Source organism: Vibrio sp. PID17_43 (genome assembly GCF_002608565.1).
Taxonomy (GTDB): domain Bacteria; phylum Pseudomonadota; class Gammaproteobacteria; order Enterobacterales; family Vibrionaceae; genus Vibrio.
Genome location: NZ_LIXM01000005.1, coordinates 115,344 through 173,014 on the forward strand (window position 1 = coordinate 115,344; position 57,671 = coordinate 173,014).

The 57,671-nt window shown below is 44.5% G+C and carries 54 protein-coding genes, 1 tRNA gene and 1 riboswitch (2 of these 56 cut by a window edge); of the genes, 38 read left to right on the top strand and 17 right to left on the bottom strand.

Annotation, left to right across the window (positions count from 1 at the left end):
- Positions 1 to 616, bottom strand: partial view of a leucyl/phenylalanyl-tRNA--protein transferase gene (gene aat, locus AK965_RS05185; protein WP_099078609.1) — the 5' portion only. The gene continues 95 nt to the left of window position 1, outside the view; 616 of the gene's 711 nt are visible here — the first part of the coding sequence; the start codon lies at positions 614 to 616; the stop codon falls past the left edge of the window.
- A gap of 40 nt (positions 617 to 656) precedes the next feature.
- Here aat and AK965_RS05190 point away from each other — a divergent pair, with 40 nt between their 5' ends.
- Both AK965_RS05190 and aroA read left to right on the top strand, forming a co-directional pair.
- Positions 657 to 1,133, top strand: a complete 477-nt coding sequence (locus AK965_RS05190) for a glycine zipper 2TM domain-containing protein (protein ID WP_099078610.1) — start codon at positions 657 to 659, stop codon at positions 1,131 to 1,133.
- A 160-nt stretch (positions 1,134 to 1,293) separates the two neighbouring features.
- Entirely contained in the window at positions 1,294 to 2,574 is a 1,281-nt protein-coding gene (gene aroA / locus AK965_RS05195) for a 3-phosphoshikimate 1-carboxyvinyltransferase (RefSeq protein ID WP_099078611.1), read from the top strand.
- 65 nt (positions 2,575 to 2,639) lie between these two features.
- On the opposite strand, the gene AK965_RS05200 is transcribed toward aroA, so the two are convergent.
- The gene (locus AK965_RS05200) at positions 2,640 to 2,888 is read right to left on the bottom strand and encodes a YciN family protein (RefSeq protein ID WP_099078612.1); all 249 of its coding nucleotides are present in this window, start codon (positions 2,886 to 2,888) and stop codon (positions 2,640 to 2,642) included.
- Positions 2,889 to 3,440: 552 nt separating this feature from the next.
- Between AK965_RS05200 and topA the strand changes: the two genes are divergently transcribed.
- The 4 genes from topA (at position 3,441) to AK965_RS05220 (ending at position 10,177) form a co-directional block, all read left to right on the top strand.
- Entirely contained in the window at positions 3,441 to 6,071 is a 2,631-nt protein-coding gene (gene topA, locus AK965_RS05205; protein ID WP_099078613.1) for a type I DNA topoisomerase, read from the top strand.
- Between the two features lie 518 nt (positions 6,072 to 6,589).
- The gene (gene glgC, locus AK965_RS05210; protein WP_099078614.1) at positions 6,590 to 7,807 is read left to right on the top strand and encodes a glucose-1-phosphate adenylyltransferase; all 1,218 of its coding nucleotides are present in this window, start codon (positions 6,590 to 6,592) and stop codon (positions 7,805 to 7,807) included.
- Positions 7,797 to 9,254 carry a glycogen synthase GlgA gene (gene glgA / locus AK965_RS05215; protein ID WP_099078615.1) on the top strand — a complete coding sequence of 486 codons (1,458 nt, stop codon included), beginning with the start codon at positions 7,797 to 7,799 and terminating at the stop codon, positions 9,252 to 9,254. Before glgC ends, glgA begins: the two co-directional genes overlap by 11 nt.
- A gap of 119 nt (positions 9,255 to 9,373) precedes the next feature.
- Positions 9,374 to 10,177: an alpha/beta fold hydrolase gene (locus tag AK965_RS05220; RefSeq protein ID WP_099078616.1), complete on the top strand. Its 804-nt coding sequence runs from the start codon at positions 9,374 to 9,376 to the stop codon at positions 10,175 to 10,177.
- A gap of 34 nt (positions 10,178 to 10,211) precedes the next feature.
- Here the strand turns inward: AK965_RS05220 and AK965_RS05225 are convergent, their stop codons facing one another.
- From AK965_RS05225 to torD, 5 genes are all read right to left on the bottom strand, one after another.
- Positions 10,212 to 10,529, bottom strand: coding sequence for a DUF2007 domain-containing protein (locus tag AK965_RS05225; RefSeq protein ID WP_099078617.1), 318 nt, complete (start codon positions 10,527 to 10,529; stop codon positions 10,212 to 10,214).
- Entirely contained in the window at positions 10,529 to 11,221 is a 693-nt protein-coding gene (locus tag AK965_RS05230; RefSeq protein ID WP_099078618.1) for a TVP38/TMEM64 family protein, read from the bottom strand. Before AK965_RS05230 ends, AK965_RS05225 begins: the two co-directional genes overlap by 1 nt.
- A 118-nt stretch (positions 11,222 to 11,339) precedes the next feature.
- Positions 11,340 to 11,930: a TfoX/Sxy family DNA transformation protein gene (locus AK965_RS05235; RefSeq protein WP_099078619.1), complete on the bottom strand. Its 591-nt coding sequence runs from the start codon at positions 11,928 to 11,930 to the stop codon at positions 11,340 to 11,342.
- Between the two features lie 116 nt (positions 11,931 to 12,046).
- A riboswitch (cyclic di-GMP riboswitch) is annotated at positions 12,047 to 12,136 on the bottom strand.
- A 279-nt stretch (positions 12,137 to 12,415) separates the two neighbouring features.
- Positions 12,416 to 13,420 (bottom strand): HTH-type transcriptional repressor PurR, encoded by a 1,005-nt coding sequence (gene purR, locus AK965_RS05240; RefSeq protein WP_099078620.1) that lies wholly within the window; start codon positions 13,418 to 13,420, stop codon positions 12,416 to 12,418.
- A gap of 434 nt (positions 13,421 to 13,854) precedes the next feature.
- Entirely contained in the window at positions 13,855 to 14,502 is a 648-nt protein-coding gene (torD, locus tag AK965_RS05245; RefSeq protein ID WP_099078621.1) for a molecular chaperone TorD, read from the bottom strand.
- 267 nt (positions 14,503 to 14,769) lie between these two features.
- Between torD and torR the strand changes: the two genes are divergently transcribed.
- The gene (gene torR / locus AK965_RS05250) at positions 14,770 to 15,483 is read left to right on the top strand and encodes a two-component system response regulator TorR (protein WP_099078622.1); all 714 of its coding nucleotides are present in this window, start codon (positions 14,770 to 14,772) and stop codon (positions 15,481 to 15,483) included.
- A gap of 70 nt (positions 15,484 to 15,553) precedes the next feature.
- On the opposite strand, the gene elyC is transcribed toward torR, so the two are convergent.
- Complete coding sequence (gene elyC / locus AK965_RS05255) at positions 15,554 to 16,339, bottom strand: envelope biogenesis factor ElyC (protein ID WP_099078623.1); 786 nt, start codon at positions 16,337 to 16,339, stop codon at positions 15,554 to 15,556.
- A 114-nt stretch (positions 16,340 to 16,453) separates the two neighbouring features.
- Here elyC and cmoM point away from each other — a divergent pair, with 114 nt between their 5' ends.
- The 4 genes from cmoM to mukB are packed head-to-tail and all read left to right on the top strand — an operon-like array spanning position 16,454 to position 23,757.
- Positions 16,454 to 17,245, top strand: a complete 792-nt coding sequence (cmoM, locus tag AK965_RS05260) for a tRNA uridine 5-oxyacetic acid(34) methyltransferase CmoM (protein ID WP_099078674.1) — start codon at positions 16,454 to 16,456, stop codon at positions 17,243 to 17,245.
- A 2-nt stretch (positions 17,246 to 17,247) separates the two neighbouring features.
- Positions 17,248 to 18,585 (top strand): chromosome partition protein MukF, encoded by a 1,338-nt coding sequence (mukF, locus tag AK965_RS05265; RefSeq protein WP_099078624.1) that lies wholly within the window; start codon positions 17,248 to 17,250, stop codon positions 18,583 to 18,585.
- Positions 18,566 to 19,291, top strand: a complete 726-nt coding sequence (mukE, locus tag AK965_RS05270) for a chromosome partition protein MukE (protein ID WP_172438072.1) — start codon at positions 18,566 to 18,568, stop codon at positions 19,289 to 19,291. The genes mukF and mukE overlap by 20 nt, the downstream gene beginning before the upstream one ends.
- A 2-nt stretch (positions 19,292 to 19,293) precedes the next feature.
- A complete protein-coding gene (mukB, locus tag AK965_RS05275) occupies positions 19,294 to 23,757 on the top strand; it encodes a chromosome partition protein MukB (RefSeq protein WP_099078675.1) in 4,464 nt (1,487 codons plus the stop codon).
- 121 nt (positions 23,758 to 23,878) lie between these two features.
- On the opposite strand, the gene AK965_RS20410 is transcribed toward mukB, so the two are convergent.
- The 7 genes from AK965_RS20410 to AK965_RS05310 form a co-directional block, all read right to left on the bottom strand.
- Positions 23,879 to 24,031: a hypothetical protein gene (locus AK965_RS20410; RefSeq protein ID WP_099078626.1), complete on the bottom strand. Its 153-nt coding sequence runs from the start codon at positions 24,029 to 24,031 to the stop codon at positions 23,879 to 23,881.
- Positions 24,032 to 24,227: 196 nt separating this feature from the next.
- Positions 24,228 to 25,196, bottom strand: coding sequence for an alpha-L-glutamate ligase-like protein (locus tag AK965_RS05285; RefSeq protein ID WP_099078627.1), 969 nt, complete (start codon positions 25,194 to 25,196; stop codon positions 24,228 to 24,230).
- A gap of 3 nt (positions 25,197 to 25,199) precedes the next feature.
- Positions 25,200 to 26,705: an inactive transglutaminase family protein gene (locus AK965_RS05290; RefSeq protein ID WP_099078628.1), complete on the bottom strand. Its 1,506-nt coding sequence runs from the start codon at positions 26,703 to 26,705 to the stop codon at positions 25,200 to 25,202.
- Positions 26,706 to 26,716: 11 nt separating this feature from the next.
- Positions 26,717 to 27,463 (bottom strand): ATP-dependent zinc protease, encoded by a 747-nt coding sequence (locus tag AK965_RS05295; RefSeq protein ID WP_099078629.1) that lies wholly within the window; start codon positions 27,461 to 27,463, stop codon positions 26,717 to 26,719.
- Between the two features lie 221 nt (positions 27,464 to 27,684).
- Positions 27,685 to 28,656 carry a tRNA 5-methoxyuridine(34)/uridine 5-oxyacetic acid(34) synthase CmoB gene (gene cmoB, locus AK965_RS05300; protein WP_099078630.1) on the bottom strand — a complete coding sequence of 324 codons (972 nt, stop codon included), beginning with the start codon at positions 28,654 to 28,656 and terminating at the stop codon, positions 27,685 to 27,687.
- 67 nt (positions 28,657 to 28,723) lie between these two features.
- Positions 28,724 to 29,461, bottom strand: coding sequence for a carboxy-S-adenosyl-L-methionine synthase CmoA (gene cmoA, locus AK965_RS05305; RefSeq protein WP_099078631.1), 738 nt, complete (start codon positions 29,459 to 29,461; stop codon positions 28,724 to 28,726).
- A gap of 104 nt (positions 29,462 to 29,565) precedes the next feature.
- Entirely contained in the window at positions 29,566 to 30,432 is an 867-nt protein-coding gene (locus AK965_RS05310) for a DUF72 domain-containing protein (RefSeq protein ID WP_099078632.1), read from the bottom strand.
- Between the two features lie 273 nt (positions 30,433 to 30,705).
- On the opposite strand from AK965_RS05310, the gene aspS reads away from it, so the two are divergent.
- The 17 genes from aspS (at position 30,706) to AK965_RS05395 (ending at position 46,501) form a co-directional block, all read left to right on the top strand.
- On the top strand, positions 30,706 to 32,481 hold the full coding sequence (gene aspS, locus AK965_RS05315) for an aspartate--tRNA ligase (protein WP_099078633.1): 1,776 nt from the start codon (positions 30,706 to 30,708) through the stop codon (positions 32,479 to 32,481).
- Between the two features lie 174 nt (positions 32,482 to 32,655).
- Positions 32,656 to 33,177, top strand: a complete 522-nt coding sequence (ruvC, locus tag AK965_RS05320) for a crossover junction endodeoxyribonuclease RuvC (RefSeq protein WP_099078634.1) — start codon at positions 32,656 to 32,658, stop codon at positions 33,175 to 33,177.
- A gap of 143 nt (positions 33,178 to 33,320) precedes the next feature.
- The gene (gene ruvA, locus AK965_RS05325; protein WP_099078635.1) at positions 33,321 to 33,932 is read left to right on the top strand and encodes a Holliday junction branch migration protein RuvA; all 612 of its coding nucleotides are present in this window, start codon (positions 33,321 to 33,323) and stop codon (positions 33,930 to 33,932) included.
- Positions 33,933 to 33,953: 21 nt separating this feature from the next.
- Positions 33,954 to 34,958 (top strand): Holliday junction branch migration DNA helicase RuvB, encoded by a 1,005-nt coding sequence (gene ruvB, locus AK965_RS05330; protein ID WP_099078636.1) that lies wholly within the window; start codon positions 33,954 to 33,956, stop codon positions 34,956 to 34,958.
- A gap of 461 nt (positions 34,959 to 35,419) precedes the next feature.
- On the top strand, positions 35,420 to 37,006 hold the full coding sequence (gene cydA, locus AK965_RS05335) for a cytochrome ubiquinol oxidase subunit I (RefSeq protein WP_099078637.1): 1,587 nt from the start codon (positions 35,420 to 35,422) through the stop codon (positions 37,004 to 37,006).
- 17 nt (positions 37,007 to 37,023) lie between these two features.
- A complete protein-coding gene (gene cydB, locus AK965_RS05340; RefSeq protein ID WP_099078638.1) occupies positions 37,024 to 38,160 on the top strand; it encodes a cytochrome d ubiquinol oxidase subunit II in 1,137 nt (378 codons plus the stop codon).
- Between the two features lie 12 nt (positions 38,161 to 38,172).
- Complete coding sequence (gene cydX / locus AK965_RS05345; protein ID WP_099078639.1) at positions 38,173 to 38,280, top strand: cytochrome bd-I oxidase subunit CydX; 108 nt, start codon at positions 38,173 to 38,175, stop codon at positions 38,278 to 38,280.
- Complete coding sequence (gene ybgE, locus AK965_RS05350) at positions 38,273 to 38,575, top strand: cyd operon protein YbgE (RefSeq protein WP_099078640.1); 303 nt, start codon at positions 38,273 to 38,275, stop codon at positions 38,573 to 38,575. The genes cydX and ybgE overlap by 8 nt, the downstream gene beginning before the upstream one ends.
- Before the next feature lie 171 nt (positions 38,576 to 38,746).
- Positions 38,747 to 39,166, top strand: coding sequence for a tol-pal system-associated acyl-CoA thioesterase (gene ybgC / locus AK965_RS05355; protein ID WP_099078641.1), 420 nt, complete (start codon positions 38,747 to 38,749; stop codon positions 39,164 to 39,166).
- Positions 39,156 to 39,854, top strand: a complete 699-nt coding sequence (tolQ, locus tag AK965_RS05360; protein WP_099078642.1) for a protein TolQ — start codon at positions 39,156 to 39,158, stop codon at positions 39,852 to 39,854. Before ybgC ends, tolQ begins: the two co-directional genes overlap by 11 nt.
- 3 nt (positions 39,855 to 39,857) lie before the next feature.
- Entirely contained in the window at positions 39,858 to 40,301 is a 444-nt protein-coding gene (tolR, locus tag AK965_RS05365) for a protein TolR (protein WP_099078643.1), read from the top strand.
- A 13-nt stretch (positions 40,302 to 40,314) separates the two neighbouring features.
- On the top strand, positions 40,315 to 41,382 hold the full coding sequence (gene tolA, locus AK965_RS05370; protein ID WP_099078644.1) for a cell envelope integrity protein TolA: 1,068 nt from the start codon (positions 40,315 to 40,317) through the stop codon (positions 41,380 to 41,382).
- A gap of 13 nt (positions 41,383 to 41,395) precedes the next feature.
- A complete protein-coding gene (tolB, locus tag AK965_RS05375; RefSeq protein ID WP_099078645.1) occupies positions 41,396 to 42,748 on the top strand; it encodes a Tol-Pal system beta propeller repeat protein TolB in 1,353 nt (450 codons plus the stop codon).
- Between the two features lie 33 nt (positions 42,749 to 42,781).
- A complete protein-coding gene (gene pal, locus AK965_RS05380) occupies positions 42,782 to 43,303 on the top strand; it encodes a peptidoglycan-associated lipoprotein Pal (RefSeq protein WP_099078646.1) in 522 nt (173 codons plus the stop codon).
- Positions 43,304 to 43,318: 15 nt separating this feature from the next.
- Positions 43,319 to 44,074, top strand: coding sequence for a tol-pal system protein YbgF (gene ybgF / locus AK965_RS05385; protein WP_099078647.1), 756 nt, complete (start codon positions 43,319 to 43,321; stop codon positions 44,072 to 44,074).
- 203 nt (positions 44,075 to 44,277) lie between these two features.
- Entirely contained in the window at positions 44,278 to 45,339 is a 1,062-nt protein-coding gene (gene nadA / locus AK965_RS05390; RefSeq protein WP_099078648.1) for a quinolinate synthase NadA, read from the top strand.
- Between the two features lie 118 nt (positions 45,340 to 45,457).
- Complete coding sequence (locus AK965_RS05395) at positions 45,458 to 46,501, top strand: potassium channel family protein (RefSeq protein WP_099078649.1); 1,044 nt, start codon at positions 45,458 to 45,460, stop codon at positions 46,499 to 46,501.
- Positions 46,502 to 46,626: 125 nt separating this feature from the next.
- Here the strand turns inward: AK965_RS05395 and AK965_RS05400 are convergent, their stop codons facing one another.
- On the bottom strand, positions 46,627 to 47,196 hold the full coding sequence (locus AK965_RS05400; protein WP_253252662.1) for a YecA family protein: 570 nt from the start codon (positions 47,194 to 47,196) through the stop codon (positions 46,627 to 46,629).
- A 548-nt stretch (positions 47,197 to 47,744) separates the two neighbouring features.
- Here AK965_RS05400 and AK965_RS05405 point away from each other — a divergent pair.
- From AK965_RS05405 to AK965_RS05420, 4 genes are all read left to right on the top strand, one after another.
- Positions 47,745 to 48,194 carry an L-alanine exporter AlaE gene (locus AK965_RS05405; protein WP_099078650.1) on the top strand — a complete coding sequence of 150 codons (450 nt, stop codon included), beginning with the start codon at positions 47,745 to 47,747 and terminating at the stop codon, positions 48,192 to 48,194.
- A 144-nt stretch (positions 48,195 to 48,338) separates the two neighbouring features.
- A tRNA-Ser gene (locus AK965_RS05410) sits at positions 48,339 to 48,426 on the top strand.
- Between the two features lie 514 nt (positions 48,427 to 48,940).
- Positions 48,941 to 49,540 (top strand): hypothetical protein, encoded by a 600-nt coding sequence (locus tag AK965_RS05415; RefSeq protein WP_099078651.1) that lies wholly within the window; start codon positions 48,941 to 48,943, stop codon positions 49,538 to 49,540.
- A gap of 45 nt (positions 49,541 to 49,585) precedes the next feature.
- Positions 49,586 to 50,107 carry an opioid growth factor receptor-related protein gene (locus AK965_RS05420; protein WP_172438073.1) on the top strand — a complete coding sequence of 174 codons (522 nt, stop codon included), beginning with the start codon at positions 49,586 to 49,588 and terminating at the stop codon, positions 50,105 to 50,107.
- Between the two features lie 82 nt (positions 50,108 to 50,189).
- Here the strand turns inward: AK965_RS05420 and AK965_RS05425 are convergent, their stop codons facing one another.
- A complete protein-coding gene (locus tag AK965_RS05425; RefSeq protein ID WP_099078653.1) occupies positions 50,190 to 51,206 on the bottom strand; it encodes a YafY family protein in 1,017 nt (338 codons plus the stop codon).
- A gap of 94 nt (positions 51,207 to 51,300) precedes the next feature.
- Between AK965_RS05425 and AK965_RS05430 the strand changes: the two genes are divergently transcribed.
- The 6 genes from AK965_RS05430 to AK965_RS05455 all read left to right on the top strand — a co-directional run.
- On the top strand, positions 51,301 to 52,893 hold the full coding sequence (locus AK965_RS05430; protein WP_099078654.1) for a DUF4145 domain-containing protein: 1,593 nt from the start codon (positions 51,301 to 51,303) through the stop codon (positions 52,891 to 52,893).
- A gap of 136 nt (positions 52,894 to 53,029) precedes the next feature.
- Positions 53,030 to 53,701, top strand: coding sequence for a hypothetical protein (locus AK965_RS05435; RefSeq protein ID WP_143699933.1), 672 nt, complete (start codon positions 53,030 to 53,032; stop codon positions 53,699 to 53,701).
- Between the two features lie 60 nt (positions 53,702 to 53,761).
- On the top strand, positions 53,762 to 55,039 hold the full coding sequence (locus AK965_RS05440) for an ADP-ribosylglycohydrolase family protein (protein ID WP_099078656.1): 1,278 nt from the start codon (positions 53,762 to 53,764) through the stop codon (positions 55,037 to 55,039).
- Between the two features lie 55 nt (positions 55,040 to 55,094).
- Complete coding sequence (locus AK965_RS05445; RefSeq protein ID WP_099078657.1) at positions 55,095 to 55,430, top strand: hypothetical protein; 336 nt, start codon at positions 55,095 to 55,097, stop codon at positions 55,428 to 55,430.
- 142 nt (positions 55,431 to 55,572) lie between these two features.
- The gene (locus tag AK965_RS05450; protein ID WP_099078658.1) at positions 55,573 to 56,445 is read left to right on the top strand and encodes a phosphoadenosine phosphosulfate reductase family protein; all 873 of its coding nucleotides are present in this window, start codon (positions 55,573 to 55,575) and stop codon (positions 56,443 to 56,445) included.
- Positions 56,446 to 56,655: 210 nt separating this feature from the next.
- Positions 56,656 to 57,671 carry the 5' end (the start) of a DUF262 domain-containing protein gene (locus AK965_RS05455; RefSeq protein ID WP_172438074.1) on the top strand. Its footprint extends 1,195 nt past the window's final position, so 1,016 of the gene's 2,211 nt are visible here — the first part of the coding sequence; the start codon lies at positions 56,656 to 56,658; its stop codon lies off the right edge, out of view.

Genomic DNA, 57,671 nt, shown 5'->3' on the forward strand with positions numbered 1-57,671 from the left:
GTTCGATTTCATACGCTCCAAGCGATTTGAGGTGTGGGTTCATTACTTGGCAGTCAATCATTTGTCCTTGATGTGATGCCAAATGATCGCATAAGTACCACAACGCTATTTTGGAAGCGTTGCTTTTTAAGCTAAACATCGACTCACCGCAAAAAAGTTGGCCAACACTGATGCCATAGAGACCACCGACCAACTCATTGTCCTGCCATACTTCAACTGAGTGGCAGTGACCATTATTAGCCAGCGCTGTGTAAGCGGCTTGCATACTCTCATTGAGCCACGTTTCTTCGGGGGATCGTGTCGAAGAGCACCGTTGAATTACCTGCTTAGTTGCGTGGTTTAATGTTACTTTATACTGATGTTTACGTTGAAATTTAATCAAGCTTTTAGAAGGTTTAAATGTCATCGGGTCGAAAACGGCACGCGGTGATGGACTCCACCATAAAATGGGTTCTCCAGGGCCGTACCAAGGAAATATGCCTTGATGGTACCCTGCTAATATTCGATCGGGGTTGAGATCACCACCGAATGCTAATAAACCATTTGGTTCACTTAATGCTTCATACGGTGAAGGGAAGTTGTACGTATCATCAAGTTCAGTTAAATAGATTGCCATAAGAAGAGCTTACCAACATTAGAGCCTTTAGGAGCTTATTATGAATGAAGCAAGACCTAGCGTAAAACAATGGGCATGGTTCATACTGTTTTTGCCCTTTTTCGCCAATGCGGCTTATGAAAGAAATGTAGCAAAGCCAGTCAATGAAGTGGTTTATGGTAAAGTTAAATCAGTGCGTTTCATTACCCAACAAGAAGTGATGCAATCAAAAAATAATGGTTGGAAGACGTTGCTAGGTGCCACCATTGGCGGCCTTGTGGGGAATCAGTTTGGTGGTGGTACGGGTAAAGAAGTGGCTACGGCAGTCGGCGCCATTGCAGGGGCCACCGTTGTACAGAATCGAAGTAATGATCTATACACGGTGGAATATAAACTGGTTGAACTATTGATTAAAGTCGAAGGCAACAAGCTTATTAATGTGATTCAAGACGTCGACAAAAACATGCTATTTAACCGGGGTGATGATGTTCGTATATTGTACTTTGATGATGGCGTTAGGGTCGACATCGCTTATTAGGCCACCGTTTGCATGATAAGAGTAAGGGTGACTAATTATTCAAAAATTAGCATGGATTTGCTCTGGTTTTGTGGTGGTTTTTTCGTTAGTCTGAATCCACGAAGAATTGTTTAGCTCTCAAAAAACGCGAAGTGAGAGTACAAAGGATTATCAACTTTTAATGGAAAGCCTAACGTTACAACCCATCAATAAAATTCAAGGGGAAGTGAATCTTCCTGGATCAAAAAGTGTTTCCAATCGAGCCCTATTGCTTGCCGCACTGGCAAAGGGCACGACTCGTTTGACCAACCTTCTCGATAGTGATGATATTCGCCATATGTTGAATGCTCTGACTAAGCTTGGTGTTCAATATCAATTGTCTGAAGACAAAACAGAGTGTGTTGTAGAAGGTCTTGGTCGTCCATTTTCTGTCGCTGAGCCAGCAGAGTTATTTCTTGGTAACGCAGGTACAGCAATGCGTCCATTGGCTGCGGCGCTTTGCCTAGGCGAAGGTGAATATGTACTGACAGGCGAGCCTCGCATGAAGGAGCGCCCGATCGGTCACCTTGTAACAGCGTTGCAGAAAGCGGGGGCCAGCATCGAGTATTTAGAAAACGAACATTACCCACCGCTAAAAATCATAGGTACTGGCCTTAAGTCTGGTTCGGTGTCGATTGATGGCTCTATCTCAAGCCAATTCTTAACCGCATTTTTGATGTCTGCTCCATTAGCCGATGGTGAAATCCGCATCGAAATCGAAGGTGATCTAGTATCCAAACCGTATATTGATATTACGCTGCACATTATGAAGCAGTTTGGCGTTGAGGTTATCAACAACGATTACCAAGAATTTGTGATTCCTTCTGGTCAACATTATATTGCCCCTGGTGATTTCTTAGTTGAAGGTGACGCCTCGTCTGCGTCTTACTTCTTGGCTGCCGCTGCAATCAAGGGCGGAGAAGTGAAAGTCACTGGTATTGGTAAAAACAGTATTCAGGGAGACATTCAATTTGCTGACGCACTAGAAAAAATGGGCGCAGAGATTGAGTGGGGCGATGATTATGTGATTGCTCGCGTTGGTCAGCTTAAAGGTATCGATATGGACTATAACCATATCCCTGATGCAGCGATGACGATAGCGACAACAGCGCTCTTTGCTGAAGGTACAACTGCGATTCGCAACGTGTATAACTGGCGCGTTAAAGAGACTGACCGCCTTGCTGCGATGGCAACAGAACTGCGTAAAGTGGGTGCGGAAGTAGAAGAGGGGCAGGACTATATTATTGTGAAGCCGGTACCTCAACTGACGCATGCTGCGATTGATACTTACGATGATCACCGTATGGCGATGTGTTTTTCGCTGGTGGCGCTTAGCGATACGCCCGTAACGATTAACGACCCTAAGTGCACATCAAAGACCTTCCCGGATTATTTCGACAAGTTTAAAGCATTAAGCTGTTAATTAGGTCTGAATTTACAAAAAAAGCCAGAGTTTAACTCTGGCTTTTTTCTTGGATTTTTATGTGTTTATTTATCTAGCGTGAATTCTTTTGAAAGGTGGTGCGCCAGGTATTTAAACATATTGAATACCGCCGTTGTTTTCGAGGTTGGCAGGCCTTTCTCGTCGAGGAAATACTCACCTTTAAATACCAAAACATCGTCTTTTTCTTCCACGCTTGTGGCACGCATTCCTTCGATGTAGTCGTCGTGTTCTTGGATGATTTGGTTAGCGATTAAAAGAAGTTCGAATTCTTCAATTCGTTTTTTGTCAGACATAACGTTCTCGTCGTTCAATGAAACTCAAGTGAGAGAATTATATACCCAAGTAACTTCAAGGTGCTAGGCTCAGTGGCAGTGCGCAGAATCCTCTATCTTGAAGTCACTTGTGTATACCCATAATTATCATGGGATGGCATGGTGAAATCTGTTATAAGGGGGCCCGTTATGAGCTAATCGTCATCGATGAAAGAATCGAACAAAGATTTATAAATTCATTCGTGGTCATTCTGCTCAGATAATCTTAGGCTAGGTTCTGGAGAGCGTATGAATTTATTTTGTGATGAGAGACTAAAATTATTGCATTCGACTGGCGGCGTTAAACTTTGCCTGCTTAGTATATGCTGCTCAAGACCTTTTGCAGAATCCCACCTCGTCTGAGTATAAAGACGATGAATTGTCAACCAATCGGATCTGAATTTCAAAAAAGCAGTTGATCTTCTTTTCATCTCGCACAATAGTAAAAAAAGAAGCAATGAAATAGAACATTATGCGGATGGCTTCCTTTGGAAGTTTTTGCCCGCATTATCACGAAGGACGTTAGAGTCAGTTATGGGTAAATCGCTCGTTATAGTGGAGTCACCAGCCAAGGCTAAGACGATAAATAAATACCTTGGTAAAGACTTTATTGTTAAGTCTAGTGTTGGTCACGTGCGTGATCTGCCAACGGCCGGTCAAAGCACTGGTGAGAAAAAAGCCGCTGCCATTTCTACCAAAGGAATGAGCCCGGAAGAGAAAGCGCGCGTCAAAAAAGAGAAAGACCGCAAATCCCTGATCAAAAAAATGGGGATTAATCCATACCATGACTGGGATGCGAATTACCAAATTCTTCCAGGCAAAGAAAAAGTCGTAAGCGAACTACAAAAATTAGCCAAAGACGCTGATTATGTTTACCTCGCAACCGATTTGGACCGCGAGGGGGAAGCAATCGCATGGCACCTTCGTGAGATCATCGGTGGCGATGAAGAGCGATACAAACGAGTCGTCTTTAACGAGATTACTAAGAACGCAATCCAGCAGGCTTTCCAGACTCCAGGAGAGTTGAACATGGATGGCGTTAACGCCCAGCAAGCACGTCGCTTCATGGACCGCGTAGTCGGTTTCATGGTCTCTCCATTGCTATGGAAGAAAGTCGCACGTGGTCTGTCTGCAGGACGTGTACAGTCGGTTGCGGTCAAGCTATTGGTTGAGCGTGAGCGTGAAATCAATGCTTTCATTCCAGAAGAGTTCTGGGATATCAATGCAAATACGCACACCAAAGAAAAGACGGCATTCAAACTTCTTGTTGCACAAAAAGATGGCGTTGTGTTTAAGCCTGTTAACGAGATAGAGACCAAAGCAGCGCTTTCTGTTCTAGAAAAGGCGAGCTACGAAGTATGTAAGCGTGAAGACCGCCCAACGAAGAGTAAGCCGTCTGCACCATACATCACTTCAACACTTCAACAAGCGGCAAGTACTCGTCTTGGCTACGGCGTTAAGAAGACGATGATGCTGGCGCAGCGTTTGTATGAAGCGGGTTACATCACCTATATGCGTACCGACTCAACTAACTTGAGTGCGGAAGCGGTAGATGCCGTTCGTGGATTCATCGGCTCTGAGTTTGGTGACAAGTATCTTCCTGCTAAACCGCTTATATACGGCAGCAAAGAGGGTGCACAAGAAGCGCACGAAGCGATTCGTCCTTCCGATGTCGCTGTGAAAGCAGAAGATATACAAGGTGTTGATGCGGATGCCCACAAACTTTATGCGTTGATCTGGAATCAGTTCGTGGCGTGTCAGATGACGCCAGCAGAGTACGATTCAACAACGATCAGTGTAAAAGCAGCGGAATACACGCTAAAAGCGAAAGGTCGTATTCTAAAGTTTGATGGTTGGACTCGAGTTCAACGCCCAATGGGTAAAAACGAAGATACAATTCTTCCTGCTGTGCAACTCGGTGACAAGCTAGACCTAGATTCACTAGAGCCTAAGCAGCACTTTACTAAGCCACCAGCACGTTTCACAGAAGCGGCGTTGGTTAAAGAACTTGAGAAGCGCGGCATTGGCCGCCCATCAACTTATGCATCGATCATTTCTACGATCCAAGATCGTGGTTACGTAAAAGTAGAGCAGCGTCGCTTCTACGCTGAGAAAATGGGCGAAATCGTGACTGACCGCCTAGATGACAGTTTTAACGATCTTATGAACTACGACTTTACTGCTCGTATGGAGCAGAAACTTGACCAAATCGCAGAAGGCAAGGTGAAGTGGAAAGCCGTTCTGGATAACTTCTTCACAGACTTCACGGGTGATCTTGAGAAAGCAGAACAAGACGAGACGGAAGGTGGGATGAAGCTGAATCACATTGTGATGACAGACATTGAATGTCCGACATGTGGTCGCCCAATGGGTATTCGTACTGCGTCGACCGGTGTGTTCCTAGGTTGTTCAGGTTATGCATTACCACCGAAAGAGCGTTGTAAGACAACCATTAACCTTGGTGATGAAGAAGGCATTATCAACGTTCTAGAAGAAGACGTTGAAACGGCCGCACTGCGTGCTAAGAAGCGTTGTCCAATTTGTGAAACGGCGATGGATGCGTACCTCATTGATGATAAGCGTAAGATGCACGTTTGTGGTAACAACCCGAATTGTGAAGGCTACATTGTTGAGCATGGTGAGTTCAAAGTAAAAGGCTACGATGGTCCTGTTGTTGAATGTGACAAGTGTGGGTCTGACATGGTGCTTAAGAATGGCCGTTTTGGTAAATACATGGATTGTACGAGTGAAACCTGTAAGAACACTCGTAAGATTTTGAAGAATGGTGAAGTTGCACCACCAAAAGAAGATCCAGTTCATTTCCCAGAACTGCCATGTGAAAACTCAGATGCATACTTTGTGCTTCGTGATGGTGCTTCGGGCTTATTCATGGCCGCAAGTAACTTCCCGAAATCTCGTGAAACACGAGCACCGTTAGTCTCTGAACTGGCGCGTTTTGAAGAGCGTCTACCTGAGAAGTTTAAGTACCTAACGAAGGCGCCAGCTGCTGATCCAGATGGTCGACCTGCGGTGGTTCGCTTTAGTCGCAAGAGTAAAGAAAATTACGTTCGTACTGAAGATAACGGTAAGCCTAGTGGTTGGACGGCATTGTACATTGACGGTAATTGGGAAGTTACGGATAAGCGCAAAAAAGCAAAAGCGTAATTAAGATTACTCGAACAAAGGCAGCGAATTCGCTGCCTTTTTGTTTTGTGTTTTTTGTTAATTTTGTCAATTAGATTCTTTTCTAAACCTCCTTTCATGTTCATTGAATGGTCATCCTTTCAACGTATTCTGTCGTAAAACTGCGCTTGTGTGGTTATTAGGTTTGTAAATTGTTTACGGAATGTAGTTCGTTACAGGTGTTGTTGTGATCTACGTAGCGTCCTGAGTAAGTAAGCAATGTACGCGACACAGAATGGCGTATTTTAAATTGTAATTTTATTCCAGTTCGTTAATTTATGAGACAGATAATGCACCGGTATGCGGTTGTATCGCGTCAAAATAATGAATAACGACGGCGTGTGCGTACTAGGATGTGCAATAGCTTTATTTTGTTCGTGCTGCAAGAGTTCAAAGAAGCTCATCAGCGCGAATATGCTAGCGTGTTTGTTTGACTCCCCGAGTCTTGCTCATATCAAACAAACATTACTTCCAAGCTATAACTATATGGAGAACAACGAATGGCTGGTGTATTGGGAATGATTCTTGCTGGCGGTGAAGGCTCTCGTTTGAGACCTTTAACGGAGTCCCGTAGTAAACCGTCGGTCCCTTTTGGCGGAAGTTACCGATTGATCGATTTCGCACTGAATAACTTCGTGAATGCTGACTTGATGCGCATTTACGTATTGACTCAATTCAAATCTCAATCTTTGTTCCATCATATGAAGAAAGGTTGGAACATCAACGGCATTACCGATCGATTCATCGATCCAATTCCTGCTCAAATGCGTACGGGTAAGCGTTGGTATGAAGGTACGGCAGATGCTATTTATCAAAATCTACGTTTTATGGAGTTGGCGGAACCTGAGCAGGTATGTATCTTCGGTTCAGACCACATCTACAAAATGGACATCAAACAGATGTTGGCTTTCCATAAAGAAAAAGAAGCTTCTTTAACGGTTTCCGCATTGCGCATGCCACTTTCAGAAGCGTCCCAATTTGGTGTTATTGAAGTAGATAGTGAAGGGCGCATGATTGGCTTTGAAGAAAAGCCAGAAAATCCGAAGTCTATTCCTGGCGACCCTGAGCATGCACTCGTCTCTATGGGTAATTATATCTTTGAAGCACAGACGCTATTTGCAGAGTTGATTGAAGATGCCGACGATGAAGCGTCCTCGCACGATTTTGGCAAAGACATCATTCCTAAAATGTTCCCACGTGGTGATGTTTTCGTGTATGACTTCAGCACTAACCGCATTACTGGTGAAAAGGAAGAAGTTTACTGGCGTGATGTTGGTACGATTGATGCCTACTGGCAAGCTCATATGGATCTGCTTAAAAAAGACGCGCCATTCTCGCTATACAATCGCAAGTGGCCACTGCACACTTACTATCCACCATTGCCACCAGCCACGTTCACAGATTCTGATAATGGTCGTGTCCAGATTATCGATAGTTTAGTGTGCAACGGCAGCTACGTGCGCGGCTCTCGTATTGAGAAATCGGTGCTAGGTTTCCGTAGCAACATCGCTTCAGCTTGTGACATTAGCGAATCCATTTTGCTTGGTGACGTAAAAGTTGGTGAAGGTTGTGTGTTGCGTCGTGTGATTATTGATAAAAACGCTGACATCGCACCGGGTACTCAAATTGGAGTGAACCTACAAGAAGATAAAAAACACTTCCATGTATCAGATGATGGCATCGTTGTTATTCCTAAAGGAGCAAGTGTTGGCTACTAACAATTTGTCGGTACTGTTTGTAGCGTCTGAAGTCGAAGGGCTGATCAAAAGTGGTGGCTTGGCTGATGTAGCCAAGGCACTACCGGAAGCTTTGCAGAATCTTCAGCAAGATGTACGGATTACCATTCCTGCTTACCATGGTATTGAGCAATTATCAGAAGCGGAAACGCTTTTAGAAACCAAGTTAACAAGTTGGCCTCACACTGATTATCGAGTCCTTAAGCTCACGGTTGGGGATAATCCCGTTTACTTGATTGACTGCCAGCCGTATTTTAACCGCCCATCCATGTATGCGGAAAATAACCAAGCGTATACGGATAACGGTGAGCGGTTTGCTTTCTTTAGCGCTGCGTGTCTGGATATGTTGCCAAAACTTGGCTTTCAACCAGATATTGTACACGCGAATGATTGGCATACTGGACTCGTTCCGTTTTTGCTCAAACATCGATATGGATCGGACCCTTTTTTTGCACATACCCGTAGTGTTCTCTCAATTCATAACGCAGTATTTAAAGGCGTATTCAGCTATGACGACGTTCAATGTTTGCCGGAATTCCATAGCCGTAACGAGCCGGATGCCGCCGTAAGCACCACGCACATTACGATGCTAAAAGCGGGGGTAATGAGCGCAGATAAAATCAATGCAGTCAGTCCAACCTACGCTGAGGAATTGAAAACGGAACTTGGTAGCCATGGTATGGCATGGGAGTTCCAGCAACGTTCTGAGGACTTGGTTGGTATTCTCAATGGTTGTGATTATAGCGCTTGGAATCCAGAAACTGATCCTAATTTGCCACTACACTACAAATCCAATCGTCAGAGTATGGTTCGAGGTAAGAACGCTTGTAAAAAGGCACTGCAAGAGAAGCTAGGGCTTGAAACGTCGGATTGCGCTATGTTTGGTATGGTCTGTCGTTTGACGCAACAGAAAGGGGTACATTACCTTCTTCCTGCATTAGCTGACTTTCTCAAACACGATGTCCAATTGGTTGTGGTGGGAACAGGTGATCCTATATTTGCAGCACAATTACGTGACGTCGCGGCACTATTTGCCAACAAATTTGTGTTTGTCGAAGCCTACGATAATGAGTTAGCGCATTTGGTTGAAGCAGGTTCTGATTTCTTCTTGATGCCATCGGAGTTTGAACCTTGTGGCTTAAACCAAATCTACAGCATGGCTTACGGTACACTGCCAATTGTTCGTGGTGTCGGTGGTCTAAAAGATAGTGTTAACGATTACGATGCGGATCCATTAGACGCAACTGGTTTTGTGTTTGATGGGCCGACACCACAAGCATTATTGCTCACGATGTTAAGAGCTTTATTGCTCTATGCACAAAACATCAAAGAAGTGAGACGTGTTCAGCTCTATGCAATGCAAAAAGATTTTTGTTGGCGCAAAGCGGCAGAAGAATATCTGCAATTGTATCGCGCTGCGTTAAATTGATGCAAAATCTTAAATAACTGTAATCTAAGGCACCGATTATGGTGCCTTAATTTTCTCGTTAGTGATGGAATGTGGTAGGATTTACTCCTTTGTTTACTACGACTGTTGATCACTGACGCATGACTCAGCCAATCTTGTTCCACAAAACCTATCTGCACCCTACTAGCAACGAGTGGGTCGTTTTCGTACATGGTGCTGGTGGCAGTTCTTCAATATGGTTTAAACAAATCAAAGCGTATAAACAGCACTTTAATTTGCTGTTGATTGACCTTCGAGGACATGGAAAGTCAAACCAATTACTTAAAGAGCTGATCACAAGCCGTTATACCTTTACTGCCGTGACGCAAGATATTTTGAAAGTGTTGGATCATTTAAAAATCCAATCGGCACATTTTGTCGGCATGTCACTTGGGACCATCATTGTACGGAATTTAGCAGAGCTTGCTTCTGAGCGTGTGTGTTCGATGGTGTTAGGTGGGGCCGTGACGCGATTAAACACACGTTCACAAATTTTGGTGACGTTAGGTAATCTTGGTAAACATATTTTGCCCTACATGTGGTTGTACAAGTTGTTTGCTTATGTCGTGATGCCACAAAAGAACCAGCGTGAATCTCGCCACCTATTTATTCGTGAAGCGAAGAAGTTGTGTCAAAAAGAGTTTAAACGTTGGTTCATTTTAGCCACCGATGTGAACCCACTAATGAGATATTTCAAAGATAAAGAACTGCCGATTCCGACGCTTTATTTGATGGGAGATCGGGATTATATGTTTATCAAGCCCGTAAAAGAGATGGTAGCAGCCCACAAGCTGAGTTCGTTGCGGGAGATCCCAAACTGTGGTCATGTATGCAACGTAGAACGACCTGACGATTTTAACCAACACTCAATAGAGTTTATTAAGCAGCAGCGCCTAACGGCTTAATCTCAGCTGAAGGGACAAAAGAGTAGGGGAACCGTTATGGTTCCCCTATTTGATATCCGCAGTGCCAGCAAGCTCCAAACTGCCCTTCATTTTGCTCTAAGCACTGCGGGCACTGCCAATCTAGATAAGTTGGTTCTGCTTGTTTGCGATACTCTTCAAGTATCACTGAGGCTTTCAGCTTTTGCTCTGGATGTAAAAGCCAAATATACGGGTCAGTATCATCACCAAATGGCAGCTCACCTTTTAAGCCAAACAGGTTTTCACCTCGCACTTCACAAACAATGTGTTCCGTTTTGAGTAGTTCACAGACGATGTGGGCTTCAGTGGGGTTTTGAGCGATATATATCTTCATTAAACGTTTCCATTCGGTTGCCCCTGAACTGGCCGGATTTTATTCATGACCCATTTTGCGATGATAGGGAATAACCCAAGCAATGCAAATGACGCCAATACTGCTGGAGACATAATGCCGGACAGACTATCTATGGTTGCGAGTTGAGTACCTGCATTGAGATAGACGGCCGTTCCTGGCAGCATACCAACTTGACTGGTTAAGTAGAATCGAACCACCGTCATTGGCGTTAAGCCCATCAGTAGATTGATTAAGAAAAAGGGGAACACGGGAATGAGGCGCAGTGAAAATAGGTAAAATGCCCCGTCTTTTTCAACACCATGGTTAATAGCACTTAGCTTATTGCCAAACTTACTTTGCACCCACTCACGCAATAGATAGCGGCTACTTAAGAAGGCGATGGTAGCACCTATGGTGCTGGCAAAAGAAACCAGTAATAAGCTAGCCCAGAAACCGAATAGAGCAGCACCAAGCAGAGTAACAACAGCGGCGCCAGGGATCGAGAACGCCGTAATTGCGATGTAGGCAAAGAAATACGTCGCTGCAGCGAAAGCGAAGTTCTGGTTAATAAACGTATTCAAAGCCTCTTGCTGTGCTTTTGCGTTTTCTAACGTTAAATATTGGCTGAAGCTCACCCCTAGAAAGATGACCGTCGCAAGTAGGAACAGACCTAAAATCAGTTTTTTATTCATTGTCGTTACTCCATTTCGCAGCTTAGATAATAAGACAGAATGGAAGAAGAAAAAATTTCAAAAAAAAACCGCAGTATCAAAACTGCGGTTTTTACTCAATGTCATGCTGAATCGCGCGTTATGAAAGCGCGAACATCAACTCTTCTCTACGAGACTGAGGCACAACGCTCCAATGCGTACCGTTGATTGCCCCTTCTAACGCCCACAGCAACTCAATACTTACCGTAGAGGTATGCGTATCTTGAATTGCTTTGTAAGCATTTAAGGCACCTTCATCTTCTAGCTCTTCGACGGAATCGATGCCTGCTTTCTTTAGCATGCGTTCAGTCGCTAAGCGTAGATTAGGAAGATCTTTCAAACGGTTTGGCTTAGTGCTCGCTTGTTGCTTTTTTTCTTGCTTAGCCGTCTCTAGAGATAGCTTAGCAACATCAATCAAGCGGTCAGTAGATTCCCACAAATCATCAGAAATAGCATAGTATTTCGTCACTACGGGGAATCCACGTTTCTTGTAGACGTACGGTTTTAATCCTTGAGTCTCGAAGTCAGATGAAGTTTTTTGGTCTCCTCGAATATGAAGTTGATTGTTCACAACGAGTGCAAACATCGTTTCATCAGCGAAAAGCCCGAAGCCACCAAACATTGAGCGCGACTTGATCGTACCAAGTGCCTCAAACAGCTTCATTGAGTCTTTGAGTATCGGTTTATCCATGGTGTGTTATCTCGGTGTAATTAATATTACGCCACCAAAAATCAGGTCCGAGAGATTAGCAAATGCATGCAGACACAATGTCATTAAAGGGTAAACTCACTTAATGCATATTTGCCATCGGTAACCCCGCTACCTTTCACTATATTTAGTGGTTAAGGCCGGAGGCTTTGCGTCCCATCCTTTCGAATGGTTTGCCCTGTGCGTGACAAGAGGAGAATACTTCGTATATTGCATTAACATCACGTTCCAAACACTAAAGTGTGATCTCTATTCAACTAATGGTGCCATCTTAATGTGTCTAATTTCATATTTTGAAATGTCTACTTGCCATACAAAAGCTTGATGTAGGAAATGGGCAACAAGTTAGTTAAAACAGCAATTTATCTTAGCTTTTGATTATATAAGTAATGTGAAATGCTTAAAAAATTTTATTTTACGAAATAAAAAAAGCACTCCGAAGAGCGCTTTATAAACTTGAGGGGGAGTTAGTTCAATTTCTTAACGGTGTTACGAACCACAATCTCAGGCTGCATTTCAAAAATGCGTTTTTCGTGTTCTTTGTCTTTGATTCGCTCTAGTAAAATCTCGAACGCATTCTTACCAACACGTCTTTTTGGTTGGTGAATAGTCGTTAGAGGAGGCGAGAAGAACTCCGCAAGCTCAATATTGTCATAGCCAATCACTGAGATATCATCAGGGATTTTTATGCCATTTTGTTGTAGACGGCTCATTAAGCCTAATGCCATGGTATCGTTAAAACAGAATACCGCAGTAGGGCGTTTATCCATTGCCGTAATGTTGTCTGCAGCAAGTACTGCCGTATCACACTCGAAGTTACCTTCGAGAATTAACTCTTCGTTTACTGGTAGCTTTGCTTCAGCCATTGCACGTCGAAAACCAGAAATACGCTCTTTACATGCTGCTTTATCAAAGTGACCGCTTAGGCATGCAATATCGGTGTGACCATTGTCAATCAGGAACTTCGTTGCTAGGTAACCACCTTCTTCAGAGTTGTCGATGATCTTATCCGCCTTTGAGCTTTCTGGGCCCCAGTCCATGACAACTTTTGGTATATCAGCATGGCGATCCAGCATTTCTTGTAGCTCTTCGGTTAAATCCGAGCACATCACTAAAATGCCATCAACACGCTTTTCTGCCAGCATTCGAATATAGTCACGTTGCTTCTCATAGATACCACCAGTATTACATAGGATCAGTGTGTATCCTTGGCGGTAACAGTAGCTTTCAACACCGTCAATAACTTCAGAGAAGAATAGGTTTGTTGATTGTGTTACCAACATGCCGATAGTACGGGTTGAGTTACACTTTAAGCTGCGGGCAACAGCACTTGGCGCGTAATTTAGTTCATCAACTGCTTTCATTACTTTTTCTTGGGTTGTTTCTGCAACAAAGCGCGTTTTATTAATTACGTGCGAAACTGTTGTGGTAGAAACGCCGGCTAAGCGAGCAACGTCTTTTATAGTGGCCATAAATGATGTCCTGTATCGAGCTACTTAATACCGTAGTGAATACAACCTTACGCTTAGTATCTGCGCAAACCGAGTGTTATGAGGAAAGTAGTACTCAATAGTTCAGGCAGTGGTTGTTCCGAAATCGGTATAATAAAGGTTTGTAGCAACATTCGTTGCTGAGAGTATTATTCCTTTTAGTTACAATAAGGAATGGATCAGCAATGATGTTAATAAAACACAAAAACCGCTATATTTCAGCGGTTTACATATAAATCATATTTAATCGTTTGCGTTCACATTTTAGACTGATGCGAGCACGCTGGCAATGTTTTCAGCTGTGGTTTTGTGTATTTCAAGTCACATTTTAACTGCGAAATGAAAAGGCTTTTCTACGCCAGACTAAAACTGAACAAACAAATAAGGAGCTCTGAACTCCCCAAAATAGGCGGCAATTATTCACCAAGAAGGTAATTGCTGTCCAGTTTACAAAATGCAATTAATAGTTGTGCAACGCTAACATAGAAGCCAAATTCATCGAATTGTTTACACTTGGCAGCAAATGGCGGTAACCAAGTTAACAGCTGTTGCTGAATGAAATCGTTCTGTTTGGTGAATGCTTCTTCCATATGCTTTTCTTGCTCGAGTTCGTTAGAGCGGATGATCATGTTACCCAAAAAGTCTAACTCAACGGCTAAATGGTCTGCGGGCTCTTTGAGATTTACGTCCACTTGAACACCAAAATCGGCCATCAGTTTTTCCATTTCTTCTGCTGGCTTGTCGTTTAACAGTCCAGATTTACCAATATACATCGATGCGTATGGAAGGGCGCCATGTTTTTCTGTTTTAAGGAAAAGTTCACAAAAGTCTGCGGCAAGTTCTAATTGGGCATCTTCACGATCTTGTAAGCGGTTTAAAGCGTCCACAAGCGAGTCTACGGCTGGTTTAAGGGATTTATTTTCACCTAAACCAGCTAAAAAGCTTCGAATTTCAACACTATGATAGGTCTCTAGTTCTTTTTCGGTCAGTTCTTTGGCGAACAGGCTAGAAAACCACCAGTAAATTTCGGCACGTTTTTCATTAAAAGCTTTCACTTCTTGCATTTTTTGCTCCTGAATGATGCTCTTAAAACGGCATCTTGAAGTCACTTGAGAATATTTCCTTAAGTGTAAACAATTAAAATGAATAGCAGTAACTATAATTATGATACCTTGTGGAAGAATATGCTCTTTTGTTAATGGCTACAAATAAGCTTGCTTTGAATCAATAAAATCGCAAAATCTTGCTTTTTTATGTATCTATGACTAGAAATGTTACTAGTTATGAATAGAATACGTCTTGGAATATAAAGAAGACAGAAAGTGGTGTAAATGAGCTATCACGTATTGGTCGTAGAAGATGATGTTGTAACTCGCAGTAAGCTTGCGGGCTATTTCCAAAATGAAGGTTACAAAGTCAGTGAAGCAGAAAGTGGCGCAGAAATGCGCGAGGTGCTTCAAGATGGTGACGTTGATCTTATCATGTTGGATATTAACTTGCCCGGTGAAGATGGTCTTATGCTTACGCGTGAATTACGCAGCCAGTCAGACATCGGCATCATATTAGTGACAGGACGCACGGATAGCATTGACAAAATCGTTGGCCTAGAAATGGGCGCAGACGATTATGTGACAAAGCCTTTTGAACTAAGGGAATTATTGGTTCGAGTTAAGAACTTATTGTGGCGCATCTCTGCTGCTCGCAATGGCTCTCAAAAAGCAGAAAAAGAAAGCAATGAAGAACACATTGTACGTTTTGGCGAGTGGACATTTGACATCCAGCGTCGTGCGCTAAGTCGCAACGGTGAGCCAGTGAAACTGACCAAAGCTGAATATGAGCTTTTGGTTGCCTTGTCTTCATATCCAAATCAGGTATTAAGCCGAGAACGTATTTTGAATATGATCAGCCACCGAGTGGATGCGCCAAACGATCGTACTATCGATGTATTAATTCGACGTATGCGCGCTAAGATGGAGTTTGATCCGAAGAACCCACAAATTTTTGTGACCGTCCATGGTGAAGGCTACATGTTTGCAGGTGACTAAGCTAAGTCGTAAAGAAAAAGGAGAGCATGGGCTCTCCTTTTTTCTATCTTGTGATTCTTACTTACTCGATTTATTGGCTTGCAACCATTGGGGTTTGCCCAACTGTGTCACGCAGTTTTTGCCATAAACCACCAAGGTATTCATGCCAATAAATTTCAGTTTGTTCCAAGTATTGTGCTTTTGGTGAGTATTTATGCCAAGGTTGATGAATTTCATCGATAGCAAGATAGTTCGTAGCGGCTGGGGTTGGCTTGATTCCTGCCGCATTGAACTCATACAGAGCCCGTTTCATGTGGCTAGCAGAGGTCACTAAAACCACTTCTTTCTGTTTCACAAACGCAGCCGCTTGTCGCGCTTCTTCCCAGGTGTCTTTTGCGTCCTCTAATAAAATGATATCAGGTTTAGCCACACCGAGTGCCAGAGCAACGTTGGCCATCATACGGGCGTGACTTATCTCAGACCCGCCAGCGTAACCAGACAGAATCAGCTTTGCTCCTGGGTACATACGCAAAATACGGATACCTTCAGTTAAACGCATCAGCGCGGTACGACTTAATTGAGAAGTGGGTGGGATCTCATCATCGACGACATGGTTATTACCTAATACCATAACGTAGTCTACGGTTTCAGATGACGGTAAAAACGCTTTATACTCTCGCTCTAATGGCATCAAGAGTTTCGTTGATAGTGGTTGGAAGGCCGCTAGGAAAATACCGACAAAAGAGAGGAGAACAACAAAACATCCTGTTTTGCGTTTGGTGGTAAAACTGATAAGCGCAAGACCTAATAACCCTATCAGTAGCAGTGCGGGCAAGGGCATGACCAGAGCGGTCACTACTTTTTTCAGCTCAAACATACATAAATAGTCCGAAAAAACATCAATTGATAATAAAAATGAGGTTGACCCTCTTTATTCCTGCTTTCCTTGTGCCAGAATAGCGGCACAATCCGTTATGATAACTCAGCAGAAGTGACAGAAGACCGCAATTTCGACGATATCGCCCACAAATTTGCAAAAAATATTTACGGCTCCGATAAAGGGGAGATCCGGCAAATCATTGTATGGGAAGATTTTCTACAGATTCTAAGTGAATTAGGCGCTGACCAGCAAGCTCTTGATGTACTTGATGCAGGCGGTGGGTTGGCACAAATGTCGCAAAAGCTTGCTAAGCTCGGACATCACGTTGCTTTATGTGATCTATCTTCGGAAATGCTGCAACTAGCGAAACAGGATATTGAAAAAAATGGTTTGCTTGAGCAGTATCGCCTGATTCATTCACCTGTCCAGTCCATTGGCGAGCATATGGAAGCGCAGGTGGATCTTGTTATGTTCCATGCAGTGATGGAGTGGTTGGTTGATCCTAAAGCCGCTCTCGAAACAGTATTGGAACAAGTAAAACCGGGAGGCATTGCTTCGGTAATGTTCTATAACCACCACGGCTTAGTCTATAAAAATGTGGTATGCGGTAATATTCCACATGTATTAGACGGCATGCCCCATCGGAAGAGATTTAAATTACAGCCACAGAAAGGTCTAAAGCCTGAGGATGTCTATCAATGGATAGAAGACTCTGGTTTTAGCATTTGTGGAAAGTCTGGTATTCGTTCATTCAGTGATTACATAGGCAATATGCAATACATGGGCGATTACGAGTTTGAAGATGTGTTGGCGCTAGAAAAACAACTTTGTCGACAAGAGCCATACCTCTCATTAGGCCGCTATATTCACGTGTGGGCTAAGAAGAACGATAAACAGGAATAACAATGAGTGAGATGACTCTCAATGCTGCAGAGCAACCAATCGATGAGTTGGTTGGCTGGGTAAAGCAGCACGATTTCTCGTTGAACCTGACCACTGAGCGATTGGCGTTTTTGATTGCCATCGCCGTATTGAGTAATGAAAGGTTCGATGAAGAATTGGGTGAAGGTGAATTGCACGACGCATTTGCCATCGTCACTCGACTTTTTGATGAAACCGGTGAAGCCTCGGCTTTCCGTGCAAATAATGCCATCAACGAGATGGTTAAGCAGCGCCTTATTAGCCGTTTCGTCAGTGAACTCACTGACGGAGCCAGTATTTACCGCTTGTCGCCATTAGCGATAGGCATCACTGACTACTATGTGCGTCATCGTGAGTTCTCGAAACTGCGTCTTTCCATTCAGCTGTCGATGGTAGCGGATGAAATGGCGAAAGCGATTGAAGCAGCACAGAAAGGCGGTACGCCAGGCCATTGGCAAAAAAATGTCTACGGCGTATTGAAATACTCTGTAGGCGAAATTTTCGATCAAATTGATCTTAACCAACGTGTGATGGATGAACAGCAGCAATCTGTGAAGCTACAGATTGCGGATCTGCTGAACAAAGACTGGCGTGAAGCAATCAACAACTGTGAAGCACTACTGTCTGAAACTTCCAGCACGCTGCGTGAACTTCAAGATACGCTGCAAGCCGCCAGTGATGAACTGCAAACTCAGATCCTCGACATCCAAGAAATTGTCTATGGTGATCCTGAGCTGGAGTTTATTGAAGAGGCCCTATTTAGCCTACAAATGAAGCTAGATCGAATCACCAGCTGGGGCCAACAGGCGATCGACCTTTGGATTGGTTACGACCGACACGTACACAAGTTCATCCGTACCGCGATTGATATGGATAAGAACCGTGCGTTCAGTTCGCGTCTGCGTCAATCAATAAAAGATTACTTTGATATGCCTTGGTATCTGACTTTTGCAGATGCAGAAAGGCTTTCCGATCTTCGTGATGAAGCTCTGGTGCTACGTGATGACGAGGTAACAGGCCAAGTTCCGATGGAAGTGGAATACGAAGAGTTTCAACAAGTCAATGATGAGTTGTCAGAGCGTATTGGTGACATGCTGAAAGCGCATAAAGACCAGGGCGCACCAATCGATTTGAGTGTGGTTTTGCGAGACTACCTCGCACAACACCCAAGAACTCATCACTTTGATTTAGCCCGAATTGTTGTCGATCAGGCGGTTCGTCTGGGTTACTCGGAATCGGACTATCAAGCCGTTCAACCAGACTGGAAAGCAATCAACGAATTTGGGGCAAAGGTACAAGCGAATGTCATCGACCGATACTAATGAATACATGTCAGAGAATCTGGCAAAAGCAATTTCTAACCCTCTGTTCCCAGCGCTAGATAGCATGCTACGAGCAGGGCGTCATATCTCAAGTGAAGATCTAGACAATCACGCGTTGTTGTCGGATTTCGAACTTGAGCTTTCTTCTTTCTACCAGCGCTACAACACTGAGTTGGTAAAAGCGCCAGAAGGTTTCTTTTACCTTCGCCCTCGTTCAACGTCTCTGATTGGCCGTAGTGTCCTTTCTGAGCTGGATATGCTGGTGGGTAAGGTACTGTGTTTCCTTTACCTAAGCCCAGAGCGCCTAGCACATGAAGGTATCTTCACCAACCAAGAGCTGTACGACGAGCTGCTTGCACTGGCAGATGAGAACAAGCTGATGAAGTTGGTGACCAATCGTGCAACCGGTTCAGACCTTGATAAAGAAAAGCTGTTTGAAAAAGTACGCACGTCACTTCGTCGTCTGCGTCGTCTAGGCATGATCATAAACATCGGTGAAACCGGTAAGTTCAGCATCAGTGAAGCGGTGTTCCGTTTTGGTGCCGATGTACGTGTAGGCGATGATATGCGTGAAGCTCAGCTGCGTCTGATCCGTGACGGTGAAGCCGTGGTGCACACCAAAGAACCAAGTCAAGGCAGCCTACTGTCTGAAGAAGGCCAAGACGACCATGCCCAAGAAGAAACAGCAGAAGAGGGTGAAGCATGAGCATGATTGAACGCGGTAAATATCAATCGCTGACCATGGTCAACTGGAACGGCTTCTTTGCCCGTACGTTTGACATTGATGGTCTGGTAACCACCCTATCAGGTGGTAACGGTGCGGGTAAATCAACCACAATGGCGGCGTTCATCACCGCATTGATTCCTGACCAAACGCTACTGCACTTCCGTAATACCACAGAAGCAGGCAGCAGCCAATCGTCTCGCGACAAAGGCCTATACGGTAAGTTACAACCGGGCGCGTGTTACGCGGCGCTAGACGTAGTGAACTCACGCAACCAACGCCTATTGTTTGCAGTAAAACTGCAGCAAGTTGCGGGTCGTGATAAGAAAGTAGACATTAAACCGTTTGTTATCCAAGGTCTCCCAAGCCATGTAAAACCAACGGATATCTTGGTTGAAAGCGTATCTGCGACGCAAGCTCGTGTACGTCAAATCAATGAAGTAAAAGAGTCCATCGCAGAATTTGAAGGTGTTCAATTCAAAGCCTTCTCTTCTATTGTGGATTACCACTCGCAGATGTTCGAATTCGGTGTGATTCCGAAGAAACTGCGTAACTCTGGTGACCGCTCTAAATTTTACCGCCTGATCGAAGCATCGCTTTACGGTGGTATTTCAAGTGCGATTACGCGTTCGCTACGTGACTACCTTCTGCCACAAAACGGCGGCGTGAAGAAAGCATTTCAAGATATGGAATCGGCACTGCGTGAAAACCGCATGACGCTAGAAGCGATCAAAACCACGCAAACAGACCGTGACTTGTTCAAACACTTGATCACAGAGTCGACCAACTACGTGGCAGCGGACTACATGCGCCATGCGAACGATCGTCGTAACAAGCTGGATAAAACGTTGTCATTGCGTTCAGAGCTGTTCGGTTCTCGTGAAACCTTAGTTGAGCAAAACAACCTGCTTAATCGCGTTCAAGAAGAGCTCGAACTGCTGATTGAGTCAGAATCTGCGTTAGAGCAAGACTACCAAGCGGCTTCGGATCACCTGCAGTTGGTGCAAAACGCACTGCGTCAGCAAGAGAAGATCGAACGCTACCAAGAAGATCTTGAAGAGCTGAGTGAGCGTCTTGAAGAGCAGATGATGGTGGTAGAAGAAGCGCAAGAACGCGTGATGATGGTCGAAGAGCAAGCAACCGTTGCGGAAGAAGAGGTGGATAGCCTTAAGACGCAACTGGCGGACTACCAACAAGCGCTCGACGTTCAGCAAACTCGCGCACTTCAATACCAACAAGCGGTCCAAGCGCTGGAAAAAGCGAAGCAACTACTTGGCGATGACAGCTTAACGGCAGAATCAGCGCAAGCACTTGTGTCTGAACTTAAGAGCAAAGAATCAGAAAGCACTAACGCGTTGCTATCGGTTAAGCACAAACTGGACATGTCTTCTGCAGCGGCAGAGCAGTTTGAAACAGCGCTTAAACTGGTACAAAGCATCGTTGGTCAAGTTGAGCGCAAAGACGCGTCTGAACATGCGAAAACTGCGATTGCGAAAACGCGTGAATCTCAGCAAGTTGCGCAAAACGAACAACAATGGCGTGCACAGCACCGTGACCTTGAGCGTAGCCTTAACCAGCAACGTCAAGCGCGCGAGCTAGTCAACGAATACCAAAAGCAGTTTCATATTGAACTGACTGACGAAATCACGTTTGAACAAGAACGTGAGCGTCACGCGATGCAAATCGACTCGCTAGAAATGGCGCAGGAAGACGTGCGTGAGCAACGCAGCGAACAGCGTCGTCTAGAGCAAGATGCCGCTGCGGAAATCAACAAGCTAGAAGCGATTGCACCAACGTGGATTGCGGCAAACGATGCGCTAGAAAAACTGCGTGAGCAAAGTGGCGCTGAGCTAGAAGATAGCCAATCGGTCATGAGCCAAATGCAAGTGGTGCTTGAGCAAGAGAAAACCCTTTCTCTGGCGAAAGACAAACTGGCAGAGCGTCGCAGTCAGCTTGAAGGTGAAATCGAGCGTCTTGCTTCTCCAGGTGGTTCAAACGACCCTCGCCTGAAGGGCTTGGCAGATACACTGGGCGGCGTGTTGCTGTCTGAGATCTACGATGACATCACAATTGATGACGCGCCTTACTTCAGTGCGATGTACGGTCCGGCTCGTCACGCTATCGTCGTTTCTGATCTCTCTGGTATCGAAGAGAAACTGGTAGAGCTAGACGATTGTCCAGAAGACTTGTACATCATTGAAGGTGACATCGATGCCTTTGATGACAGCTCATTCGACGCAGAAGAGCTAGAAGGCGCGGTTTGTGTTCGCATGAACGATCGCCAAATGCGTTACTCTCGCTTGCCAGAAATCCCATTGTTTGGTCGTGCAGCACGAGAGCAGCGTTTAGAGCTACTGCGTAACGAACGTGAAGAAGTGGTAGAGAAGCACGCGAAAGCGGCGTTCGATTCACAAAAAATGCAGCGCCTATACCAAGCGTTCAACCAGTTTGTGGCAAGCCATATTCAAGTGGCGTTCGAAGCAGATCCAGAGCAAGCACTGGCAACGATTCGCGACAAGCGCAACCAAATCGCTCGCGTACTGGCTGATCTGGATGCAAAAGAGCAGCAGCAACGTTCTCAACTTCAAACTACTAAGCAGGCGTTGTCTTCCCTAGATAAGCTAGCACCAAACATGGCGTTGATTGAAGATGAGTCGTTGCAAGCACGCTTTGACGAGTTGGAAGAGAAAATTGCTCAACTTTCAGAAGCAAAAGCTTTCCTAAATAACCACGCGAAAGCGGTGGCGGAACTGGAAAAAGTCGCGGTTGCCCTCGATACGGACCCAGAGCAATTTGATGCACTAGAAGCGGAATACAAAGCGGCAGACGAACAGCTGCAAGATCTTAAGAAGCAAATCTTTGCGCTGGCGGATCTGGTTGAACGTCGTCACTACTTCGCTTACTCAGATTCAGTCGACTTGCTGAACAAGAGCAGCGAACTGAGCGAGCAGCTAAAAGTGAAACTGGCTCAAGCGGAGCAGATGCGCGCACACGCTCGTGAAGAGTTGAAACAGTCGCAAGGTCAAATGAACCAATACAACCAAGTATTGGCGTCGCTGAAGAGTTCGCACCAAGCGAAACTGGAAACGGTTCAAGAGTTCAAACAAGAGCTGCAAGAGTTTGGCGTTAACGCCGATGAAGGTGCAGAAGAGCGTGCAATGCGTCGTCGTGACGAACTGCATGAGCGCCTACATACGTCTCGCAGCCGTAAGAGTGAACACGAACGCACGATCACAGCGACCGAGCTTGAGATGAAAGGCTTAGCGAAGCGTCTGAAGAAAGTTCAAAAAGAGTACGTTGAAATTCGTACCTTTGTCGTTGCGGCGAAAGCAGGCTGGTGTTCGGTACTTCGTCTCGCGCGTGAGAACGATGTTGAGCGCCGCCTACACAAGCGTGAACTGGCTTACATGTCAGCGAGCGAACTTCGTTCCATGTCGGATAAATCACTGGGTGCACTGCGTTTAGCGGTTGCGAACAATGATGATTTGCGTGACGCGCTGCGTCTATCAGAAGACAATGCACGCCCAGAGCGTAAAGTTCTGTTCTACATTGCGGTTTACCAACACCTTCGTGAGCGTATTCGTCAGGACATCATCCGCACAGATGACCCAGTTGAAGCGATCGAAGAGATGGAAGTTGAGCTAGCGCGTCTAACGGAAGAACTCACACAACGTGAAAACCGTCTAGCGATCAGTTCTGAGTCAGTAGCAAGTATCATCAAGAAGACGATTCAGCGTGAGCAAAACCGTATCCGTATGCTGAACCAAGGCTTGTCAAATATCTCGTTTGGTCAGGTTAAGGGGGTACGTCTAAACGTGAAAATCCGCGAAAGCCACGAAGTGCTACTTAACGGTCTAGCGACGCAACAAGAGCAGCATAAAGATCTGTTTGAGTCGACTCGCTTTACCTTCTCTGAAGCAATGGCGAAAATGTTCCAACGCGTGAACCCACATATCGATATGGGGCAACGTTCTCCTCAGGTTCTAGGTGAAGAGCTACTGGATTACCGTAACTACCTTGAGCTAAGTGTGGAAGTTAACCGTGGTTCTGAAGGCTGGTTACAGGCAGAATCTGGTGCTCTATCAACGGGTGAGGCGATCGGTACAGGTCAGTCAATCCTATTGATGGTCGTTCAGAGCTGGGAAGAAGAATCACGCCGTCTACGCAGCAAAGACATTGTGCCTTGCCGTCTGTTGTTCCTTGATGAGGCAGCGCGTTTGGATGCGAAGTCTATCTCGACGCTGTTCGAACTTTGTGACCGTCTGGATATGCAGCTTCTTATCGCGGCACCGGAAAACATCAGCCCTGAGAAAGGGACGACCTACAAACTGGTACGTAAGGTGTTTAAAGACCACGAGCACGTGCACGTGGTTGGTCTGCGTGGTTTTGGCCAAACGGAAAAACCGAAGAGTGAAGTTCAACAAATGATTGAAGAGTTAGAAGTTTAGTCATGTTGACTTGAGTTAATGCGTTCGCTACCACGGACGTTTAATCGCGAATAAAATAAGCCGAGACTGTAGGACAACAGTCTCGGCTTTTTCGTTTGCACTTAACCGTAAAATGTAAGTGCTACTCTGCTGAAAGGCCGTTTTCTATTTCGATCATTTCAGTAAGCTTATCAAGTGCTTGAACTGAGATTTCTGACAAACGCTGTAAGTGTTGGTCAACGCTCTCTCGCTCTACAAGCGGAGTTTCATTGTTATTAGTTTGTTTTGTTAGCATCGCCCAACCTCGCGAGTGAGTAAGGGAGAATGGCATGAAATCAAACCACTGGGGAAAAAGAAACGCTCGATGTTTAATTTGTCAGCGAGATCATCGATTGCCGTGATAGAAGCAATGTGTTACTTAAGAACCGAGCAGTAGTGTTCAAATATGAAAAGTAAGCTAGCAACCATCGTAATAGCTGCTAGCTAAGAGATTAAAACTGAGATTTGACGCCGAATTGCTTTGCCGCGTATGCAACACGTTCTTTCGGCTTAGGGTACTCAGCAGGTGTGCCAAGTGCCTCGATGTGTCTTAGACGAGGGAGTAGACCTGCACCATTTGCAATCTGAATCGCCAAGCCAGGTCGTGCATTTAACTCCAGAACCATTGGACCTTCTTCTTTGTCCAATACCATGTCAGTGCCCATGTAACCTAGGCCAGTCATTTCCCAAGCACTTGAGGCAAGCTCTAACAAACGTTCCCAATGAGGGACTTGTAGTGTTGATAAGTCTTTCCCCGTATCTGGGTGGTGCGTGACGGGCAGATCGAATTGAACAGCTCGTATCGCTTTTCCTGTCGCGATATCAATGCCCACGCCAACCGCACCTTGGTGCAGGTTCGCTTTACCATCAGATGCCGAAGTGGAACAGCGCATCATTGCCATTACTGGGTAGCCCTTAAATACGATAATACGTACATCTGGCACACCTTCGTAACTGAAACCATCGAAGCAGTCGTCGAACTTAATTAAGTTTTCAACCACAGCGACATCATTCTTACCACCAAGAGAAAAGAGTCCCGCAAGTGCATTGCTGATGTGTCGCTCAACTTCTTCTTTATTACACGTTGCTCCAGATGGTTTGGTATAAACCCCATCTTTGTGTGAAGTAATCACTAAAATACCTTTACCGCCACTCCCTTGTGCTGGCTTGATTACGAAACCTGGCCAGTTCTCTACCATTTTGTGAATGGTCTTCACTTCAGCTTGACTGTTGATCACACCAATGAGGGCAGGGACTGTCGCCCCAGCGGCCTCTGCGATGATTTTGGTTTTTAGTTTGTCGTCCACCAGAGGGTATTTGGAACGATCATTGTAGCGTCCAATATAGCTATGGTTACGCTTGTTCATTCCCATTATGCCTTTATGGCGAAGTTTCATTGGCGAAGTAAAACGTTCAAACATCGTTTAGTCCTCCGCTAATGGTTTGAAACGACGTAGCTCAGTTAGACGGTAACCTGTGTATGTTCCGAGTAGCAGAATACCCGCTAATACGATCAACTGAAGGCCAATAAAGTTAAATGTTAGGTGCTGGATGTATGGGTTTGTCATTGCTAAGTAAACCAGTACCGCCGTTAATAGTGAACCTCCACCTTGCATGGCGACTTCTTTGGCGCCTTCCTCTTCCCATAGAATCGACATACGTTCGATAGTCCATGACAAGATAATCATAGGGAAGAAGGTAATGGTTAGACCTTCTGTTAGGCCAATCTTAAATGCCACGACGGTAAACACCGAGATAATCATAATTACGGTGATGATGACTGCGGATATCCGTGCAACCAGAAGTAAGTTCAGCCTAGATAGGTAGCTTCGAATAATCAGACCTGTCCCGACAATCAGCAAGAAGCCGACAATACCAGTGATAAGCTGCGTTTGAACAAAGGCCACCGCAATCAATACTGGCATGAACGTACCCGATGTTTTAAGACCGATGATGACGCGTAGGAATACAACAATCAGTGCACCGATAGGGATGAGCATGATGGTCTTAAACATCGCTTGCTCTTCTAGCGGCAAGCTGTGTATTGAGAGGTTCAGTAGCCCATCAGCTTCAACTTTGTTGTTGGTCGCTTGCTGAGGTGTCACTTCTTGCTTAATCATCGAGAAATGGACTTGGCTATTCTTACCGCCGACTAAATCTAGTAAAGAGACGTTTGATTCATCCCAAACGAGCAAATTAGGCTGAGATGCGGCTTGTTCGGAGTTTGGAGAGAATAGTACCCACTCACTTCCGGACCACACTTGAACCATTGGTTGAATCGCTTGGCGTCGACGACCATCTTCAAGCTCAATAACACCGACAATCTTACTTTGAACACCAGCCGTTAAAAGGAGTTTACTGAGGGCATCGGTACGATTGAAATCGTTAAGAATCAATGCGGCGTTTTGGCTATCTGGGTCATTGAGTATTTTGATAAGCTCACGGGCGAACGTTACGTTGTCGGCCGAGCGACTCATCGCGCGTTCAATCAATGCATTTGCAGCAGCCTGCTGAGGTGCTGATAGCGTTGGTGGAATAATGTCACCTGTTGGCGGCTGAGGCGTGACTTTTGCTTGTGGATCGACTAAGAACTGAGCTTTGTAATAGATGGTTTGTGGCCCAGAGGCTTGTCGAATAGACCATTCAGCGCGTCGACCAGAATCGGAATCGACGTATGAGACGCCATAGCCAGGTGAAGAGGCAGACTCACCGATCAGTGTGTAGCCTTTTTGGGTGTGTGGTGCCGCGAGAGAGGCTTTTACTTCTCCACCATTGGCGTTAAATTCGATGCGTGCTTCCACGTCCCAAACTTGACGAGTTTCGCCTGGCGTCCAAGGAACGCCGTAATTGTCATGTCTAAAAACACTCAAAGCAATGCCAGCAACCACCAAAAGGATGATTGACAGGTAAAACGGTATTCTCGAGGTCATAATCTGCCTTTTTATTTTTGGTCTTCTTCCGTTTGAATGTACTTACGGCTCACATCAACCACTGCGATGTCGCGCATAAATTCTCTTCCTAGCAAAACAGGATGGTTCATTTGAGAACGATCTGCCAACGTAAACTGTGCTTTTTCATGGATATTTCCGACTCGAACCCAAAGTTCTACGACGGCACGACGCTCAAGTTCATCCGTGGTCGCTTGTCGAATTTTCACATAGCGAATAATGGGTGCTTCAATCCAGGTATTTTTTTCTTCTTCTGACTTGGTGCTGTCTGCAAGGTGGAAACGAACCCAGTTTTTGCCGTTTCTCTCGAATTCCTCGATGTCGACAGCATTTAATGAAGAGGTTGCAGCACCAGTATCGACACGAGCATCAAAAGTTTGTTTGATTGAATCTATCGTGACTCGTTCAATCGAGCCAAGCACAACGCCATTCGTAGGGGTCGCTTGAATAGGAGCTGGTGCTTGAACGATGATGGGGTCTTTGGGTTTTTTAATCTCAGCCATTGCATTATCACGGAAGGTAATGAGTTTGCTTTCTAATTTGTTGACTTGCTCCTCAAGGCCATCGATGTAATCGGATTGGTTACTGATTTGAAGCTCTAAATTGGAAATGCGAGTATTGATATTCGTTTCTGAGGCTTGAATAGCGGCTAACGTTTCTTGGTGGTACTGTTCGCCCTTCGTAAGGGTACATCCTGAAAGTAGGGCGATGGCAACAACCGGAGTCAATCGTGTAAACATTGAAAACCTTGGATTGGATGAAGTCGTTTATTTTTAGTAGTTTAGCGTAGAACGACAGAAGCTCACAACAAAGAATCTCTTGAAGTCTCTCAAAGAGTGAGGATTAGTGACGAAAAGCTAAAAAAACAAAGGATGCTGTTCGCATCCTTTATATGATTCAAAAAGAGGGTAATGTCTTAAAGGCGGGAGTGAGTTAAGACACTGTCAGAAATCTCAATTATTTATGGCTTAGTTGCCACAAGCACCGCACGGCGTGGTGCAGGGTAACCTTCAACGGTTTTAGTTGGATCGTTAGGATCTAAGTAATCTGGAAGTGAATTGTGTGTCATCCAATCCGTTGTGCGTTGTTCGTCAACCGAAGTGACGTTCTCGTCCACGATGCGGACATCTTCAAAGCCAACCAGCTCTAGCCATACTTTCAAAGCTTTCGCTGAAGGGAAGAAGTACACGTTACGCATTTGCGCATAACGAGAGGTTGGAACAAGAACGGCGTTCTCGTCACCTTCAATGACAAGTGTTTCTAGCACGAGTTCACCACCAGATACCAACTGATCTTTTAGTTGGACTAAGTGATCCAGTGGAGAGCGGCGGTGGTAAAGCACGCCCATGCTAAATACCGTGTCGAAGGCTTCTAACTTCGGTAGCTGTTCAATGCCCAATGGCAGTAGGTGTGCACGTTGGTCATCGCCCATCAGTTTACGAATCGCTTCGAACTGGATTAGGAACAGGTGAGAAGGATCGATACCGACAGTAAGACGAGCACCTTCACCTAACATGCGCCACATGTGGTAGCCATTACCGCAACCGACATCAAGAACACTGCGATTCTTCAGTGGTGAAATATGCGGAAGCACGCGGTCCCATTTCCAGTCACTGCGCCATTCAGTATCAATATGAATACCGTGAACATGATATGGACCTTTACGCCAAGGGTGGAAGGTGCGCAGTAAGCTTTCGAGCTTTTTCAGTTCACCCGTGTGCATTGGCTCGTTGTTTGAAATGGTAACGGAGCTTGTGATATCCACATGCTCTGGCTGGCCCGCTGGGATTTTGTTCAGTGCTTTCAACCAGCGACCAAAGTCACCGTGCTCTGCATTTTGCCAGTCCGTCAGCTGCTGTGGTAACACATTCAACCAAGGTTGAAGACGTGTGTCTTGGGCAATGAATTGGTAGAAATTTGCAAAGTTAAACATAGTTAGTTAATCGCTGAGTTGATGATATAAAAGTAATGAATCGTATCTTTCTTACAGGCGAAATGGCCTATTTGATAGCGAACATTGAGCCAAAGTTAAAGCATTGGAACCAAACGTCATAGCTAGAGAAACCAATTTTCGCAAAACGCTCTTTGTGGTCTTTCTTTGAGTCTGGGCGCATCACATTTTCAATCGCGCTGCGCTTTTGACTGATTTCTAGCTCGCTGTAGCCATTTGCACGTTTGAAATCGTGGTGTAGGTCGATCAATAGTTCATTCGACACTTCATCTTCAAATACGTACTTTTCCGACAAAATTAAAATGCCGCCAGGACGCAGACCTGCGTAGATTTTTTCTAACAACGCATAGCGGTCTTCTGGTGAAAGAAACTGAAGTGTGAAGTTAAGTACCACAACGGAAGCATTTTCGATTTCGATATTACGAATATCGGCTTCTACGACGTTGACTGGTGTGTCACTGCGGTATGCGTTTACGTGAAGCTTACAGCGCTCAACCATTGCAGGCGAGTTGTCTACCGCGATGATTTGGCAACCTTCTTGTTTGATATGACGACGCATAGAAAGCGTAGCTGCGCCTAAAGAACAGCCTAAATCGTATATAGTTGAATGCGGTTTAACAAAACGTTCAGCCAACATACCGATTGCAGAAATAATATTGCTATAGCCCGGCACCGATCGCTGAATCATGTCAGGAAACACTTCCGCTACGCGTTCATCGAACGTGAAATCCCCAATTTTATCGATTGGAGCCGAAAAAATAGTATCTGGATTGCTCTTAGGGTTCATAACCAAATCTCTGCATACAAGCCGCCTGAAACGTCAGGCATCAAAAAAGGCGCGTATTTTATGGGAAATTCGCGCCTCTGTCATTTGCTTAATTATCAGCGTATCTAAAACATCTGTATTTGCGAGTTGCCATCATTCGCTGGGAATACAGTCAAATTCGGCAGCGAGAGCTTAAGTTGTAGCTGTTTATACAGTTTTTCGGCAAGTTCTGGTGCCAGTACGTTATCTGGCGTGTGGATCATTAAATAAGGCTGAATGCCTTGTTCAACCCACATGGGTAACTTCTTTAGCCAAGGTTCGAAAAAGCGCAAGTTATCATCGATATCTGGGTGCCCAATAAAGCGAATCATCGGATGCTTAGCCGTTGCGATGGCATGGACAGGAACACGAGGTTTGTTTTGGTGTGCATCAATGACGGCTTCAGAGGTAGGCTCTGCAGCAAAAACGGGGCGACTGTCCATGATGATACGGTCAATACCGTTTTCTACTAACCATTGGTTGAGTTCTCGTTCCTCTTCTCCCTTGGAGAAAAACGCCATGTTGCGAACTTCAACCCCGAGTGGAAAGTTTGGCGAGAAACGGGAACAGAACTTTTTTAGCCGCCCGAGATGCTCTGGTCCAAATGCAGCAGGCAGTTGAATCGTCCACTGACCAACACGCTCATGCAGCGGCTCCATCATCTTCATGAAGTCTCGCAATTGCTCGTCACAGCCAATTAGCATTTGCTCGTGAGTAATGGCCTTTGGAAGCTTGAATGTGAACTTAAAATTGTCATGAGTAGCGGCTTTCCAGTTCAGCACCGTATTGCTCGTTGGTGTGGCGTAAAAGGTGGTGTTGCCTTCCACCGTATGAAATACCTGTGCGTATTTTTCTAAACGTTCAGCAGGTTTCGTTCCACGGCCATAAAAGCTTTGTTGCCACTGGTTGTGCGACCACATGGTCAGCCCAAGTCGAAGGGGTAAAATGTCCATGGCTCATCTTCTCTTTTTCTGATGAAAGATACTTTACGAGAGTTTTGCTGAAATAGGTATTTTCACGCTATAATCATCAGCAATTTTTTCGTTTTGGTGTGGTTTTGAACATTTGTTGTACTAAAAAGCACCAGTGAATGATAAAACACAATTAATTGTATGTTGAGTGGTCGATTTTCATAGGCTTTCAGCGTATAAATAAATCTTTACTCTGCTTGGCAATGAGGCTGACAGAGCGTAGTTAACAATATTTGAGAGATTGGGAATTTCATTATGCGTACCCATTACTGTGGTCACCTGAACAAGTCCCTTGCAGGACAAACTGTAGAACTTTGCGGCTGGGTTAACCGTCGTCGTGATTTAGGCGGTCTTATTTTTATCGATATGCGAGATCGCGAAGGTATCGTTCAGGTAGTTGTTGATCCAGATATGGCAGATGCGTATGAGGTGGCTAACACACTTCGTAATGAATTCTGTATCAAATTAACTGGTGAAGTTCGCGTTCGTCCAGAAAGCCAAGTAAACAAAGACATGACAACGGGTGAAGTTGAGATCCTTGCGAAAGGTCTTGAAATCATTAACCGCTCTGACGTTCTGCCTCTGGACTTCAACCAAAAGAACTCTGAAGAGCAACGTCTGAAGTACCGTTACTTAGACCTACGTCGCCCAGAAATGAGCGACCGCATCAAGCTACGTGCTAAAGCGTCTAGCTTTGTTCGTCGTTTCCTAGATGACAACGGCTTCCTAGATATCGAAACTCCTGTACTAACGAAAGCGACACCAGAAGGGGCTCGTGACTACCTAGTACCAAGCCGTGTTCACAAAGGCAGCTTCTACGCGCTTCCTCAGTCACCACAGCTATTCAAACAGCTGCTAATGATGTCTGGTTTTGATCGTTACTACCAAATCGTTAAGTGTTTCCGTGATGAAGACCTGCGTGCTGACCGCCAACCTGAATTCACTCAGATCGATATCGAAACGTCATTCATGACGGCTGATCAAGTACGTGAAAAAACGGAGCAGATGATCCGTGAAATGTGGCAAGAGCTATTAAATGTTGATCTGGGCGAATTTCCAGTGATGTCATTTGAAGAAGCGGCACGTCGTTTCGGCAGTGACAAGCCAGACCTACGCAACCCACTTGAGCTGGTTGACGTGGCAGACATCCTAAAAGATGTTGATTTTAAAGTATTCTCAGGTCCTGCAAACGATGAAAAAGGTCGCGTAGCCGTGATCCGCGTACCAGGCGGGGCTGCACTGTCTCGTAAGCAAATCGATGAGTACACGAACTTCGTTGGTATCTACGGCGCGAAAGGCCTAGCATGGATGAAAGTAAACGACCGTGCAGCCGGCTTTGAAGGTGTCCAGTCTCCAGTGGCTAAATTTCTAAACGAAGAAGTAGTGGCGCAGCTACTTGAGCGTACACAGGCTGAAACTGGCGATATCATCCTATTCGGTGCTGATAGCAAACGCGTTGTGACTGAAGCGATGGGCGCACTGCGTCTTAAGTTAGGTACTGACCTTGAGCTAACTGACAAGTCTGCTTGGAAACCGCTATGGGTTGTTGACTTCCCAATGTTTGAAGAAGACGACGAAGGTAACCTACATGCGATGCACCACCCGTTTACTTCTCCTCTTGGCCTAACCGCAGAAGAGTTGAAAGCGAACCCTGCATCAGCAAATTCAAATGCGTACGATATGGTTATCAACGGCTACGAAGTGGGCGGTGGTTCAGTACGTATTCATAACGCAGAAATGCAAGCTGCAGTATTTGATATTCTAGGTATCGATGCAGACGAGCAAAAACTGAAGTTTGGCTTCCTATTAGACGCACTGAAATTTGGTACGCCTCCACACGCAGGTCTTGCATTCGGTCTAGACCGCCTAGTGATGCTGCTATGTGGTACTGATAATATCCGTGATGTTATTGCTTTCCCTAAAACAACAGCAGCGGCGTGTTTACTTACTGACGCTCCAAGCCTTGCAAATCCAGCCGCTCTTGAAGAGCTGGCGATAGCAGTAACGGCGGCAAAGAAAGACGCTGAATAAGCACTGATTTAGGTCATGCGATCGAATAAATAAAGAAAACTCCCGCACCCGCGGGAGTTTTTGTTTAAGTGAAAGAGATCCCCCGAAGTAACCTCGAGATCCCAGACTCAGTGACAAAGCTAAGTATCCTGCCTCTTGAAGTCCTTTGGGAATAGTTTCTAAATAGGAATTTACATGTCAATCATTCTTGGAATTGACCCGGGCTCCCGTATCACAGGTTATGGTGTTATTCGCCAAAATGGCCGACACCTTCAATATTTGGGCAGCGGTTGTATTCGTATGTCTGAAAAAGAATTACCTGGCCGTCTGAAACAAATCTACGCAGGTGTCACAGAGATCATTACTCAATTTCAGCCAGATGTGTTTGCCATTGAACAGGTGTTTATGTCTAAGAATGCGGATTCTGCACTTAAGCTTGGGCAAGCGCGTGGTAGTGCCATCGTGGCGGCGGTTAACGCTGATCTTCCGGTGTATGAATACGCCGCGAGACTGATTAAACAGGCCGTGGTGGGCACTGGTGGAGCAGATAAAACACAAGTTCAGCATATGGTTCAGCACATGTTAAAACTGCCTGCTAAACCACAAGCCGATGCCGCAGATGCATTGGGTGTGGCGATTTGTCATGCCAATACCAATAAAACCTTAGTTGCCCTTGCTGGTAAAGCCTCCAGTGCGAGAAGAGGGCGCTATCGATAAATTAGCATCTTTCGCAGCCTCACACGCAACGGTTTTACAACCTTCCCTTCTCTCAAAAAACACCCATTCACCGCACAAAGAACTGGATGTCTATCCAGTTCTTTATTATCCTGTCGCAAATTCATTTCCAAAGAGTATTTATAGTGATTGGACGTCTTCGCGGCACTCTGCTTGAAAAGCAACCACCTGAAGTTTTAATTGAAGTTAATGGCATTGGTTATGAAGTTCAGATGCCAATGAGCTGTTTCTACGAACTGCCAAATGTCGGCGAAGAAGCCATTATTTATACTCACTTTGTTGTGCGTGAAGACGCACAATTGCTTTACGGTTTCAACACAGTGAAAGAGCGTGCACTTTTCCGTGAAGTAATCAAAGCGAACGGCGTAGGTCCTAAACTAGGTCTAGGTATCCTTTCTGGCATGACGGCAACTCAGTTTGTATCGTGTGTTGAGCGTGAAGATATTTCTACACTGGTGAAATTACCTGGTGTCGGTAAGAAAACTGCAGAACGCCTTGTGGTTGAAATGAAAGATCGCCTGAAAGGCTGGGGTGCCGGTGACTTGTTTACGCCATTTACGGATGCAGCGCCTGCAGACTCTGGTGCGATGTCGAATAATGCAGAAGAGGAGGCGATCAGTGCGCTTCTTGCTCTAGGCTACAAGCCGACTCAAGCATCGAAAGTGGTTTCTCAGATCGCGAAACCGGATATGACCAGTGAGCAACTGATCCGTGACGCACTAAAGTCAATGGTGTAACGGAAAGTCCAAGGGAACAATATGATTGAAGCCGATCGTTTAATTGCGCCAGAAAATCCTTCGTTTCGTGATGAAGATGTCATTGACCGTGCGATTCGTCCTAAAAAGCTGGCGGATTACCAAGGTCAGGACCACGTGCGCGCTCAGATGGAAATTTTCATCAAAGCCGCTCAACTGCGAAATGAAGCGCTCGACCACCTTTTGATTTTTGGTCCTCCAGGTTTGGGTAAAACCACGCTTGCGAACATCGTTGCCAATGAGATGGAAGTGAACATTCGAACCACTTCTGGTCCTGTATTAGAAAAAGCCGGGGACTTAGCTGCGCTGCTAACGAACCTTGAAGAAAACGATGTGTTGTTCATTGATGAGATCCACCGTCTTAGCCCAATGGTTGAAGAGGTATTGTATCCAGCAATGGAGGACTATCAGTTAGACATCATGATTGGGGAGGGGCCAGCCGCTCGTTCAATTAAAATTGATTTGCCACCTTTTACTTTAATCGGTGCGACAACTCGTGCAGGCTCACTAACGTCCCCATTGCGTGATCGTTTTGGTATTACACAGCGCCTTGAATATTACAAAGTGAACGATCTGCAAGATATCGTTCAACGCAGTGCAAACTGCCTTGGTCTTTCTATGGAATCGGAGGGCGCTCTGGAAGTGGCTCGCCGTGCTCGTGGTACGCCTCGTATTGCAAACCGCCTATTACGTCGCGTACGCGACTATGCAGAGGTAAAAGGCAACGGTCATATTTGTGCTGATACCGCCGATAAAGCGCTAAACATGTTGGATGTCGACGCAAAAGGGTTTGATTATATGGACCGCAAACTGCTGTTAGCCATCATGGAGAAGTTTGGCGGTGGGCCTGTTGGCCTAGATAACATGGCCGCGGCAATTGGTGAAGAGAAAGACACTATTGAAGATGTACTTGAGCCATATCTTATCCAACAGGGCTATTTGCAACGAACCCCTCGCGGACGAATAGCGACGGATCGAGCTTATCTTCATTTCGGAATTGAAAAATAAGATTTCACAACTGAGCGTTACGCGCTCAGTCTTTGATAAATTTTGATCTATATCTCATTTGTTGTATTTTATTTCATGCGTTATAGGTAAGAAAAGTTCGCAGCTTGTTAATGCCCTGTTCCTCAAAGCCTGGTTATTTCTACTCTTTATTACTCATCCGTAACATGTCCTCTAAATATCGTTTGATCTGCATCATTGTGATGGTTTTTTGTTCAAATTCGACACATAAATATTGATGCACATCAAAGCGGTTTCTCGCCATAAACCTTTTGAAACAATCTGTTTTTACAAGTAATATTAGCCTTAGCTATATTAGCTGATGCTTAACAATTAACTAACCAATGAAGCACATTTTTGCAACAACTTGCTGTGATATTTCAACACTTTTCAAGTGTGGATAACACCTGGAAATAGATTGCAATATGTAGAGAGTGTCATTCAGCCGACACATAGGAGTTACCATGATTGACGTAGTTGATCTATCGCGGTTGCAGTTTGCACTGACAGCGATGTATCACTTCCTATTCGTACCATTGACCCTTGGTATGGCCTTTCTTTTGGCCATTATGGAATCGATGTACGTAATGACGAACAAGCAAATCTACAAGGACATGACCAAGTTCTGGGGTAAGCTTTTTGGTATTAACTTTGCCCTTGGTGTGGCTACTGGCCTTACCATGGAATTCCAGTTTGGTACGAACTGGTCTTACTACTCCCACTATGTAGGGGACATCTTCGGTGCGCCACTGGCGATCGAAGCTTTGGTCGCTTTCTTCCTGGAGTCCACTTTTGTTGGTCTATTCTTCTTCGGGTGGGATCGTCTATCTAAACGTCAGCACTTGGCGGTAACCTGGCTGGTTGCGTTGGGCTCTAACTTCTCTGCACTTTGGATTCTTATCGCTAACGGTTGGATGCAAAACCCAGTGGGTGCGGAGTTCAATTTTGAAACCATGCGTATGGAAATGGTGAGCTTTGCTGACGTGGTGCTAAACCCAGTGGCACAGGTGAAATTTGTTCACACTGTGGCATCAGGTTATACCTGTGGTGCAATGTTTATCCTTGGTATTAGCTCATACTACCTAATTAAAGGTCGTGATATCGCATTCGCGCGTCGTTCATTTGCTATTGCTGCATCTTTTGGTATGGCAGCAATCTTGTCTACCATCGTCCTTGGTGATGAATCAGGCTACGAGCTTGGTGAAGTTCAAAAAGTGAAACTGGCGGCAGTAGAAGCTGAATGGCACACAGAACCAGCACCGGCGGCGTTTACTCTGTTTGGTTTACCAAACCAAGAGACAATGGAAACGGACTACGCTATCAAGATCCCTTACGTAATGGGCATTATCGCGACACGTTCATTCGATGAGCAAGTAACAGGCCTGCGTGAGCTACGTGATGACCACGTAGATCGTATCCGTACTGGTATGTATGCGTATGAGCTATTAGAGAAACTGCGTGCGGGCGACAAGTCTGAAGCGAACATGACAGCGTTTGATGAAGTGAAAGGTGATCTAGGTTACGGTCTACTTCTAAAACGTTACACTGACAATGTTGTTGATGCGACTGAAGATCAAATCCAAGCTGCGGCGGATGATTCTATTCCGACAGTATGGCCTCTATTCTGGTCGTTCCGCATCATGGTGGCGTGTGGCTTCATCATGCTATTCGTATTTGGTGCGGCATTCGTTCAAACATGTCGTCAGAAAATCGAACAGAAACAATGGGTTCTTAAAGCCGCACTATTCAGTATTCCACTACCTTGGATTGCTATTGAAGCAGGTTGGTTTGTTGCAGAATACGGTCGTCAGCCGTGGGCTGTAGGTGAAATCCTGCCAGTTTACGTCGCGGCGTCAGCACTGACCGCGGCTCAAATCTGGACGTCACTATTTGCAATTCTAGCGCTTTACACGGTATTCCTGATTGCAGAAGTATACCTAATGGTGAAATTCGCACGTAAAGGTCCAAGTAGCCTAAAAACAGGCCGCTACCACTTCGAGCAAAATGCTGACTCTGTTGAAGACAAAGTTAGCCGCCAAGTAGAAGCGTAAAGCAAGGAGATAACAAGATGTTTGATTACGAAATCTTGCGACTCATCTGGTGGGTACTGATCGGTGTTCTACTAGTTGGTTTTGCAATTACAGATGGTTTCGATATGGGTGTGGGCGCGCTTGTACCTATTATCGGCAAAAACGACACGCAACGTCGTGTCATGATTAACTCAATTGCTCCGCACTGGGATGGTAACCAAGTTTGGCTTATCACCGCTGGTGGTGCATTGTTCGCCGCTTGGCCTTTGGTTTACGCGACATCGTTCTCAGGTTTCTACCTAGCGATGATCCTCACTCTGGCTGCACTTTGGCTACGTCCAATTGGTTTGGACTACCGTTCAAAAATTGAAGACAAAAAATGGCGTAATACTTGGGATATTTGTATCTCAATCAGTGGCTTCGTTCCACCAATCATCTTTGGTGTGGCGTTTGGTAATCTTCTACAAGGTGTACCATTCCAGTTGAACGATTTCCTGATGCCAACGTACCACGGTTCATTCTTTGGCCTACTAAACCCATTTGCACTGCTATGTGGTCTAGTTAGCTTGTTCATGATCCTGATGCAAGGTGCGACTTGGCTACAAATGAAGACCACTGGCGAAGTACACACACGTGCTCGTAACGTAGCTCAGCTTACTGGTCTACTAACAGTGGTTGCTTTTGTTGTGGCTGGTTTCTGGATCCAAAATATCGACGGTTACGTAATTGTGGGTGGCATCGATACAGCGGCACCATCAAACCCTCTGAATAAAGAAGTGATTCGTGAGGCAGGTGCGTGGATGAAGAACTTTGAAAATTACCCTCTACTGTGGGCTGCGCCGGTATTAGGCATGGCAATGCCGCTGCTGGCTGTGTTGGCATCACGTCTAGAAAAGTGTGGTTTGGCGTTCTTGACTTCAAGCCTTGGTAACGCCGGTGTCATCTTTACTGCTGGTTTTGCAATGTTCCCATTCATCATGCCGTCGGATCTTGTACCAAGCCACAGCTTAACGATGTGGGATGCAACATCATCGGAATTGACGTTAAACCTAATGACAGGTGTTGCGTTTGTCATGGTTCCAATCATCCTTGCTTACACGTCTTGGACTTACTACAAGATGTTTGGTCGCCTTGATGACAAGTTCATTGAAGAAAACAAAAACTCACTTTACTAAGGGGCATTGACTATGTGGTATTTCGCGTGGATTCTAGGTGTACTACTTGCTTGTGCATTCGGTATCATCAATGCTCTTTGGTTAGAGCACACAGAAATGATGGATGAAGACAGTGAGTAATCTCGCTGACAAGGTAGCAAAGTTACACGCCCCAATGGATAAGACTCCCTTGAGAGTCTTATCTCTAATCCTCGGTTTGATGCACGTAGGATTGGTGATGTGGGATCCTGATGCTTACCATCGAGCAATTGGTGGCTTTAACGCAGTGATCGTTCCGGCAATGATTTGGGCAATGTGCTCAAGCATGGTGTATGGGGTGGGCTTCAAGCCGAAAAAATGGTACTGGCAAGTGTTGTTTAGCCCATATTTTTCACTCGCTATCTTAATTTATCTGACTGCACTGTATTTCATGTAGACGTTACACTCAACAATGCAGTTGGTTACTAAATCATCGAACAAAAGCCAAGCGCTTCGCTTGGCTTTTATTTTTTCTACAAAAATCAAAAATATTCTATTAGCTTAGTACCAATTATGGCCGCTTCAGTTATAGTGATTGCTTTAAAGAATTGAATGTATTGGAACTCCCTTGCTAGGCACAACAAATCCCTTCCGCTGGCCGATCACCGTGTATTATGAAGATACCGATGCGGGTGGCGTTGTATATCACTCAAATTATTTAAAATTCTTTGAACGTGCACGCACTGAAATGTTGCGTGCAAAAGGCATTTCTCAACATGTGTTATTGGAACAAAACATAGGCTTTGTTGTCCGACACATGGATATCGATTTCAACCAAGGGGCTAGATTAGACGAGCATTTGACCGTTCTAACCCGAGTGTCAGAAATAAAACGTGCGTCCCTGCAATTCTGTCAAGAGTTAGTCAATGATGAAGGCAAAACATTGTGCAAGGCAATTGTTAAGGTAGCATGTATCGATAATAAGAAAATGAAGCCAATAGCTATTCCATCATTGATAAATTCGGAGCTAACAAATAGTGACTGCTGATATTTCCATTTTAGACCTCTTTCTTCAGGCCAGTCTGTTGGTAAAGCTTGTGATGCTAACCCTACTAGGTATGTCAATCGCATCATGGGCAATGATCATTAAGCGCAGCAAAGTACTGTCTCAGGCATCGAAAAGTGCGGAGTCGTTTGAAGATAAGTTTTGGTCGGGCACTGACCTTTCTCAGTTATATCAAAAAGTGAAAGGTCGTAAAGACGACATTGAAGGGACAGAAGAAATCTTCTACGCAGGATTCACTGAGTTTGCCCGCTTACGTAAGAGTAACGCAAACTCTCCTGCTTACATCATGGAAGGCACCGGTCGTGCAATGCGTGTTGCGGTTGCTCGTGAAGTTGATGAACTGGAGACCAGTTTGCCTTTTCTGGCAACAGTGGGTTCTATCAGCCCATACATCGGCCTGTTTGGTACGGTGTGGGGGATCATGCACGCATTTATCGCGTTAGGTGAGGTAAAGCAAGCGACCCTTTCGATGGTTGCACCAGGTATCGCAGAAGCACTTATCGCGACAGCAATGGGCCTGTTTGCCGCGATTCCTGCCGTGATGGCTTACAACCGATTAAGCAACAAAGTGAGCAAACTTGAGCACACCTACGCCACTTTCTCTGAAGAATTCCACAGCATTTTGCACCGTCAAGCAATGGCGGGTCGAGACAGCGCAAGTAAGGAATAAGTCATGGCGGGTTACCAACCTAAAAAGCGCAAAATGACAGCAGAAATCAACGTTGTTCCATATATCGACGTTATGCTTGTATTGCTGATCATTTTCATGGCGACCGCACCATTTGTCACTCAAGGGGTGGATGTTGATCTTCCAAAAACATCCACCGCTGAATCCATGCAAGAACTCGCAGGTGATACAGACAGTAGCTTCATCATTATTGAAATTGATCGTGACGGTAATTTAGGCCTAAGCGTGAATGATGAAGAGATGCAACGTGGTCTGTCATTGCAAGATGTGATTGTGCATGTGAAAGCTGAACGTTCTATCAAGCCTGATTCTCCCGTTGCAGTTGGTGGTGATGCGGCAACTCCGTATGCCGACGTGGTCATTCTACTAGATGAGTTAAGTCGTGCTGGCATTCCTAAAGTGGGTCTGATGACTGATATCAGAGAATAGACATCGAATATCTATGAAAGATAACAAGAAGAAATCCAAAGAATACGCCAAACCGATAGCAATATCGGTTGGTTTGCATGCGATTCTTGTTGTGGCTCTGCTTTGGGGGACAGACTTTACCATGTCTAAGCCTGAGCCTACAGGACAGATGGTTCAGGCCATCGTGATTGATCCAAAACTTGTTCAGCAACAAGCGAAGGAGATTCGTCAGCAACGCGAAAAGGCGGTCAAAAAGGAGCAAGACCGTCTTGATAAACTAAGACGCGAAGCTGAGCAGCTTGAAAAAAATCGTAAAGCAGAAGAAGAACAGATTCGTAAGCTTAAAGAGCAGCAAGCAAAAGATGCGCAAGCCGCTCGTGAAGCCGAAGTTGCTCGCAAGAAGAAAGAACAAGAACGCAAGGCAGAAGAAGAACGGACTCGTAAAGAGAAAGTGCGAGCTGCAAAAGCGGAAAACGAACGTAAAGCCAAAGAAGAGGCAGTGCGTAAAGCGGAGCAGGAGCGTTTAGCCAAAGAAGCGGCGATAGCGAAAGCCGAGCAGGAGCGTGTTACACGTGAAAAAGCCGCGAAAGAAGCGGAAGAGAAAGCGAAACGTGAACGTGAAGCTGCAGCAAAAGCCGAGCAAGAACGCATCGCGAAAGAAAAGGCAGCCAAAGAGGCTGCTGAGAAAGCACGCAAAGAAAAAGAGCGTCTTGAACGCTTAGAACGAGAACGCAAAGAGCAAGAAGCGGCGCTGAACGATATTTTTTCTGGCCTTGAAAGTGAGGCGAGTCAAAACAGTGCCGCACGTAACCGTTTTATTGACGATGAGCTCTCTCGCATGTCATCTATCTATACTCAAAATATTCAGCAAAGGTTGATTAAGGATGACTACCTGTTGGGAAAAGAGTGTAGGGTAAACATCAGACTGATCCCTACAGGAACAGACATGATGGTGGCGGGCATTACCGTGTTAGGTGGCGACTCTCGCGTATGTGCCGCGGCGAAAAGTGCGATTGCGCAGGTAGGGACTTTCCCTAAATCGTCAGAAGATGCGGTCAATGAAAGACTAAAAGATATCAACTTAACTGTTGCTTTGGACTAAAAGGAACTGAGACGTGATTAAACGCCTTTTACTAGGAATGTTTGTACTGCTTGGCAGTCTTACGAGTGTAGCTCACGCTGCATTAGAGCTGGTGATTACCGATGGTATTGATTCAGCACGCCCCATTGCTGTTGTTCCATTTAAATGGGAAGGCAGTGAACCACTTCCAACCGATATTTCTGCTGTAATTGCTTCCGATTTACAACGTAGCGGTAAATTCAGCCCAGTACCGACGAACAAAATGCCACAGACACCGTTTAATGAATCGGAGGTGAACTTTGATGCATGGACAAACTTAGGTGTTGACGCGCTACTGACGGGATCAATTGCGAAAAATGAGCAAGGTAACTACGTGGTGAATTACCAGCTTGTGGACGTTGTGCGTGGTCAGTTAACAGGCGGACAAAGCAAAGCGTTAGGCGGGGATGGTGAGTTAGTGCTGTCTAAAGATCACGTGTTGTTCAACAAGGTGGCCACCCTTGAAGGCCCGCGTATGCGAGAGTATGCTCATCGTATTTCCGACCTAGTGTATGAACAGCTAACCGGTGAGCGTGGTGCGTTTATGACACGTATCGCTTACGTGGTCGTGGACGATAAAGATCGCTTCCCTTACCAATTGCGTGTTGCTGATTATGACGGTTACAACGAGCGTTTGGTGCTGCGTTCTAAACAGCCACTGATGTCGCCAGCATGGTCGCCAGATGGTCAAAAACTTGCTTATGTGAGCTTCCAGAATGGGCAGGCGGAAATTTTCATCATGAACATTTACACTGGCGAACGTGAAAAAATAACGTCATACCCTCGCCATAATGGCGCACCAAGATTTTCGCCGGACGGCAGCCAATTAGCTTTGGTTCTGTCAAAGACGGGGTCATTACAGGTGTACACATTGGATCTAAAAACTCGCAAGTTGACGCAAATTACGAGTGGCAGATCAAATAATACCGAACCTTTCTGGTATCCTGATGGTAAATCGTTAATTTTCACATCGGATAGGGGTGGTAAACCACAGATTTATCAAGTAAATTTGGACAGCGGTTCGACTAGCCGTTTGACGTGGCAAGGCAGTCAAAACTTAGGTGGTCAAATTACACCAGATGGCCGATTCCTCGTCATGGTGAATCGCAGTGACTCAGGTTTCAATTTGGCAAAACAAGATTTGGAAACAGGCGCGCTTGAGGTATTAACAAAAACGTTGCTTGATGAGTCACCGAGTATTGCCCCAAATGGTGGCATGGTTATTTATAGCTCGATTTACAATAAGAAAAACGTACTATCGATGGTGTCAATTGATGGTCGATTTAAAGCGAGATTACCAGCAACAAATGGGCGCGTGAGAGCGCCAGCATGGTCACCGTTTTTGTAGTAACAAGTTTGATTTTTAATGAAGGAAAATAAGATGCAACTGAACAAAGTTCTCAAAGGACTACTAATCGCGATTCCTGTAATGGCTATGACTGCGTGTAGCTCAAGCGATGACGCAGCTTCAAGTACTGGTGCAGCAACTAACACTGGTAGTACAGAAACGACAGTAGTGACTCCGATCGATCCAAATGGTCAACTTACGGAGCAAGAACTTAAAGAGCAAGCGCTACGTGAAACTCAAACTATCTACTTCGCATTTGATAACTCTACCATTGCCGGCGATTATGAAGAGATGCTAGCGGCTCATGCTTCTTACCTAAGCAAGAACCCAGCACTTAAAGTAACTATCGAAGGTCATGCCGATGAGCGCGGTACCCCTGAGTACAACATCGCACTAGGCGAGCGTCGTGCACAAGCTGTTGCAAACTACCTACAAGCGCTAGGTGTTCAAGCTGATCAAATCGCTATCGTTAGCTACGGTGAAGAGAAGCCACTTCTTCTAGGTCAATCTGAAGATGTTTACGCTAAGAACCGTCGTGCGGTCCTAGTATACTAATTCGAGGTAAACCTCATGTTCAGTAACACTAAGCGCGCTGTTACGCTTACGTTGCTGGCAAGTGCAGCGAACTTCGCGTTCGCTGCACCGGCCCCAGTATCAGATCTCAACAGCACATCATCATTATCTACTCGATCTTCTTCCGAAACCGATATCGAGCGTTTAGAGCGCTTGCTGCAAAATCGCAACCGCGTTCAGCTTCAAATGCAAGAGCAAATTGACCAAATGTCACAAGAGATCAGTGATCTTCGTGGTCAGTTAGAGCGCAATAGCTACGAAATGCAGCAAATGTTGCAACGTCAACGTGAGTTGTTTGTGGAGCTTGATCGCCTGCGTGGTGAAATGAAAACTGCGCCAGTGGAACCGAGTAAACCAGCAGAAACCGTTGGTAAGTATACATCGAACGCCGATGAACAAACGGCTTATCAAAACGCGGTCGATCTTATTCTTAAAAAGCGTGACTACGCGGGTGCGATTGCAGCGTTCACACAGTTCCAAAAGGACTACCCGGATTCCACTTACTCAGCAAACTCTCACTACTGGCTTGGCCAGTTGTACTTTGCTAAGAAGCAAGATAAAGATGCGGTAAAAAGCTTTGCCGCTGTGGTCTCTTACAAAGACTCAAACAAACGTGCAGATGCATTAGTTAAGTTGGGCGATATCGCAGAACGTAACAACAATGCAGAGCAGGCGAAGAAATACTACCAGCAAGTGGTGGACGAATACGCTGGCAGTGCTTCAGCCAAAGTCGCCAGTTCAAAGCTGAAATAGTATTGATAAAAAAGAGAGCTTACGCTCTCTTTTTTGCTTAGTTGGGTTACCTTGTGATCCCTGTTCCTTCCGTAAATGGAAGAATTGTTATGTCTAACAAAGATATAAGGTTAGGGTGACAGAAATTCTTGTAACGGGTTGGTTTTTAAAAATTAACAAGGTTACAATGTACGGATTAAAGGAAGTTGCGTAGAGCAAGAGCAATGAGCCATATACTAGACAAAATTGATACCGTTTACCCATTCCCACCAAAACCAATTCCATTAAGCGAAGAAGAAAAAACGTTTTACATTGAGCGTATTAAGAAACTGCTTAAAGAGAAAGATGCGGTACTTATCGCGCACTACTACACCGATCCTGAGATCCAAGCATTGGCGGAGGAAACGGGCGGTTTTGTTGGCGATTCGTTAGAGATGGCGAAATTTGGTAATCGTCATCCAGCAAGCACATTAATCATCGCTGGCGTTCGCTTTATGGGCGAGTCTGCAAAGATCTTAACACCTGAAAAACACATTCTAATGCCAACATTAGATGCAGAATGTTCACTTGATCTTGGTTGCCCGGCGGACAAGTTCAGCGAATTCTGTGATGCGCACCCTGACCATACCGTTGTTGTATACGCCAATACTTCTGCGGCTGTTAAAGCTCGTGCTGACTGGGTCGTAACGTCAAGTATCGCTCTTGAAATCGTTGAACACCTAGATGCAGCAGATAAACCAATCATTTGGGGCCCTGACCGTCACCTAGGCTCGTATATTGCGAACAAAACTGGCGCAGACATGTTGCTATGGCAAGGTGAGTGTGTGGTTCACGATGAGTTTTCGGCTGATGCGCTGCGTAAGATGAAGAGCGTTTATCCAGACGCCGCAATACTAGTGCACCCTGAGTCCCCTGCTAGTGTGGTTGAGCTTGCCGATGCTGTGGGCTCGACGAGTCAACTCATCAAAGCAGCGAAAGCGTTGCCTCATCAGCAAATGATCGTTGCAACCGACAAAGGCATCTTCTTTAAGATGCAGCAGCTTGTTCCAGAAAAAGAATTGATTGAAGCACCAACTGCAGGTGCAGGTGCGACATGTCGTAGCTGTGCACACTGTCCTTGGATGGCGATGAACGGCCTTAAAGCAATTGAAAAAGCGTTGAGTGAAGGTGGTGAAGAGCATGAGATTTTCGTGGATGAAGCACTACGTGTGAAATCGCTTATCCCACTGAACCGTATGCTAGATTTCGCTGAGCAGCTCAACATGCAAGTGAAAGGCAACGCTTAAGCATTTGTAAATTGTTAAGTTAAATCTCAAAAACCAGCCGAATATGGCTGGTTTTTTTGTTTCTTACAATCAATGGGTTAGTATTTAGTTATCGCAATTAGAAAGGAATCGGAAACGTATGGCAGTGTGGCTAGTACTGAAAAAGTGGTTAAGCACCCATTTTTTCAAATTGAGCAACCGAAACCTTCTCGTCATCAGTGGCGCTTATATTACCATCTCATGGTTGTTGTTGGCTCTTGCTGGAGAGCGCGCACTGACGGATAACTTCGCAAACTTCATCTACTACTTAATGGTCACCGCTTCAACGGTGGGTTATGGTGACCATTCACCGGTCACTGATATTGGCAAGTGGGTAGTCGTGTTGTTTATTATCCCGGGTGGTTTGAGTTTATTCGCTGCTATTTTAGGGCGAGTAGCAGGAGGGGCGATTGATTATTGGCGAGCAGGGATATTGGGTAAACGGAGAGTAAAAGTGGAAAATCATATCGTATTATTGGGTTGGAATGGCGCACGTACCATGCACCTTATCCGTATGTTGCAGCATGAAGAGGAAGGCAAGCGCCCAATCGTGTTATGCAGCCGCTCAGACATAGAAAACCCATTACCGGGTGAGATTGGTTTTATCAAGGTGAACAGTTACACCGATGCGCAGGAGATGAAGAACGCTAACATCACCAGTGCCAACTGTATCATTGTTGATAACCTAAGTGATGATATTACCCTCTCGGCCGCTTTGTATTGTGCCTCCGTGAATCCTGACGCACACTTGCTCGCCTACTTCAAAGACGAAGCGCTAGGCCGATTGCTCAGTCAGCATTGTCCGAAAGCCGAGTGTATCCCCGCCGTTGGTGCAGAGATGTTGGCAAAAGCGGCGGTCGACCCTGGCTCGAGTGCGCTGCATCAAGAACTGTTAGCCTCGACCCGAGGAATGACGCAATACTCAGTGATTTATCCAGAAAACCAACCACCGACAAGCGTAGAAACGATCTTCGGATTTATTAAGCAGCGTCATCAAGCCACATTGATTGCGGTTGATCTTGGAAATGGTATCGAACTCAACCCTGATCTAGAGGCAGCAGTACCAGCCAATACCAAGTTGTTTTACATTGCAGACGAGCGTATTGAAGATTTCTCTTGGACAGACATGAACAAAGACAAATAATGCATATCGTTGCCAACCTGTTGGCCGTTGGTTAGTGAAGCAAGGTATGGCGTGTTACGTTCCACATTTATTTCAACGTGATCAAAAAAAGCTCTCCTAGGCCTAGGAGAGCTTTTTAGTTGTGATTATTGATCTTCAGCGAGCGTCACACCACGCTGAGTCAGACCGCTAAGCATCATTGGTACTGCATTGAAGATCTCTTCAAATTGCTCCAAACCTTCTATGCCTTGTTCTGCAAGTGCCGCGATGGTGGTTTCTGGATCGTAAAGCATGGTCAGAGAAAGAAGAACCCCCCCAAGCAACGCGTTGTCTTCGCTGTCTTCCGGCATCAGTGTTTCCCAATCATCACGAGCAAGTTGCCAACCTTGAAGCACACCCTCGCAGAAATCACGAGTGGTTGCAGAAATAATGTCTTGCTCATCCAAAGTACAACCTTCAGGCCACTGCCAAGACCCGTCAAGAAGCGCAGGACGTGCCTGGTTCCACATTTGTACGATCTCATCAATGTATTGTTCTAGTTGCTCGCCATCAGAAAATGGCGCAGTTTCTTCTCCGCCCCACAGAAATGGTAGCCACTCTTGAGGCATCAATACGTTTGGTGCTGACGCCATCGCTGTCACGAAGCCCTGAGTTTTCGCCAGGTTTAGTAGTTTTCCGTCAAGCTCTGGAAGAGAAAGAATATCTTGTAGTTTCAAAATAAAATACCATTTGTTAATGGATTGGTTGATTGCGCTTATCTTACCAATCAATCAGGCATAAATCGATATACCTATGCGACTCCAAAGGGTAGGGGGTGTTTAGATTTATGTAAATTAGCCCTTCACTTGGAAATCCCCCCTCTTGCTCTGATAGCTAGTGCTTCACTGTCTCTGCAATTATCTAGGCTGCCGGTTTTCTCCGAATCTCATCTCCTGGTTAGCATAAGTGTGCTTATTTGAATGACTATGGCCATATATTCTGCCATCAATCTGCATGTTTTCATTGGCTAACTCATTTGGAAAGTAAATAAATTACGTTTTTAAGCTTCAGTTTAGGCCGTTTTATGGCTGATTTTGCTAGTGCTGGTGAGATTCTCTATCTTAATGGCTAAATGTGGTTATTAATTTACAACTTAACAATTAAAATGGTTATTTAAACTGAATAACTTATGATTTAATAGTCTCAACAACTACATAGGTCTTATGGTGTAGTAAGTTATCTTTTGTTTGCCATGTATGTTGGTGTTTGATGTTAGAGGTTGTAAATGAAGTCGCGTGGACCATTTTGTATTCGTAATGCTGCAGCGGATACTTTTGCTATGGTGGTGTTTTGTTTTATCACTGGGATGGTTATTGAAATTTTGATTTCGGGTATGACGTTTGAACAGTCCCTAGCATCGCGTACATTGTCTATTCCAGTAAACATCGCGATTGCTTGGCCTTACGGCATGTTCCGCGATTGGGTGCTGCGCCAAGGTAAAAAGGTATCTCCTTCGTCTGTTATAAAAAACGTGTCTGATTTAGTGGCGTATGTATTGTTCCAGTCACCGGTTTATGCAGGTATCTTATTTGCCGTTGGAGCATCAACGGAGCAAATCATCACTGCCGTCGCTAGTAATGCAGTGGTGTCTTGTGGCATGGGAGTACTTTACGGCTACTTCCTCGATCAGTGCCGTCGTTGGTTCCGTGTGCCGGGTTACTATCAAGGCGCGTAATTGTCCCACTTTTGCTCAATTTAGCTAGATAATGAGCAAACAAACGAAAAAGGGTGCTTTTTTTTATATTTAGCCTTGACCATCAGGCACATAATCATTAAATTAGCGCCTCGTTAGCCAATGATGCTAACCACAATTTGATTCGGTGAGTTGTCCGAGTGGCTGAAGGAGCACGCCTGGAAAGTGTGTATACGGCAACGTATCGAGAGTTCGAATCTCTCACTCACCGCCACATTCTATAGAAAAGACGTCCTAGGACGTCTTTTTTTGTATCTAAATCAATATATTACCTACCAAAGACGTCCACGTCGCTCAGTAAAATCCACGGCCTAGACGTATAAGCCAACGTATAGTTAACTTATCTCTGCCAGCACCACTATCCATTTTTACAACGAAATCGTTATACACTGCTAAGAATTGAACCCGAGAGGTAACTTCGATAAGTCAATGTATCCAATGGTTTTTATAGAAAGAACGGATAACCATTTTTAAGCGAGAATGAGGTTCAAGAAGATTATACATTTTTGACCTTAAGCGAGGGTGTTATGGGCAATATTGCAAAAAAACAAGTGAAACGGTTGTTGGTGGTCCTTGATGATATTTTCAAACACGAGGCTTAAGAAGTTCCGAAAAGCGACATTTTCTGTCGCCCTTATTGCTATAATCTTCTTCATTCATCGTTCGTCATACATAATTGACGTCTAGCTTCAGACCTGATCTTGAGGCGGCGTATTACAGAGATTGAAATGAATAAACTCATCACATTGGCGGCGATTAGTATTAGCTTCACCGCATTTGCTCAGGATGAAGAGCCCCTTAGTCCCATCGTTCATGGTTTTCACCATAATGACAATATCATCAACCCTAAATGTATCAATTTACTCCAAACCTCTGAGAGTGAGTCTCCGGAGTTCGGAATTATTCTCCGTTCAGTCATTATTGATAGTTGCCAAGAGAGTAACCTTGCTTTTGAGGGGCGTGATTATAGTGTCTCTTCAGATGGGGTAGTTTCGTACTTTGAAAACCCCGACGATGGTTATTCCCGTTTCCAATATAAAGTGCTAGGTAAAACGGAGCGTGGTGTTTTCGCTTTAGCCCATTCTGGATACATTGGTTTGTATCGGTTAGAGACTCAGGCCGTAGATTTTGACTTTAACAACTCAAACGAGCAAAGGGTCAATGTGTTAACCAAGTTAAGCCAATCGTGGGTGCCGTGTTTTCGATCTGCACAAGTTAAGGGAAACCAATTGCAAGTGATAAAACACGTTTGGGATCCTGCAGCATCAAGGGCGGAACAGTGCTCAGATAGATTAGAAACGGTCACATTTGATCTTTCACACTTTTAAATAACGACTTTGAGTGCAAAACACGATATCAAAAGAGAAATGGTAATGACTGAACCTACCCAGCTTGACCCGATTGCTTCGTTTATGTCGGGGACAACACCAGACAGCTTGGGGCGATATATCTCAGAGATCCATCAGTTCACCCACTTTTGGCTCGAGCACGATCATAAATTCATCCAAGTGTTGTTTCCGATAGATGATGGGCATAAGTTCAATCGGCATACTCCGTTGGTGAACCTTGAATCAAGGCAGGCTTTTATCAATAGTCACGCGTTACGAGAAGCGCATCTTCGTTCTTTGGATCTCATGCTTGATTACTATGGGTTACAGCGAGTCGGGTTGAGTATCGAAGTGCGAGATGAACTCGTGCCTCATTCACACGATTGGTTAAAGCCGAAAAATCATAATCAGCTTCGCATCACTCGAATGATTCGCAGTTTGTACCTGTTAAGCAATGAGGAAATTGCAGCAAATTTCCAGCAAGTGTGCATACGAGAGGGGCTACGAATTGGCACTATCACTCCAGATACCATTGAACATTGGGAACGTGCAACTCAGTTGCCGTGATTCGTGACAGAAGACAACTGTTGAAACGTTTAGCCAAACCTACTTGGCTAAACGTTGTCATTTTTTGTTAATTATGAGTATTTCAACACTCAATGCCGTACAAGCTTAATCCCGCTTTAAGGTTATCAATTATCTTTTCTCGAAGCGTTAATGGGGCTATCACCTCAATGATATTGGCATGCTTCATTAGCCACCACTCAAAGGTGTGACTGTCACGCACATCGGCTTCTATCGTGGTAAAGCCGTTTTCATTAGAGAGGATTTTCTGCTCAGCTGAGAGCAACGTTTCTTCGATAAGGTGTAGGCCATGATAGTTTTCGATTTTCAGCACGACCTTTTGCATTTCTCCTCCAGAAAAGTGGCGTGCGTTCTTCTGTACATACTCTCGAACATCAAATTGGCTTAATGTCTTCGTACTACTAAAACCAAGCTTTAGGCTATGGATGCGGTGCAGAGCAAAAGTACGAAAGTCATCAAGTGTGCCAGGAACTAGCCCAACCAGATAAAAACTATTGCCGTAAAGGAATAATCCTAGCGGAGTAGATGTGTAATTACTCGGTGTAGCAGCCCCTCGTTTTTGATAAGTAAATGCGATGTCTTTCTTATTCAGCAATGCCTCTTCAATAAGTTTGAAGAACTCATTGCCGACCGTTGGAGCGATCAAAGGGTATTCACTTTGGAAATAACAAAATCGTTCACGCCAAAGTTTGGTTTGTTTGGTATTGACTTGCTTAAGTGATGAGAAAATGGAATCGACATCGGATCGTAACGTGGGCGGCAGCATTGACTTAATTTCTTTCTCTATGATCTGTAAAGAGACCACCGAAGACATACCATCAGGCTTGATGGGATGACGATGTCCTTTTGCGACTTGGTACACGTATGGTCTACTTGTGTCATCCACCTCAATACTCGCGTGATCGGCCACCACACTATTTATACAACGTTGAACCGTGCGCAGTTGGCTCTTTTCATCTGCTTTGTCACTTAATAACCCCGCAGATTGCAATCGCTCTTTGATGTCCAAGCTAGAAATGCGCTCTGGGTAACAGGGAATAGACTCTAAAACTTTTTTATAACGTTGTATTTGTATGCTCATTATCGTGCCATGAAAAATTGTACGTTTAGGCGATATGAATTGTCGCTAATATAAATAGTATAGTGTTCATAGACAGCAAAAAGGAGCGCTAAAAATGCAAGTTCAACCACACTTTGAGAACAACACAAACGATAACTTCGCTTTTCTTAAAGACGGCCTGGAAGAGTTGTATAACCAAGCGGTGCTAGCTGAGCGTTATTACTTTACCGATCCGCAATCTAGCTTGGTAAAAATGCGTCTATTTATTGAACTTGCATGCCATGAAATAGGTAAGCACTTCAAATTGCGTCCGCCAGTGCATGGTGATCTCTCGAACAAAATTAAAATGCTTCAAGCATCACAGTGTGTCGAAGAGTGGGTGATTGATGAGATGAACCAGTTGCGACATGATGGGAACCGTTCTGTCCATATGACTGAAGTGAATGGCGCTTATGTTGCCAAGCTTTCGGTTGCTCGCTCGCGTATGCAAAAGCACATGAATAGCCTTTATGAAATAGCTCATTATGTAGGGCAAACGGTGTTAGGCACACCGACACAGTGCTCTTATACATGGCAAGAGCCAACCTATTGTGACCTAAGTGAGTTCATCGCTGATGCTCTAAAAGGCTCTAAAGAAGCCAGTTATTACCTAGCCAATAAGTTCTATACCGAATTGCTAGAAATGAACAATCAAACGGGTGAGTCACGCTGGTGGCAAAAAGAGCAATACCTCGATAAGCAAGCAGATCTGAGTTACTGGCTAGAGAAAACGCACCGTCAAGGACACCCTCAAAGTTGGTTGCTATTGGCAAAATGTTACTCAAATAAGTTATTGCAAGAAGATTCGACGCGTAATGCGAAATCATGTTTTAAGCTGGCGCTAAAAGAGGATGAGCAAGGGGAGGCCGCGTTTGAGTTTGGTTCATTCCTTATTGAGCGTGAAGAACCTAAGCTCGGGGAAAGCTATATTCACCAAGCTGCCGAACAAGGCTACCACCCTGCGCTTTCGTTCGTGTTGAGTGCCGCATTTAAAACCGGCGATGAAAAAACGTATTGGCTGGAACGCGCTCTTGAACACCGCTTACCTGAAGCATTTACGGCCGATGTCATGCTCAAGCTTGAGGCGAATGAAACCGAGCAAACCGATGAGTCTCTTAAGGCATTGCGCTCTGCATTGGTTTCAGGGCAAGCGCGTCGCGCACCTGCGATTTCATTCTTTCAATCTTATGTGGATCTTGTCACTAACAAAGTGGCGGACACACAAAGTGCACAAAAGAAAATGATCGAGGCTTATGAGTGCATGCCAACTTATTTAGACGTAGAGCTACGTCTATTTAAACAAATTGCACATGATGCCGCTTGTTATGATCAGATGCTGGATATCTATCACAAGGCATTAAAACAGGCGGCGAATGAGTTAGAAGCCGCTGATGTTAAATACTCCATCGTAAAACAAGCGCTTGTTGTTGCAGCAGAGAAGTTTAAGGTCCGTGAGGGAGTGAAAACGCCCAAGTCCATTCCTACTTTGTTAAAAGAAGCCGCAGATGCTGGGCATGCAGAGGCCCGCCGCTTCGTGAACAGTGCAGAGGGTAAAGCGGTATTGAAGAAAATTGGCTTCACCTCTCAGGGAAAAATGCAAAAAGACGCAGCAGAAAAACTCAAGAACAAGCGTAAGCGCAAGCTAGCAAAGAAAGCGAAGCGTAAATGATCATATTCTTTTAAAAAGAACATGGGTCAAAGATTCATCTAACAACCGTCAGTTGGCAAATAAATCTGAGAGTTAAATAACTTGGAAACAGTAAAAGAATATCAAATAAATCCTCTAACCACCGGAGCAGAATAAAGTGTATTTTGATGAAGATTTATTAACACCACCCCCTCTATCACCAAGAGGTTATTTAACATATCGTGGAATTATGGAGTCTCCTCCAGAGCATTGGGGTCAGTGTGGTGATTTGTACCTATGGGACCAATTGCGCGATTTTCTAGGGAATGACTCTGTTCCAGAAGAGTCGGAAGAACTCCGTAACCGCATCGCTTGGGCCTTTGAAAATTACACGGGTAAATCAATTGACTCTTGTGGTGATGTCGCTCTTTCTAAATATGTAACGAAAAACAGTGATTGTGCCATTGTCGTGAGTCCAGAGTTTTGGCGAGAAACGGTGATCCCCCTCTTAATTGAACGAAGCCAACAACATTTTTCAAGGGGAAGAATCGATATATCTGGCATATACGGAGAGATTAGAGATCAGATATGCGTGATCAGAACTGCTGATTCAATAGTGATTAAGGTGTTAACTATTAAGTGGTCTGGGCCTCATACTCCGATTTCTGAATGGATTACATTCAAGGAGCTACCTTTAGATTGTAAAATAGAAGTTGAATACGCAAAGGTGTTGCGTAGTAAGTATTTTAAATTTTGTGATTATTGTTTTACTTACAATAATGCAGGTCATATGTTCGAGAAAAGAATGTGTCAGAGTTGTGCTAGCCGCCACTTAGGGGTGGTGTATTAGGCTTTGAATTATCAATGACTAACAATTGTTATTTGCCGAAAAATCTGAGAGTAAACGAACTTGGAAACAGAAAAAGAATATCAAATTTCACGCGCAGCCGGGGCCTTACTAGGATTAGCGGTGGGTGATGCGTTAGGCACGACTTTAGAATTCAAACCGAAAGATAGTTACACCCCTTTGACCGATATGGTAGGCGGTGGCCCATTTGGTTTGAAAGCAGGGCAGTGGACCGATGATACATCCATGATGCTTTGCCTTGCAGACAGCCTGATTGAAAAAGGCTGTGTTGACCTTGATGACCAAATTCAGCGATATGTTCGCTGGTATCGGCATGGTGAAAATTCGTGCACGGGGAGTTGTTTTGATATTGGCATGACCGTCCGCACTGCGTTGGTGAGTTATGAAAAAACAGGCATCCCAGAGTCGGGCTCTACGTCTCATCTTTCTGCGGGTAACGGCAGCCTAATGCGTGTTGCTCCCATTGCCTTGTTGTTTGCTCATCAGAGCGAGGACGCAGCGATGGAAGCCGCAAAGTTGAGCTCACTGACTACGCATGGAGAAGAGCGCTGCATTCAGGCGTGTCAAATCATGACGTTGCTGCTGCATCGATTGTTCAATGCTGAAAATATTAGTGACAGACAAACGTTCTTGAAAACAACGTTATCGGACTACTTACAGTATTCAAGTCAATGTCACCCGGAAATTCGCGCTATTGCTGAGTGTCAGTTTTTTAATAAGTCCCGAGAAAACATCCGCGGTACAGGCTATGTCGTTGCTTCACTAGAAGCCGCACTTTGGTGTTTCTTAAATAGCGCTACTTTCGAAGATGGCGCTTTACTGGCTGCAAACCTAGGCGAGGATGCTGATACCACCGCAGCTATATTTGGGCAGTTAGCTGGGGCTTATTATGGTTCACGAGGAATACCGTCAAAATGGCTAGAAAAGTTAGCGCAAGAGAAGCGTATTCGTGATACCGCTATGTGGCTACTTCAGCGTCCAACGAACCAACAGGTGAACGCGTTTATCACTCACCTGACCAACAAAATTGAAACCCAAGCCCCAGAAAATATCGAGCTTTACTCAATGGCGTATGATTATGAGTTGATGGTTACTCACATAGATTACAACTCGCCGTTTTATATGAAAGAACTCGATACATTAGAGGACTTCGAGCGGTTTCTAAGTGGGGCATCGTTTCGAGATTGTCTCTGTTGGATGATACTTATTGTGAGATCTGAACGTTTTTGCGATGGTGTGACTGAGGATAATATCAGAAATGGGGCCGTGACACTTTGGTTAAAAAATATGTCATGTTTACTTGCATTGGATGTTAAATAAACACCCGATAAAGAACAGTTTAAATTTTAGTATTTGTATTATGGAATAAATAACTATGGCACAAGCAATTTTGTTCGAATGCACATCATGTGATAAAAGCATCGAATCATGGTCTGATGGCAATCCATATTACATTGATGAGAATGGGGTGAAACAATACGCTTACCATACTAATATGGATGCGATAGCGCGTTGCATTGGCAACGATGACCCTCACATCTGCCTCGGGTGCGGACATGAATTCATGTTAGATTCATTAGTACCAACAACGGAGTGTCCTAAATGCCAATCAAGTAATATTAAATCTGACCATGATTTAGAAGGTGAAGTATGCCCGTATTGTAAAAAAGGGGTGTTTAAGCAGGATATTTATTATTTTCAGATATCGTAGCAGGACGAATGTGGTTTGATATAAAACAAATGAGAGATGTTGGTTATTTGATTTTATTACATAATTAAAGAAGTGATTAAGTTTTATTAAACTAAGAATTATATAGAGATTGAGAATTCATACCTAAGTAAGGGAGTACATTATGAGTGAACAAGGAAAGGTAAAACATGTGCTTAAGTTATCAGGTGATAAAAATAGTGCAGCACTAGCGATATACGTGGCTAGAAAATTTCCAGAAATGGACATTGATTACTTCTTTACTGATACGGGTAAAGAACTACCGGAGGTTTATGAGTATCTAGACCAACTTGAAATTGTGTTAGGTAAACCAATATTGCAAATCAACGATAGAAAGGACTTTGATTACTGGTTAATGCAGCACAATAACGTTTTACCATCGAATGAGCGGCGTTGGTGCACCATTCGAATGAAGCTAGAACCATTTGAAAAATGGATCAAGCCTTATCTTGATGATGGTTATAAAATCGTATCTTATGTCGGTGTCCGTGCTGATGAGCTATGGCGTGATAGTTTCCGGCTAAACGACAGTCACAAGTATCTAGAAATTAAAATGCCTTTTGTTGATGATGGGAAAGATGAGCAAGATATAATTGATATCCTAGACAGAATAGGACTTGGTTTACCTAAGTTCTATGAGTGGCGCTCCGGCTCTGGTTGTACATTCTGTTTCTTTCAACAAAAGATAGAATGGGTTCAATTGATGGAGCGATACCCTGAAGCTTTTGAAGAAGCAAAATATTACGAAAAGAAAGCACAAAACAGTGACAATGGAGAAGCTTTCTTTTGGATGGACTCTAATGAGCCTTTAGAATCTTTAGAAGATCCTGCGCGTATTGCTCAGATCAAAGCAAACCATAAAAAGGTACAAGAACGCGATCGCAAGAGCAAGCGTTGGTTAGGTATATGTGCACATGCACGGCTCGATGAGAGTATACCCATCAATGTTAATGAGTGGAATGGAAGTGTCATTATTGATACAGAATGCTTTAAATAGTACAGATTTTCTTATTGTGGTGCCAATTAGCTTGTGAAGTGAAAATCTCTATTCTAAGTAAGTCTCCAGGTTTATTGGTAACTCTTTAAAATTTTATTAGGACTACTGAACAGTGTCACGTTATTCAAAGTATAGAATAGAAAAAATGATAGTTATATGATAAAAAAATCATCTAAAATATGGGCTAGATATAAAATTTTAAGGTTGGCTATGGAACGTTCTCTAAGTGATACGTTTAAAAAAATAAATGAACAAACTTTACTTTTACCTGATTTCCAACGAGATTACAAATGGAGTGGCGCAAAGCAACAAAGTTTACTTGCTTCAATCATGCTCAAGTTTCCTGTAGGTAGCTCTCTAATATTGGAAGGTCAGTCCGATGACTTTGCTTTACGAAAGATAGGAGAAACTGTTCAGCATACTTTGAGTGGATCAGATGCATGTGAATATTTGCTTGATGGGCAACAAAGAACTACCACATTATATAATGCATTTAATGACGTATTTGATTTTTCTAAGTTTAGTGACCAGGCAGCATTGTCGGAATTTGTGTCTAAAAAAGCAAACCCAATGAAAGTTCGTTGGTTTCTCCGTGTACCGGTAGTAGGTAAAGCGAATGAGAACGTTACAGATATATTTAATGCAACGAAAGTATTGTTTGATAAAGATGGACTAGATCATTTTGAACCTAATGATATTTTCGATATTTTTAGCTGTGAAACTTTCAATGAAAAAAACAGCAAGGGCGTGTCTAAGTGGTTTTCACCTTACTACCAGTTGAAAGCGTTTGAGAGTGGAAAGACAAAGCCGCAAGTGATTACTCAGTTTGTTAATGACTGTATCGAACATGGTATGATTCCTTTGTTTATGGTTGGCAGCAAGCCCATAGTAGTTAATCGAATCCTTGAAGGGATAGCTGAAGTAAATATGCAAGCTATTCGAGATAAGCACGAAGAAAACTTTATTTTTATCAAAGAAACTTACGATTTTGCTCAGATATTTGATGGCCTTGAAACGTTTGAAGATTTTGAAGATAACGGTATGATTTATGCCGAAGAGATAGAGAAGATATTTGCCACTTGCAAGAGCGAGTGGAAAAACAATGTTTCAAACTACTTGGTTAGAGATATCTTTGGCGATTATCAGCTTAATAGTTTGGTTACGAATGATATTCGTCGTGCCATACCTATTTTCTGTCATTTAAATGACGGCGGTATGAAGCTTGA

Excerpts from the sequence above, each read along its gene's own strand:
- AK965_RS05190 (WP_099078610.1), top strand. The coding sequence starts at position 657 with ATGAATGAAGCAAGACCTAGCGTAAAACAATGGGCATGGTTCATACTG.
- aroA (WP_099078611.1), top strand. The coding sequence starts at position 1,294 with ATGGAAAGCCTAACGTTACAACCCATCAATAAAATTCAAGGGGAAGTG.
- AK965_RS05200 (WP_099078612.1), bottom strand. The coding sequence starts at position 2,888 with ATGTCTGACAAAAAACGAATTGAAGAATTCGAACTTCTTTTAATCGCT.
- topA (WP_099078613.1), top strand. The coding sequence starts at position 3,441 with ATGGGTAAATCGCTCGTTATAGTGGAGTCACCAGCCAAGGCTAAGACG.
- glgC (WP_099078614.1), top strand. The coding sequence starts at position 6,590 with ATGGCTGGTGTATTGGGAATGATTCTTGCTGGCGGTGAAGGCTCTCGT.
- AK965_RS05220 (WP_099078616.1), top strand. The coding sequence starts at position 9,374 with ATGACTCAGCCAATCTTGTTCCACAAAACCTATCTGCACCCTACTAGC.
- AK965_RS05225 (WP_099078617.1), bottom strand. The coding sequence starts at position 10,529 with ATGAAGATATATATCGCTCAAAACCCCACTGAAGCCCACATCGTCTGT.
- AK965_RS05230 (WP_099078618.1), bottom strand. The coding sequence starts at position 11,221 with ATGAATAAAAAACTGATTTTAGGTCTGTTCCTACTTGCGACGGTCATC.
- AK965_RS05235 (WP_099078619.1), bottom strand. The coding sequence starts at position 11,930 with ATGGATAAACCGATACTCAAAGACTCAATGAAGCTGTTTGAGGCACTT.
- purR (WP_099078620.1), bottom strand. The coding sequence starts at position 13,420 with ATGGCCACTATAAAAGACGTTGCTCGCTTAGCCGGCGTTTCTACCACA.
- torD (WP_099078621.1), bottom strand. The coding sequence starts at position 14,502 with ATGCAAGAAGTGAAAGCTTTTAATGAAAAACGTGCCGAAATTTACTGG.
- torR (WP_099078622.1), top strand. The coding sequence starts at position 14,770 with ATGAGCTATCACGTATTGGTCGTAGAAGATGATGTTGTAACTCGCAGT.
- elyC (WP_099078623.1), bottom strand. The coding sequence starts at position 16,339 with ATGTTTGAGCTGAAAAAAGTAGTGACCGCTCTGGTCATGCCCTTGCCC.
- mukF (WP_099078624.1), top strand. The coding sequence starts at position 17,248 with ATGAGTGAGATGACTCTCAATGCTGCAGAGCAACCAATCGATGAGTTG.
- mukE (WP_172438072.1), top strand. The coding sequence starts at position 18,566 with ATGTCATCGACCGATACTAATGAATACATGTCAGAGAATCTGGCAAAA.
- mukB (WP_099078675.1), top strand. The coding sequence starts at position 19,294 with ATGATTGAACGCGGTAAATATCAATCGCTGACCATGGTCAACTGGAAC.
- AK965_RS20410 (WP_099078626.1), bottom strand. The coding sequence starts at position 24,031 with ATGCTAACAAAACAAACTAATAACAATGAAACTCCGCTTGTAGAGCGA.
- AK965_RS05285 (WP_099078627.1), bottom strand. The coding sequence starts at position 25,196 with ATGTTTGAACGTTTTACTTCGCCAATGAAACTTCGCCATAAAGGCATA.
- AK965_RS05290 (WP_099078628.1), bottom strand. The coding sequence starts at position 26,705 with ATGACCTCGAGAATACCGTTTTACCTGTCAATCATCCTTTTGGTGGTT.
- AK965_RS05295 (WP_099078629.1), bottom strand. The coding sequence starts at position 27,463 with ATGTTTACACGATTGACTCCGGTTGTTGCCATCGCCCTACTTTCAGGA.
- cmoB (WP_099078630.1), bottom strand. The coding sequence starts at position 28,656 with ATGTTTAACTTTGCAAATTTCTACCAATTCATTGCCCAAGACACACGT.
- cmoA (WP_099078631.1), bottom strand. The coding sequence starts at position 29,461 with ATGAACCCTAAGAGCAATCCAGATACTATTTTTTCGGCTCCAATCGAT.
- AK965_RS05310 (WP_099078632.1), bottom strand. The coding sequence starts at position 30,432 with ATGGACATTTTACCCCTTCGACTTGGGCTGACCATGTGGTCGCACAAC.
- aspS (WP_099078633.1), top strand. The coding sequence starts at position 30,706 with ATGCGTACCCATTACTGTGGTCACCTGAACAAGTCCCTTGCAGGACAA.
- ruvC (WP_099078634.1), top strand. The coding sequence starts at position 32,656 with ATGTCAATCATTCTTGGAATTGACCCGGGCTCCCGTATCACAGGTTAT.
- ruvB (WP_099078636.1), top strand. The coding sequence starts at position 33,954 with ATGATTGAAGCCGATCGTTTAATTGCGCCAGAAAATCCTTCGTTTCGT.
- cydA (WP_099078637.1), top strand. The coding sequence starts at position 35,420 with ATGATTGACGTAGTTGATCTATCGCGGTTGCAGTTTGCACTGACAGCG.
- cydB (WP_099078638.1), top strand. The coding sequence starts at position 37,024 with ATGTTTGATTACGAAATCTTGCGACTCATCTGGTGGGTACTGATCGGT.
- cydX (WP_099078639.1), top strand. The coding sequence starts at position 38,173 with ATGTGGTATTTCGCGTGGATTCTAGGTGTACTACTTGCTTGTGCATTC.
- tolR (WP_099078643.1), top strand. The coding sequence starts at position 39,858 with ATGGCGGGTTACCAACCTAAAAAGCGCAAAATGACAGCAGAAATCAAC.
- tolA (WP_099078644.1), top strand. The coding sequence starts at position 40,315 with ATGAAAGATAACAAGAAGAAATCCAAAGAATACGCCAAACCGATAGCA.
- pal (WP_099078646.1), top strand. The coding sequence starts at position 42,782 with ATGCAACTGAACAAAGTTCTCAAAGGACTACTAATCGCGATTCCTGTA.
- ybgF (WP_099078647.1), top strand. The coding sequence starts at position 43,319 with ATGTTCAGTAACACTAAGCGCGCTGTTACGCTTACGTTGCTGGCAAGT.
- nadA (WP_099078648.1), top strand. The coding sequence starts at position 44,278 with ATGAGCCATATACTAGACAAAATTGATACCGTTTACCCATTCCCACCA.
- AK965_RS05395 (WP_099078649.1), top strand. The coding sequence starts at position 45,458 with ATGGCAGTGTGGCTAGTACTGAAAAAGTGGTTAAGCACCCATTTTTTC.
- AK965_RS05405 (WP_099078650.1), top strand. The coding sequence starts at position 47,745 with ATGAAGTCGCGTGGACCATTTTGTATTCGTAATGCTGCAGCGGATACT.
- AK965_RS05415 (WP_099078651.1), top strand. The coding sequence starts at position 48,941 with ATGAATAAACTCATCACATTGGCGGCGATTAGTATTAGCTTCACCGCA.
- AK965_RS05420 (WP_172438073.1), top strand. The coding sequence starts at position 49,586 with ATGACTGAACCTACCCAGCTTGACCCGATTGCTTCGTTTATGTCGGGG.
- AK965_RS05425 (WP_099078653.1), bottom strand. The coding sequence starts at position 51,206 with ATGAGCATACAAATACAACGTTATAAAAAAGTTTTAGAGTCTATTCCC.
- AK965_RS05430 (WP_099078654.1), top strand. The coding sequence starts at position 51,301 with ATGCAAGTTCAACCACACTTTGAGAACAACACAAACGATAACTTCGCT.
- AK965_RS05445 (WP_099078657.1), top strand. The coding sequence starts at position 55,095 with ATGGCACAAGCAATTTTGTTCGAATGCACATCATGTGATAAAAGCATC.
- AK965_RS05450 (WP_099078658.1), top strand. The coding sequence starts at position 55,573 with ATGAGTGAACAAGGAAAGGTAAAACATGTGCTTAAGTTATCAGGTGAT.